The sequence below is a fragment of the Sphingobium yanoikuyae genome (assembly GCF_034424525.1).
Lineage (GTDB): Bacteria > Pseudomonadota > Alphaproteobacteria > Sphingomonadales > Sphingomonadaceae > Sphingobium > Sphingobium yanoikuyae.
On the sequence record NZ_CP139979.1, the window covers coordinates 1,207,721 to 1,265,391 of the forward strand.

A 57,671-nucleotide genomic window follows, 5' to 3' on the forward strand; every position below is an offset into this window, starting at 1 on the left:
AATATATTCGAGATAATGGCCAAGCTCCGGCGCATCGACGAAGCAGCTGTCCATGAAGCCTTCGTTATGGCTGACATGGGGGACGGGCAGGCCGTCGGCCTGCGCGCGGGCGAGCAGCGCCTGCCACTGCGCGGCGTCGTGGATCAGATAGCCCAGATGATGATGGCGCAGTTGGAAAGCATCGCCGGGGGCGAGCCGGTCCATGTAGATGTCCGATCCCGGCCCTGAGGCGGTGAGCAATTCATACATGACCGGACCGACCCAGGCCAGTTCGACGCGGATCTGGCCGCCGGCCGCCAGCGGTCCTTCGAGCCGGCGAAAGGCGCCGATGCCATAGCGATCGGCCAGGATCGCCTGTGCCCGGTCGATATTGTTGGTCGCATAGGCGATCTGGAAATGGTCGGCGCGCAGCACGCCCGATGCCGGGTCGACAAGCGGCGATGGTCGGCGCAACAACATGGGCGCTATCCTCTCGGCATGATCCCGTTCGCGGGATTCGGCAGGAAGATAGTATATGCTATCTTTATGGGGCAAGGCGCGTGCGCCCTGATCCGCCCCGGCGATATGGGACGATGATGATGCAGGAAATCGGCGTGGGCCTGATCGGCTATGGGCTTGGCGGGCGGGCGTTCCACGCGCCCTATGTGCTGGCGACGCCGGGCATGGCGCTGCGCGCGGTGGTCTCGCGCGATCCGGCCAAGGTCCATGCCGGCCTGCCGGGCATGCAGGTGGTGGCCGATGTCGATGCGCTGCTGGCATTGCCGGGGATCGATCTGGTCATCGTGTGCAGCCCGGACGAGCTGCATGCCGACCATGCGATCGCCGCGCTGCGGGCGGGCAAGCATGTGCTGGTGGACAAGCCCTTCGCCACAAGCCTAGCCGATGCGCGCCGGGTCGCGGCCGAGGCGGAAGGCGCGGGCAGGTTGCTGGCGATCTTCCAGAACCGGCGCTGGGACGCGGATTTCCGCACCTTGCGCCGGCTGATCGCCGAGGGGCGGTTGGGCGAGATCATCCAGTTCGAAAGCCATTTCGACCGTTGGCGACCGACCCCGGCGACGACCTGGAAGGATGCGCGGGCGGCGGGCATCTGGCAGGATCTGGGGCCGCATCTGGTCGATCAGGCGCTGTGCCTGTTCGGCAAGCCCGAAGGGGTGAGCGCGGACATTGCCGCGCTGCGCGAGGGGGCAGCGTCGCCCGACTATTTCCATGTGACGCTGCGCTATTCGCGCCATCGCGTGCTGCTGCATGCGACCAAGCAGGCGGCGGCGCATGGGTTGCGCTTCGTCGTCCATGGCACGGGCGGCAGCTGGATCAAGAATGGGACCGACGGGCAGGAGGCGGCGACGGTCGCGGGGCAGCGGCCCGAGGGGGCGGACTGGGGCGTCGATCCGCAGCCGGGCCATCTGACCGATGCGGCGGGCGATAGCCATATGGTTATGAATGAACGTGGCGATTACCGGCTGTTCTGGCAGGCGCTGGCCGATGCGATCCGGGGCGAGGGCGCCAATCCGGTGCCGGCGGACGAAGCGATCGCGGTGATGGAAATATTGGAAACAGGCCTGCGCAGCAGCGCGGAAAGGCGCGAAATCCAGCCCTGACGGGTTGAAGATACATAATTCAGAAATATTTGGGCGAAGGGGGATTAAAGCCGCCACTGAGGCGTAAGTGACGTATGAAACCCACGTCGCCCAAGGTCGTCGACCTGCTGCCTGCGCTGATGCGCTATGCCCGTCGACTGACCGGCAATGAAAGCGATGCCGAGGATCTGGTCCAGGATGCGCTGGTGCGCGCCTATGCCAATGCCGACAGCTATCAGCGCGGCCGGCCACTGCGCGTCTGGCTGTTTTCCATCCTGCACAATGTCTTCGTCAGCGGCACCCGCCGGGCGGCCGTGCGCGAACGGTTCCGCGCCGATGCCGTGGCGCAGGCCGAGCCGGTGACGGCGCCGGCACAGGAGCAGATGGTGCGGCTGCACCAGATTGAGGCGGCGCTGACCGCCCTGCCGGAGGAGCAGCAGGCCGTGCTGCATCTCGTCGCGGTCGAGGGGCTTTCCTATCAGGATGCGGCCGACGCGATCGGCATTCCCATCGGCACGCTGATTTCGCGCCTGTCCCGCGCCCGCGCTAAGCTGCGCGCACTGGAGGAGGGGGCACCCGCCGTGCGCCCCGGCCATCTGCGCATCGTGAGGGATTGAGCCATGGCGGAACTCACCATCACCGAATGCGAACTGCACGCCTATGTCGACGACCAACTCGACGCCATGGGGCGGCTGGAAGTGGCCGATTATCTGGTGCGCAATCCCGATGTCGCCGCGCGTGTGCTGGCCGACCTGTCGGTGCGCGATGCGATGCGGGCGCTGGCGGAGCGCGACGAGCAGCCTGTGCCGCAACGCCTGCACGACAGCGCCCGCAAGGTGGAGGGGGCGCTGCACCGCAGCCGCCTGTTTCGCCGGTTGAGCGGCGGGCTGGCGATGGCGGCGGGCATCGTCGCCGCGGTGGCGCTGGGCGTCGGCAAGCTGAACATGGGCGTCGCGCCGACGGCGCAGGCGATGCCGGTCTTCATCGAGGAGGCCTTGATGTCGCACAAGACCGCGCTGGTGCGGTCGCACATGAAGTCGCAGCCCGAAATCCCGCATTTCGACCCGGCCGATGTCCGGTCCGCCACCCATATCAACGTGCCGGTGCTGCCGGCCGGCTGGCGGGTGCTGGACGTGCAGCTCTTCCCGTCGGACTATGGGCCGAGCCTGCAACTGGTAATCGACGCGGGCGAAAAGGCGCCGGTGTCGCTGTTCGCGGCGCGGGCCGTCACCGGCCTGCCGGAAACGCCGCGCACCCAGGTCGTCGACGGCGAGACCATCGCCTACTGGGCCCGCAAGGGCACCGTCTATGTGCTGACCGGCGTGGAATCCCAGGATTTCCTGCAGAAGCACGCGGCCGATCTGGCCAATAATCAGGACGCATGAATGAGCATTGATCTCTCGCAACAGACCGGCGCGCTGCGCCGGCGGGCAGATGTCTGCGTCATCGGCGCGGGCGCGGCCGGCATCACCACCGCGCGCCAGCTGCTGGCGGCCGGGCATCAGGTGCTGCTGCTGGAAAGCGGCGGGCTGGACTATGAGCGGGAAACCGCCGACCTCAACGCCGGCAGGAATGTCGGCCAGGCCTATTATGATCTGGACGATGCGCGGCTGCGCTTCTTTGGCGGCACGACGGCGATCTGGGGCGGGCGCTGCGCCACGCTGGATCCGATCGACCTGCAGCGCCGCGACTGGGTGGCGGGGTCAGGCTGGCCGCTGTCCTGGGACGAACTGCAGGATTATTATGGGCAGGCGCGCGGCATTTTCGAGATTGGCGACGAGCCGGCGAGCGCCGAGGCGCTGAGCGCCCATGGCGTGCCGCTGCCCGGCTTCGACCGGTCGGAACTGCACATGCCGGTGTGGAATTTCGACCCGCGCTTCAACCGCTTCACCTTCGACGCGTGCCAGGATCTGCGCGACCATCCGCGCTGCGAGATCATCACCCATGCCAGCGTCACGCGGATCGTGACGAAGGATGGCGCGATCAGCCGGATTGAGGCGAAGGCGCTGGCCGGCGCGCATCTGCATGTCGAGGCGCGCGCCTTCGTGCTGGCGGCGGGCGGGATCGAGAATGCCCGGCTGCTGCTGGCATCGAACATCGGCAATGAGCGCGATCAGGTCGGCCGCCACTTCATGGAACATCCCCATGCGCGCGGCGGGCGGATCGTCGATGCCAAGGCTTGGCCGCTGCTCAAGGCGTTCGGCCGGCGGCACCGGATCGGCGGCCATGACATGGCGGCGCTCATCACGCCGTCTGCCGATCTGCAGCGGCGCGAGGGGCTGCTCAACAGTTCGCTGACCATCGTCGGGCGGCAACCGGCGCGGGCGTCGCAATTCTGGGGTATGCGGGCCTATGGCTCGCTCAAGCACGACATGTCGCCGACGCGCAGTGGCCGGCGGATGTGGATGATGACCAAGAAGGCGGCGACCTGGGCCCAGCGCCATGTCGATCCGCTGCGCCCCTGGCTGTTGCACAAGGCGGGCAAGCTGGAGATCGCGCTGCTGGTGCGGGCCGAACAGGCGCCCAATCCCGACAGCCGGGTGCTGCTGACCAAGGAACGCGACGCGCTGGGCGTGCCGCGCGTGGCGCTGGACTGGCGGCTGTCGGCGATCGACAAGCATAGCGTGACGGGACTGGTCGATGGCCTGGGCCGCGAACTCAAGCGGCTGGGCATGGGCCGGGTCGAGCGTGCCGATTGGCTGGACGAGCCGGGCGAGCTGTGGCGCAACGATCCGCTCATCTCCTCCCACGCGATCGGCGGCTATCATCATATGGGCACGACCCGCATGGCGACCGATCCGCGCCAGGGCGTGGTCGACGCCGATGGCCGCGTGCATGGCCAGGCCAATCTCTATGTCGTGGGGTCTTCGACCTTCCCGACATCGAGCTGGGCCAATCCGACCCTGACCATCGCTGCGCTGGCGCTGCGCACGGCGGATCGGCTGTCGGTCGCGCTCAACCGGCCAGTGGCGCAGCCGGTGCGGGTGCCGGGACTGGCGAAGGCGTCGTAGCGCTTGCTTTGAGGTTCGCCGAACGGCGGTGATGGGGGGTAACAAGACATAGCCCCTCCCTTCCAGGGAGGAGTTGGGGTGGGTTGCGAGCGTAGCGAGTTTCTGCCCTATCGACCGTAGACCGCCGCTACGCGGCGCACCCACCCCCGGCCCCTCCCTTTCAAGGGAGGGGAGTAGGGAACGTCAGCTTCTGGTTGCTTTCAAACCGTCCGAATTTGTCCGTATGACCTGATGCAGGCGCTCAGGAGGAACTTGGCCGAGAAACGGCCGGCGCGGTTTTCTCGTTTCTCGACAGTTCGAGACGAACGGATGTGGGGCGTGCGGGCTTGGGGCGTCAGTCGACCGGGCCGTGGAATTCGGCTTCGACGATGCCCAGATGCCAGCCGGGCGGGACGGCGTCGGCGCCGGTGTCGCCGGCCTGGCGGGCGCTGGCGAGTTCCACCACCTTGCCGAAGGCGTCCTTGTCCTGCACCGGGCCGGTCTGGCGGATGCGTAATGTCTGGCCGGTCGTGGCGGGGAAGCGCAGCGTGGTGTAGCCGAGCTGCCGTTCGGTCTCGCCGCGCCAGACGCTCTTGCCGTCGATCGTCAGTTCGAGCGGATAGGCGCGCGAGCGCCAGCCGACCAGTTTCAGGTCGATTTCGCTGAGGCGCACCGGCGTGGCGAAGCGATATTCGATCCAGCCATTGTCCGGCTTGCCGTCGCTCGCCCAGCGGGTGAGTTCATTGTCGTCGACGGTGGCGCCGGCATCGGCCTGTCCCGACCCGGCGCGGATGTCCTGCGCAACGAAGGTTGTGCGGTGCTGCGTGAAGCTGGGGGTGGCGGGTGTCGGCCCGCGCACCAGGCTGCCGGGCTGGAAGGCGTCGGCGAAGTCGGTCGACAGACCGCCCCTGGTGGCGGCGGGCAGCTTGGTCTGGATCGACAGGCTGGCGGCTTTGAGGCCCGGCGCGGTAGCGGTGAGCGACACCGTGCCCGCCTTGGTGCCTGCGCGGATCAGGACGCGGTTGACGCCGCCTTCCAGCGGCAGGTCGGGCGAGAGGATATAATTATCCTCCTCGCGTGCGGTGCCGGCATAGGAGGTGGTGCCGTCCGCGCCATGCGCCTTGGTCACCACCGCTTCGCCTTCGGTCTGGCCGGCGCGGACCTTGCCCTGGCTGTCGCCCTGGGCAATGCCGCCGCGCCAGAGCGCCGGCCCCTTGAGATCGAAATGGACCTTGCTGGCGTCGACCGGCACGCGGCGGCCCTGGGCATCGACCGCCTCGACATCGACCAGCGCGATGTCGGCGCCGTCCATGACGAAGCCGCGCGGCGAGACATGGGGGGTGAGTTTGAGCGCGACCGCCGGGCCGGTGGTGGCGAGGCTATATTCCGACGTCTTGCCATCGGCGTGGGTGGCGACGGCGCGCAGCGTGCCGGGCGCGAAGGCGATAGCCTTCCAGCTGAAGAGGAAACTATCGCTGCGCTGGCCCTTGCCGAGCGAGCGGCCGTTGAGGAACAGTTCGACGCTATCTCCATTGGACACGACGCTCATGTCCTTGACCGTGCCGGGCGCATAGTTCCAGTGGCCGATGATGTGGGTGGCGGGGGTGACGCTGTCGACCCAGTCGTTCCACATCACCTGATGCGCGAAAAAGCCCTGCTTGGGGATACGCACGGCGTCGACCTCGCCCGAGCGGCGATAATTATTGTCGCCGCGAAAATGGGTGTTGCTGTCCGACCAGATGATGTTGACGCCGCCCGAACTGACGCGGGTGCCGGTGCCCGGCCGCATGACATAATAGTCGTTCCAGCGCTTCACATCCTCGATGGCGTGGCTGTCCTGGTTGCGATTATAGGCGGGCGCATCCTTGTGGAAGGGCGGGGTGAAATTGTCCTGATAGGCGCGGGCGGCTTCGTCGCGGCTATATTCCATCGACCACATCGGATGCTTCGCGCTCTTGTTGATATACATCATCTCGCCGCCATATTCGGCGATGCGGCTGTCCAGCATCTCGCGCGATCCGATGGCGCGGCCGCCATGGGGATCGTATTGATCGCGGATCGCCTTCATCTCCGCCATATGCGCTTCGCTGATATTCTCGTTCCCGCTTTCGTAGAAGAGGATCGAGGGATTGTTGCGATTATAGATGATCGCGTCGCGCATCACTTCCTTGCGCTGGTCCCAGCGGCGGCCGGTGACGTCGCTTTCGGCGTCGCCCGCCGGCATCGCCTGCATCAGGCCGACGCGGTCGGCGGATTCGATGTCCTGCTTGGATGGGGTGACGTGCATCCAGCGGACGAGGTTGCCGCCGCTTTCCACCATCAGCGCGTTGGAAAAGTCGCTGATCCAGGGCGGGATGGAGGTGCCGACGGCGGGCCATTCGTTGGAGGTGCGCTGGGCATAGCCATGGACCATGATGGTGCGGCCGTTGAGGTCGACCTTGCCATCGCCGAAGCGGGTCTGGCGGAAGCCGGTCTTCGTGTCGACGCTGTCGATCACTTTGTCCTTGTCCATCAGGCTGGTCGTCACCGTGTAGAGATAGCCATAGCCCCAGCTCCAATAATGGAGGTCGGCCACCGGCGCGGCGGCGGCGAGGGCGGCGGTCTGGCCGGGCGCGATCGAGGTGGCGGCGCTGTCGAACCGGGCGATGCGGCGGCCGGCGGGATCGCGGATTTCGACGCGGAGCGACAAGGCGCGGGCGGCGGCGCTGTCGTTGCGGACCTGGCTTTCGGCATGGATGGTCGCGCGGCGGCCGGCGATGTCGAAACCGTCGGCCCAGACATATTGGCCGGTGGTACCGAGCGACGAATAGAGCGGCAGCGTCTGATAGACCGGGCCGGTCAGGTGGAGCCGGACATTCTTGGTAATGCCGCCATAATTGACGTTGAAATTGTCATTGTTCCACTGGAAGCCGCTGCCGGTGGCGCGTTCCTTATATTTCCAGTCATTGTCGACGCGCACGGCGATGACATTGTCGCCGGGCTTGAGCGCAGCCGTAAGATCGGCGCCAAAGGCCATCACGCCATGTTCGGACAGGGCAACCGAGCGGCCATTGACCCAGATCTCGGCGGCCTGGCGCACGCCTTCAAATTCCAGGAAGGCCCTGCCGCGTGTCGCATCGGCGGGAAGGCTGATATGCTTGCGATACCAGATGATGCCGGTGGACAGCGCCTTGATATCGCGGGCGAAGGCCTGCGTCTCGTTGAAAGCATTGGGCAGGGTGACGCTCTGCCAGCCCTTGTCGTCAAAGCCGGGTTGCTGTGCGCCGGCCTGATCGCCGGTGGTCATCAGCCAGCCGGGATTGAGATTATAGCTCTGGCGCGGCGAGGCGGTGACGGTGGAGGCGTCATGGGCGGCGGCGGGGAGAGCGGGCAGGAGCGGCGCCAGCGCCAGCAGGGCCAGGCCACCCCGCAACTGACGCATCCGCGCGCCGACAGCCGATTTCCGCTTCATGCCCTTGCCCTCTCCGAATATTGGTCAGGCCACTTTGGGCGATGCCGGACGAGGGGTCAATAGATATCCCTAAAAATGGATATGTGATCCATATATTGGTCAGTCAGGTGGGCGGCGTTTGTGGCGCCGCCCACCCGATCGAGAGTCAGCGTTCGCCCTGCTTGCCGGCGCCCAGATAGAAGCTGGTGTGCGGCGGCTGGTTATAGGCGGTGTTCTGCCAGGCGACGCCGAGGCGATAGACCGGATCCTGCATCAGCGTGACGAAGCGGTGCGTGGTCGGATAGGGGGTGGTGTAGATGCGCAGTTCGCGATTGTCGGCGCTGCGCCACACCACTTCCTCGCGCCAGTCGCCGATCAGGTCCGCCTGCAGCGCCGGTGTCGCCTTGGTGCCATTGTTGGACGACAGGCCCTCGGGCGAGAGCAGGGGGATTTCTCTGCCATTTTCCCAGTCCCATTTGGAAATGGTCGTCTTGTCGAGCAGTTCGCGCAGCAGGTCGCCATCCCACCAGATGGCGAAGTTCATCTGGCGCGGGCGCGGGCCGATCGGCTTGCCGGCGACGTCGAACAGTTCGGCCGAACTGGAGTTCCAGAACTCGGCGCCCCAGTGGCGCGGATCGATATCGGCGGCGACGCCGCGACCGGTGTCCTTTTCGGCCGGGGTGGACCAGAGCATCTGGCCGGTGCGCGCGTCGAGCAGGGCGGAGCCGATCATGCCATTCTGGCGCTGATCCTCGAACACGCCGAATTTTTCGAGGCCGGGACGGGCGGGGTCGAGATCGCTGACATGCATGGTGTCGCCGTGGAAGAGCGGCTGGGTCCACAGCCCCTTGCCATCGTCATCGACCGCCATCGATCCGTAGATCACCTCGTCGCGGCCGTCGCCATCGACATCGGCGACCGAAAGCTGGTGATTGCCGCGCCCGGCATAGTCGCCCTTGCCTGGCTGGCTGCTGTCGAACAGCCAGCGCTGGGTCAGCTTGCCGTCGCGCCAGTCCCAGGCGGCGATCGCGGTGCGGGCATAATAGCCGCGGCCAAAGACCATCGAGGGCAGATGCCCGTCGAGATAGGCGACGCCGGCCAGGAACCGGTCGGACCGGTTGGCATAGCCATCGCCCCAGCTTTCGGTCAGTTGCTCGGTCGTGGGATTGCCGCCGGGATAGCGCGGCGGATCATAGGGGGCGGTGGCCAGTGCCTTGCCGGTGAGGCCGTCGAAGACGGTCAGATATTCCGGCCCCTTGACGATGCGGCCCTGCATCGGCGCGACCTTGGTGCCGTCCGGCAGCACCTTGGCGCCGGTGCGGTCGCGCTGCGGCACTTCGCCATCATGGCCGCGCCAGTCGGCCTTGGCGTCGCCGATCACCGTGCCGATGCCGTCGACCGTGCCGTCGGCGGTCTTCATCGCCACTTCGGCGCGGCCGTCGCCGTCGAAGTCGAAGGCCAGGAACTGGGTATAATGGGCGCCGGCGCGGATGTTGCGGCCAAGGTCGATGCGCCACAGTCGCGTGCCGTCGAGCCGATAGGCGTCGAGCAGCACCGGTCCGCTATAGCCGCCCTGGCTGTTGTCATGGCTGTTGGTCGGATCCCATTTCAGGATGATCTCGTAACGGCCGTCGCCGTCCAGATCGGCCGCGCTGGCATCATTGGCGGTGTAGCTGAACGACTCGCCGGCCGGGGTGACGCCGTCGGCGGGGGGCGTGAGGGGGATGGAGAGATAGGATTTGTCCCACATCATGGCGGGGGAGGGGGCGCCCTTGTCGCCGATCCGCTGCACCGCATAGCGGCTGGTGGCGCTGCCTTTCCTGTCGACGAAGGCAGTGGCTTCGCCGACGCGGCTGTCATGGATCGGCTTGCCATCGCGCAGCAGACGGAAGCGAATGGTGGCGGGATCATCGGCCAGTAGACGCCATGTAATGAGCATGCCGCCGCCCTGCGCTGGTAGCGCTACCGCACCGCGATCAAGTCGTTCGGCCGCTATTCGGGCGGTGGGGCCAGTTGCCAATGCCATGGTCGAAGTCGCCAGCCCGAGCATCATGGTAAAGGCCCGAATAGTGGTGCGCATTTGCATCAATCTCCCCTCCGGATCACTACTGATCCAAATATTAGAATTGCATCCCACATATAGGTTCAGTAACTCTCCGTCTAGAAACTGATTCGACGACCGTGGGGAAACGGAGTCGGTCATGGGGTGTCTGGGAGAGAGGGGATCGGCTATGCGCGAGCATACCACTGAAAGTGCACGCAATTTTTCAAACATCGCAATGGTTCGCCGGACGCTGAAGGGCGCCTCTGCCCTGACCATGGCGGGCATCATGCTGATGTCGGATTCGGCCATTGCTCAGACAAATGATGAAGGCAAAAAGAAGGAAGGCGCCGTTTCGGCCGCCGATATCGTTGTCGTCGGTACCCGCGCCTCGCTCCAGTCGGCCATCAATCGCAAGAAGATCGCCAACACCGTCGTCGACTCGATCGTCGCCGACGACATTGCCAGCTTCCCCGACAAGAATATCGGTGACTCGCTCGCCCGCATCACCGGCGTCCAGTTGAGCCGCGACTTTGGCGAAGGCACGCAGATCTCGATCCGCGGTGTCGAGCCCGATCTCAACCGCGTCGAGATCAACGGCGTCAGCCAGGTCAGCGCCACCGGCACCCGCGCTGGCGACTTCCGTGAAATCGCGGCCGAACTGGTCAAGTCGATCGACGTCTACAAGGGCTATGCCGTCGACCTGACCGAAGGCGGCATTGGCGGCACCGTGCGCGTCGAAACGCGCAAGCCGCTGGAACTGAAGGATCCGCTCTTTTCGCTGACGGCGGCGGGGCAGAATCAGGAACTGACCGAAACCTGGAAGCCGCGCCTGACCTTCTTTGCCGGCGCGCCCAAATTCCTGATCGATGGCCTGGGTATCCTGGTCAACGCCACCTATAGCGACGTCGACACGCGCCAGGATTATATCAGCAATACCAACTGGTCGCGCCTCGCTGATTTCGATCATTCGACCGAAAAGACGGTCGCCGATCCGCTTTATGCCAATTACAACACATATGAGAGCTGCGCCGGCGTCGGCGGCACCTCGACGGCCAACGCGACCGCACGCCGACTGGCCTGCGAAACCCAGTTCTTCGACTGGGCGCCGACCGTGCCGCGCTATCGCCAGTGGGTCCGCAACGACAAGCGCATTTCGGGCGATGTGACGCTGCAGTATCAGGTTGCTCCCAGTTTCCGGGCCTATGCCAATGCGCAGATCAACCTGCGCAACCAGCGTCTTCAGGACACCAATTATTCGATCGACCTGGGTCGTATCGAGCGCTTCAATCTCGATCCCGCTCTGGCGGCTGGCACCAATGGCGGTACGTCGCGCCCGCGCGTGCAACTGGGCACGTCGACGGTGAATGAAAATCATGTCGTCACCAGCCTGACCACGGCGGTCAATGCGGTGAATGTCGGCACGGCTGCGGCTCCCAACTGGAATGGCGCGGCCAATATCGTCGGCGTCCAGCGCCGCGACTTCAGCTATGACCAGAACAGCAAATATTTCTCGGGTGGCTTCACCTGGGACGTGGGCAGCCGGCTGAAGATCGACGCGATGGGGTCGCATGCGACCGCGCATACCGAGCAGGAAACCAACCTGATCTCGATCGGCACCAGCGTTGCTGGCATCAGCATCGACCGCAGCAATGATCAGGGGGTGCCGGTCTTCACCTTCCCGTCAAGCTTCGATCCGGCGGATCCCAACGTCTATACCGATTATTCGCGTGTGGGCGCCAATGGCCAGCCGCTGCCCGTTTATGGGCCGGCGCTGCAATATCGTCCGGGCCAGCTGAACAACACCGAAGACCAGCTGAAGTTCGATGCGGATTGGGAAATCGACCATCCGATCGTCAGCAAGATCGAGTTCGGTGGCCAGTGGCGCCGGCAAAAGTTCCTCAACTATGCTGGCGGCGGCTCGCGCCTGCTCGATCCTACGACGATGACCTATCAGTCGAGCGCCAACGTGTCCTACACGACCAATATCGTCGAGAACCCGACGCAGACCCGCAACGGCAATACCTGGTACATGACCCCCGCCCAATATCAGGCGATGGTGAGCGCGCTGGGTGGCGTTACCGGCGGCGCACCGCTCTTTTCGGGCCTGAAGGGCGCGCCTTCGGGCATTCCGAGCGCGATCGCCTTCCCGAATTTCGATGCCAGCGTGCTGTCGCAATTCTATGACCTGTCGGGCTTCGACCAGGATCTGGTGCTGGAGGCCAATGGCCTGCCGCAGATTCCGAGCGCGCGCATCGACGAGAAAATCTATGCCGGCTATGTCATGGCCGATATTGATACCGAGATCTTCGGTATGCGCCTTACCGGCAATGCAGGCCTGCGCTGGACCCATACCAAGGATACCGGCGTCGGTACGAACATCAGCCGCGTGACGCGGGTCAATGCGACCGGCGGCACCGAAACGGTGACGATTGCTGCGCAGGAAGCCCTGATTTCCAACAGCTACACGGATTTCCTGCCGGCGTTCAACGCGAACCTGGAACTGACCCGCGACCTGTTCCTGCGCGCCAACTGGGCCAAGAACCTGGCCCGTCCCAAGCCGGCCGACCTGGTGCCGAACATCAACTGTCTGGATGACCAGACCCTCATCGGGACCGATGATGTCTGCACCGCCGGCAACCCGGACCTCAAGCCCTATCGCGCTGACCAGTGGGAAGCCAACCTGGCCTGGTATCCCAATGCCGACACGATGCTGAGCCTTGGCTATTACAAGAAATATGAGTCGAGCTTCGTCATTCCCAACGTGACGCGCAGCGGTGTCGACCTGTTCCATGACGGCACCAGCTATACCGTGCGTCAGCCGGTCAACGGCTATGGCGCGCTGCTCGACGGTATCGAGGCGAGCGCCCAGACCGCCTTCACCTTCCTGCCCAAGCCGTTCGACGGGTTCGGTGCCAGCGGCAACTTCACCTATGCCCGCGCCATCCGCACCAATCTGACCAACAGCGCGACCGGTGCGGAGCTGAAGGAATATCCCGGCCTTTCCAAATATACCTACAATGCCAGCTTCTTCTACGACAAGGACTGGCTGAACTTCCGGGTGAGCTACAATTATCGGTCCAAGTGGCTGGATACGGTGATCAGCGCGACCAATGGCAACAACCCGCTCTATCGCAAGGGCGAAGGCTATCTGGACGGCAAGATCACGCTGCGCTTCCCGGAATATCATTTCAGCGTCTTCCTGGAGGGGCAGAACCTCAACAAGGAATATTCCAAGGTCTATATCAACAAGGATATGCCGGTGGATCTCTATTATCCTGGCCGTCGCTTCTTCGTCGGTATCCAGGGCAAGTTCTGATCCCATTCCCTTGGGGGAGGGCAAAGACGCGGTTCCGGGCATGTTCCGGGGCCGCGTTTTCTTTTGCGGGTGGGCGCGACGGGCTAGGTCGGGTCATGGAAAGGTGACGCGCCCGCCTTTCGAAAACCGCGGTGTGCGCCCCGGATCTTGGCAGCGAGCGCGTCGCCCGCTCGATATCATCCGGACCCGTCCTGTCCTGTCGTTTGTCGGCGCGACAGTTGTGCGCCGTGCGCAGAAATGGCGTGGATGCGCGCGCTCGATCGGCAAGGTTGCGCCGGGATCGGTTTCTATCGCGATGTCTGGGGTGGTGAGTCCAGCTGGGTTCGAACCAGCGACCTACTGATTAAAAGTGTCAAAGTTGTGGCGCATTGTTGCTTAATATCAGGTACTTAGCTGCACTCTTGCATGGTCTAAGCCTCAATGCGTCACAATTAGCTCAGGCGTTATCCAAGTGCGCACTGCGCGAATCAGGACACAGTGTGTTGACTGCTGTCGAAAATCGATTTCGGTGTGCCGGTGATCTCATTAACAATTCCCCCTGGTCGAATACGCCTTGGCTTTGACGAGCGGGTGAGGATGACGCGGATCAGGGCGTGCCGGCGAGCTGATGGCGCTCTTGAGGATTCGATCGGACGCCTGGAGCGCTGTTGGCTAATTTCTTTCCGTTCCTAATCGCGATCGAACCGGAACGGGATGCTGAGAACCTGCCGGTTCTGCCGGTCAGCCTCGAAATGCGCCAGCGCAGGGTCCTGGCTGGCAATCGCGTCGATGATACGCAGGCGGCCCTCGCGCCAGATCGAGAGATTGAATGTACCTGTTGCAGCATCGTCCCGTTCGGCATCGCGCGCGCTTCCGAGCGCGACGCGTGTCAGCAATTCGAACAGCGGCTGGTTCACCATCTGGAATAATATCTCCTGCAACCGGCTTTCTAGGTCGCCCAGATCGTCCATGCTGAAGCATCGCGCGATCCGTGTGCGCAGCTGCTGCAACTGGCTGTGCAACACCTCATCATGAGAGCGGGCCGCAGCGGCGCAGAGCCGGTTGAACAGCAGCGAGGTTATGTCGAGTATCTCGCGCCAGGAGCCAGGCGCGCCGCACAGATAGGCGCCCAGCATCCGTTCCATGTCGGCCATTTGCGGCCGCTTGCCATAATAGCCGCCGCCAGGACCGCGCCTGACCTCCAGCAAGCCTTCATGCTCGAGGATGCGCGCTGCTTGCTGGATCGTGACAATCCCCACTTCGAGGTCGCGGGCAAGCTCGGGTAGCGAGCCGATCTGCTCGCCCGCCGGGCTGGCGAGAATGCGCTGTCGCAGGGCGCTGGTCGTCTTCTGGACGAGCTGGCTCCTGCCAATGGTGGGCTTGGTGGCAATCGGCTCGGGAAAATTCTGCATCATGTCCTGTAAATGGGCATGTTGGAGTATATTTCGCAAGGGCGATATCCGCAATCATCGCCTTGATGATGCAATAATGTGCATATTAATCTCTGCTCACAGAATCGCCGGCGAATGGTCGAGCGGCACCAGGCAGGGCTATTCCTGCCGCGAGAGGAGAGAGCCATGGCGTTCAGGGATCCCGTGATCGACGCATTGCCGCGTCACCCCATCATCATCGGCGGGCAGCGCCAAGTGCCGACCGGCCCGGCGCGCCACGCCCATGTCTATCCCGGCACCGGCAAGGTGACGCAGCAACTGGCGTTAGCAGATGCAGAGGATGTCGACCGGGCCACGGCCGCCGCGCGCAAGGCTTTCCCCGCATGGCGTGCGATGCCCGGCGACAAGAGGCGCGACCTCATGTTCCGCATCGCCGCGCTGCTGGAGGCGAAGTCGGCGGATTTCGCGCCGAGCCTGATCGCCGAAAATGGATCGGTGGCGATGGTGGCACCCTATATGGGCTATGATGCCGCCCAGAAATTCCGCTATTTCGGCGGCTGGTGCGACAAGCTGCACGGGCGCACCATCCCGATGTGGGGCGCCCCTGCCCATGATTATGTCAGCTATGATCCTTATGGTGTGATCGGCATCATCGTGCCGTGGAACGGACCGCTGTTCGCTGCGACCATGGTGCTGGCGCCGGTGCTGGCAGCGGGCAATTGCGTGGTGATCAAGGCACCGGAACTTGCCCCCTACAGCGTCATGCAACTGGTCGAATTGCTGCATGAGGCGGGCCTGCCCGATGGCGTCGTCAACCTGGTCACGGGCGGCGCCGATGTCGGGGCGGCGATGGTCAGCCATCCCGGCATCGACAAGATCGAATTCATCGGATCGGGCGCGACCGCGCGCCAGGTGCTGGCCAATGCGGCCCAGTCGCTCAAGCCCGTCGGCCTGGAACTGGGCGGCAAGTCGGCCGTGGTCGTGTTCGATGATGCCGACCTGATGCTCGCCGCGAAGAAGGGGCTGACCGGGGCGATTTCCTCCAATGGGCAGGGCTGCATCAACGGCACGCGGCTGCTGGTCCAGCGCGGCATTTACGACCGCTATCTCGACCTGATCGGGGCGATGGCGGGCCATGTCCAGTCGGGCGACCCGTTCGATCCCGCAACGGTGCTGGGGCCGGTGATCAGCCAGAATGCGCTCGACCGGATCAGCGGCATGGTGGCGCGCGGCGTCGCCGATGGCGGCCGCATCATCGCGGGCGGCCAGCGGCTGGACGGCGATTTTGCCGATGGCTTCTACCTGCCGGTGACGATCCTGGCGGACGTGCCGGACCAGTGCGAGATCGCCCAGAATGAGGTGTTCGGCCCTGTCCTGGTTGTGACGCCGTTCGATGATGAGGAAGAGGCGATCGCACTGGCCAACGGCACCGACTATGGTCTGGGCGCTTATGTCCACACGCAGAATTTGCGCCGCGCCCATCATCTGGCGCGTGAGCTGCAGGCCGGCATGATCCATGTGAACGGTTCGGGTGAGGCGATGCAGCCCAATTGCCCGTTCGGCGGCTTCAAGAAGAGCGGCCATGGCCGGCTGGGCGGGGTCGAGGGGCTGCATGAGTTTCTCCAGCCCAAGAATGTCTGGATGAGCATGGCCGCGCCGGAGGGCGGGCAATGAGCCTGTGTGATCCCGCAGCGCGCAGCGCGTTGGGCAGCAGCCTTCAGGCCGAACTGACCGGGCGGGATGGCGCTGCGCCGCGATCGCCGGTGGCGGAAAGCTGGCGCGATTTCATCTATGCCGAAATCTGGTCGCGGCCGGGGCTCGATCGACGCGCGCGCTTCCTGATCGCGCTGGCTTCGGCGGCCGGCGCCGATGCGCCCGCCGACCGGCTGGACGGCTATGTCCGTGGGGCACTGGCGACCGGCGCGCTGACCCAGGCCGAATTGCGCGAGGCGGCGCTGCATGTCGCGGTCTATTCCGGCTGGGATAAAGGGGGCGCGATCGATGCGGCGATCGATCGGGTCGAGGCAGAGCAGGGGCTGGCGCCGGTTCTGCTGGCGCCAATCCGGGCCGAACCCTGGGATGCGCAGCAGCGCATGGAGCAGGGCTTTGCTGAATTTCGTGCGGTGATGACTTTTGACGGCCCGCGCGTCGGCAATGGCCTCCCCTATCTGCAGGATGGCATATTGAACTTCGTGTTCGGCGAAATGTGGTGCCGGCCAGGCATCGATCAGCGGTCGCGCCGCTTCCTCACGCTGGTGGGCGTCGCAGATTCCGCGGCCACCGTGCCGATCGCCAGCCATTTCCACGCAGCCATGGCGAGCGGCAATTGCACCGCCGCCGAACTCAACGAATTCGTCCTCCAATATGCGGTCCATGCCGGCTGGCCCAAGGCGTCGGTGATCCAGGGCGTGGTGCTGGAAATGGCCGGGAAGGTCGCCAAGGGCCTGGCCTGGAACGAAAAAGAGGGGGGCAAGCAATGAGCATCGCGATCGACATGCACGGCAAGGTGGCGCTGGTGACCGGGGCAGCTTCGGGCCTTGGCCGCGCGACGGCGGTGAAGCTGGCCCAGGCCGGAGCAGGGCTGTGGCTGGTGGACGTCAATGCGGAAGGGGTGGCCGAAACCCTGAGCCTGCTCCCTGAGGGCGAGCATCAGACGGCGGTTGTCGATCTGGCCGATGCTGACGCTTGCCATGCTGCGGTAGATGCCGCCGTCACCCATTTCGGCCAGCTCGATGCGCTATGCAATGTCGCCGGCCTTATCTATCTCGCCAATTCGCCCGACATGTCCCGGCTGCTGTGGGACAAGACGCTGGCAGTCAACCTGACCGCGCCCTTCCTGTTGTCGCAGGCGGCAATCCCGCATCTGCTGAAGGTGAATGGCGCGATCGTGAATGTCGTCTCCTCGGCCGCCTTCATCGGCGAGGCCTATGCCGCCGCTTATTGCGCGTCGAAAGCCGGCCTCCTCAATCTCACCAAGGCGATAGCGATGGAGTATCAGAAGCATCCGATCCGCATCAACGCCGTCGCGCCTGGTGGGATGATCACCAACATCGCCACCAATTTCCGGCCGCCCGAAGGCTGCGACTTTGAACTGCTCAAGCGCTTTTCCGGGATGCGCGGGACGGTCGAGGTAGAGGATGTCGCCGACATGGTCGCGCTGCTCGCCTCGCCGGCCGGGCGTGGCTATCATGGCAATTGCATCTCGATCGATGCCGGGATCACCGCAGGATGAGCGGGATGGAACGGATCGGCTTCATCGGCCTTGGCAGCCAGGGTGGCCCGATGGCCGAACGGATCGCTGCCGCCGGCTATCCGCTCATGCTTTGGGCTCGACGCGCGGATGCGCTGGCGCCCTTCCTCGAAAAGGGCGCCACAGCAGCGCCGGACATCGCGACATTGGGAGCGACCTGCGATCATGTCGGCATCTGCGTCGTCGATGATGCCGGCGTGGCGGAAATCGTCGATCAATTATTGCCGGCGATGCGATCGGGTAGCCGGATCGTCATCCATTCGACGATATTGCCCGAACATTGCGTGGCGCTGGCCGAACGATGCGCGGAACGGGGCATCGCCTTCCTCGATGCGCCGGTCAGCGGCGGTGGCCCCGCTGCCGCGGCCGGCACCTTGACCGTAATGTGCGGTGGAGCGGTCGATGTTTTCGAGGCCGCCCGGCCGGTGCTGGAAAGCTTTGGTGGCCTGATCGTGCGGATGGGCGAAGTCGGTGCCGGGCAGCGCGCCAAGATCGTCAACAATGCGCTGATGGCGGCCAATATGGGGCTGGCCCATGCCGCGATGGAGGCGGGCAGGGCGCTGGACCTGGATGGGGCAGCCCTGTGCGGCCTCATCAAGGCGAGCAGCGGCCGCAGCTTCGGTTTCGAGGTTTATGCCCGCCTGCCGACGCCCGGCGCCTTTGCCCATGGCGCGCCGCTGCTGCGCAAGGATGTCGGGCTGCTGATGACCAGCCTGCCCGATGATGCCGGTGCCGAAGCCCTGTCCCGCGCCGCGATGCCCTTCCTATCCGCCGCCTGCGGCGACTGACCTTTTCAGGAGATCCAATCATGTCCTTCACCCTCGACCAGTTCCGCCTCGACGGCAAAGTCGCGATCGTCACGGGTGCCGGCGGGCGCGGCAACTCCATCGGCCGGGCCTATGCCCTGGGGCTGGCGGCGGCTGGCGCGGCTGTCGTCGTCGCCGACCTCAATGGCGAAGGCGCGCAGGCGGTGGCCGACGAGATCGTCGCCGGTGGCGGACGCGCCATTGCCGTCCAGGTCGATGTGGCTGACGAGGCATCGACGCTGGCCATGGCGACGGCGGCCAGTGATGCCTTTGGTGGTGTCGATATCCTCATCAACAATGCCGCGCTGATGGTCGACATCAGTTACGACAATATCGAAGCCGTCAGCCTCAACGCCTGGAACCGGGCCTTTGCCGTCAATTTGAACGGCGCGCTGCTGTGTGCCCGCGCGGTGATCCCTTCGATGCGGGCGCGCGGTGGCGGACGGATCATCAACCAGACGTCGGGCGGGGCCTTCCCCGCAACCGGCCTCTACGGCATTTCCAAGCTGGCGCTGGTTGGCCTCACCACCACGCTTGCCAAGCAGTTGGGCAAGGACAATATCACCTGCAACGCGATCGCGCCGGGCAATGTCACGTCGGATGCCGGCAAGATGCTGGTGCCCGACGATTCCCCGTTCATCCAGTTCCTGCAGATGAGTTGCGCCCTGCGCCCGCGCGGCGAGCCCGACGAACTGGTCGGCACGGCGCTGCTGCTCTGCTCGGATGCTGGGCGCTGGATCACTGGCCAGACGATCCATGTCGATGGCGGCTGGGTGCTGCGTCCCTAAACAGGTCAAGTCGCGAATGCATCGCGCGCCCGATCGGCCCGTGCTTGGGCAGGCAAAGGCAGGCGGCGCTCCGGGCGCGCCTGCCTTTGTTGCGTGATCGACATGCGAACATCCCTCTTGACTGACCTCGCTGCAATCGAGCCGGTTCTATGCCCAGGAGGAGAAAGATGGTCGTCATTCAGCCTGTCCGGGAGACGCTTGACCTGTTGGCGCAATACCATCTATGCGATTGTGTGTCGCATAGATGGTATTGCGCGCCGGAGCGACGTGCGAACCGGATATGGCGGCTGCACATCATGCGGCCAGGAGCCGCACCATGAGAGGATAATGAAAATGGCAATACCCGACCTGTCTTCGCTGCCCCTGGCCAGCCTCTATTCGCTCGCCGGACGATCGGCGGTGGTGACTGGCGCGGCATGGGGGCTGGGCAAGGCCACGGCGCGTCGCCTGGCCGAAGCGGGGGCCTCTGTGCTGATTGCCGATATCGATGCTGAGGCGGCTGCGGCGACTGCGGCGGAACTGGCAGAGACGTTTGGCGTGACCGTCCTCTCTGTGCGCATGGATGCAAGCGATCCGGCCGCCATTTCGGCAACGGCCGATCTGGCCGTCTCTTCGTTCGGCAAGATCGACATCTGGGTCAATAATGCGGGCATTCCCTCTTTCGTGCCCTTGCTCGATCTGGACGATGCGGCATTTGACGAGGTCATCGCGGTGAACCTGCGCGGAAGCTTCGTGGGCGCCAGGGAAGCGGCCCGCCGTATGATCGAGGCAGGCCAGGGCGGCGTGATCGTCAATGTCGCGTCGCTGGCGGGAGTCATGGGCATCTCGCAGGGCCAGGCAGCCTATTGCGCCTCCAAGCACGGCGTTGTCGGGCTGACCCGCCAGCTGTCGATCGAGCTGGCACCCGAGGGAATTCGCGTGCTTGGCGTCGCGCCAGGTTTCTCGCTCACGGAAAAGACCATGTTCCTGGCCGAACTCGACGACGAGGCGCTCAGCCAGATCCCAATTCCCGGCATCGGCGGCAGCCGCTTGGGACGCGTGGGGGTGTCCGATGACATTGCGCGGGCGATCCTGTTCTGCGCCTCGGACATGGCCCTGTTCATGACCGGAAGCACCTTGTTGCTGGATGGCGGTGTGGCGGCTTGAAGCCCGAGCCGGGCGAACAGGTACTGGCCTTCGGGCCGGGGCCTGCCCGGCCGGCCAGGATAGACGCAGGCAATCTGTGCCTGATGGCAGCCCGGCCCACCTCAGGTCAGGCCAGATGGGCGATCACCTGCGGTAATTCGGCCGTCGTGAGAATGCCGGCACGCGCCGCCACGATCGCCTCGATCGCGTTTACGGGGCGATGGGCGGTGAGATTGGGCAGAATATCTGCCCGTTGTTCAGGCGCGATCGGAAAGCGTATGCTGACCTCGAGCGGCGTGTCACCATCGACGGTGATATGCCAGCCATCGGCACGGATCGGCCAGGGCGGATCCAGCGCGTCGGTCACGAACCAGGTGCATCGGAAGCCCATGACCGGATTCCCGTCGCGATAGCCCGTCGTGACCATTCTCTGTCCGGCGACGGAACCTGCCGGAATGACGGAGCGGTGAAGAGGAGTGGCCTCCCGGGCCAGGGCGATCTCGCTGACCGTTTCGAAATGATCGATCGCAATGCCAAGCCCCTGGCCCAGGGCTGCGAGCGAGTGGCCGAACACTTGGTCCCGTTCGGGAAAAGTGCGTGCCTGGAAATCCTGCGGGGCCGCGCCAAAGCCCATGATGTCGACCAGCATCTCCTCCGAGCAGCCGTCGATGCAGTTGGCAAATTCCTCGATCATGAGCAGATCAAGCCGGCGGCTCAAGGAAAGCAGAACAAGGGGCAGCGCCTCGGTGATGAAGCCAGGGCTGCTGCCGCTGCTGTGGATGCTGCTGTTTCCCCTGGCGCACGCCGCTTCGAGGCGTTGGCGAAGAGGGGCGGGGATAGTGTCCGGATTGAAGAATTCGGCGCGCGTGGAGGAAATGCTGATGCCATTTTCAAGCAGTGTGCAGACATCGTCCCAGTCGGTACTCTCGGGCATGTAGAGCACGCAGTCAGGCTTGAGCGCCAATATGGCCGACAGGTCGGAAGTGGCGAGAACGCCCGTGTCGGGGCGACCGCATAGCGCGCCCGCGTCACGCCCCTCCTTTTCGGCCGCATAGACCTTCACTCCGACCAGATCGAGGCGGGGATGATCGAGGACAGCACGCATGGCGGCCTTGCCGACCGTCCCGCTCGCCCACTGCACGACACGGATGGGCTTAATTGCATCTTGCCCGTCTCTGGCCGCGATGTCGCGCATGTCCCTCTCCTCGACCTATGCTAACTGAGAATGGCCGGACGGGCCGGTCAGCCGATGAACATGCCGCCATTGACCGCCAGCACCTGCCCGGTCACATAGCTGGCTCCATCCGACGCCAGATATTCACAGGCCGCTGCGATATCGTCGGGGGTTCCCGGACGCGGGATCGGAATATGCTGGGCGATGATCTCGAGCGGCGGAAATGTTCCAGCAGCAATGCCCTGATCGGCCATGGGCGTTGCGACCACCGAGGGAGGTATGGTGTTGACCGTGATGCCGTGGGCCGCGAGTTCCCGGGCAAGCGACCGGGTGAGACCGATGACCCCGCTCTTGGCCGCAGCATAATGGGCCCGGTCCATGGCGCCCGACTGGGCGGCCTGGGACGAGATGGTTATGATCCGGCCCCAGCCGGCCTGCCGCATGTCCGGCAGCGCGGCCTGGACAGTGTGGAAGACGCCGGTCAGGTTGATGTCGATCATCCGCTGCCAGATGTCGACCGTGATATCATCAAAGCCTATGCTTTCGGAGATGCCGGCATTGGCGACGACGATGGCGATGGGGCCAAGCTCCGCGCGGACCTTCGCATAGGCATCATCGATGCTGGTGCGATCGGCGACGTTGACGACGAGGGGCAATATGATGGCACCTTGGCCACGCAGGACGGCGGCTTCCTTTTCAAGAAGCGCCTCCTGAACGTCGAGCATGGCGACGCGGTGCCCTTGTTGCACGAACCGCTTCACGATTCCGAGACCTATGCCCGATGCGCCGCCCGTGACGACGACAACCTTGCTGCTGCTCATCTTCCTCTCCCTTGAACCGGATTATTCTATTGTGCTGCAGCCCTCAGATCGCCGCGAGATCTGCGTCGACGGCATCAAGCGCGGCGTCGCTGAACTGGCCCGGGGCAAATTTCTGAACCGAACGCAGCGTCATCCCCTTGGCCATGGCGAGCCTTTTGTCCTGGCTCATGCCCGGAAAATGGCGGTCGAGCACCGCGAGCGTCATGGGGTTGGCGAGCAGTTCGCCGATCCTGGTCTTGGCCGTCGAATAGTCGCTCGCCGTCTTTTCCTGGGGCTTGACGGCTGGTTCGGCTGACGCAGGCGTCAGATCGACTCCGGCCGCCGGGCTGAGCTTAACATGCAGTTCCGACAGGCCGCGAATGATGAAGCTGGGCTCGAAGTCGAGGACGCGATCGCCACGCGGGCCATGGACCGCTTCATCGAGGTCGATATTGGAGGTATAGGCCAGCATCTTTTCAAGGATGATCCGCACTTCGACGCGCGCGAGCGGGGCACCCGCGCAGACATGCTTGCCCCGGCCAAAGGCGACATGCTCCTTGATTTTGGGCCGATCGAGTTCGAACGCGCCCGGATTGTCCCAGCGTGCCGGGTCGCGGTTGGCAGCGGCGAGTGCAACCAGGATCCTGGTGCCGGCCGGGACGGGGAGGTCACCGATCTTCGTGTCCCGGCGCGCAAGGCGCGCGGTCTGCTTGGTCGATCCTTCCAGGCGCAGCACTTCCTCCAGCAACTGGGGAATGAGCGAGGGGTCTGCCCGCAGGCGATCTTGGAGCCCAGGCTGATCGGTGATGAAGCGGATCGAATTTCCCAGCAGCTTGGCGCTGGTGTCCTGGCCCGCTCCAAAGAGGAACGTCGCCATCTTCACCAGCTCGATCGTGTCCGGCACGCTGCCGTCTGGGAAGGTGGAACGAGCAAATTCGGTGAGAATGTCGTCCTGCGGATTGTCCCGGCGGTCCTGGATGTAATTGGCGAAATAGCCGCCCATGACGACCAAGGGATGATCCGGCGAGCTATAGTCATTCTCCCCCGTGTCGAGGCTCCCGGGCGGAGGTGCGGCCTCGATCACGTCCATGAACATCTGGCGGTCGGCAGCAGGCACTCCCAGCAGATCGGCGATCACCAGGGTCACGAACGGGGTCGCGACCTCCTTGATCAGTTCGCACCCGCCCTTGGCGGTGATCGTCCGGGCGATTTCGTCCGAATAGGACTGGATAAAGGCTTCATTGGCCTTGAGACGCGAGGGTGTGAACAGCTTGTTGAGCAGCGAGCGCATCCGGGTGTGCAGGTCATCGTCATAATTGACGAGCAGGTCTCCGCCCAAGATCTGGTCGCGATGCGCCTCGATCTGCGCCGTGATGTCCGACCCCTGCGGCTCGAAGGGAAGCGGCGCGGAGGCGCCCTGGAGACCGATGATCGCGGAGAAATCGGCATTGTTCTTGAGCACTTCGAGCGCTTCGTCAAAGCCGGTGACGATCAGATAATCCCTGCCGGGCGGCTGGTAGACCGGGCCATGGGCGCGCACCGCCTCGAAAAAGGAATAAGGATCCTTGAGGATCTCGTGATCGGTAAAATAGTCGCGCTCTTCCAGTGCCGTCATGTGCCCACTCCCTGTTTCGCCCTTGGTGGCGAATCTATGCGATTGATTGTCGCATAAGTTCGTCCGTCCGTGTCGTCAAGCTGCTCACATCCACGCGTTTCCGCACCTCGTTCATTATGGCCGCCTTGGAATGGCCCGCAATAGAAGCCGGATTGACGAGATGATATCTATGCGATTATGAGTCGCATAGATTGTCGATTGGCTGGTTTCCCGGTTTGGAAATGGCCGGTCTTCCGCCTCCAAGGTCATGGATTTTGCGTGCAGCCTTCCCAAAAGTGCGCGCAGGACTGCGGCGCGCCCATTCTCTCCGGGCGCGCCGTTTTTTTATCCATCGAGGTTAGGCCACGGGCAGGGCGATCGAAAAAAAGCTGCTTGGACCTTATCTCTCAGCGCGGCCCGGGCCGGGGTGCGATAACCGCGGACTCCACAAGTTCGTCCAGCATCACCGCTATCTGGTCAGAGGAATAGGCGGCTTCCTCCTGCGTCAGCCACCAGGAGAGTGTCTCGACGATGAGTGTCGTGCTGCAGATGATCGAAAGCTCCTGAGGCAGCCAACTGCGATACTCCTGAAACAGGCCTGCCAGATTCTTGGAGAGGCGCATAAGTTCCTCGCGCATGGCGCCACCCGCACCGCCCGTCAGCAATGCTCTCCACAAACCGCGGTGAGAATGCACATAGTCGCACAAGGCGCGATAGCCTTCCAATCTGTGGCCAGCAGGGAGGGAGAAGGCGACGAGGCGATCGATCTCTTCCTTGGCGACATGATCGAGCATGCCTTCCTTGTCGTTGTGATGGCGAAAGAATGTCGCATAATGGACATGGGCGGTTTCGCAGATTTCCCGGATCGTGATTTGGTCGAATGATTTGACCGCCAGCAACTGCAGCAGAGCCTGGCGCAACGCCTGAGCGCTGCGTACCTGTCGCGGATCGGTGCGGCTTGACGAGCGCCTGCCTTGAAAACTATGCGACTCTGTGTCGCTTAGTTTGCGCGATCGTGAGTCGCTTGCCGCGGGGCTTTCCTGAAGGGTCTTCTTGCCTGCCACGAAACTGCCTCCTGCATCCGACGATCTTTTTTGAAGGAACAGTTCTGCCCGTCCGTCAATCAAAAAGATGAGGGAGCCTCGTAAGAGGGGTGTTGAAGCAATGCCAGCCTGAAATGAGGCTCCGCAGCAGGGCCCTGCTCGGTGACATCGGGAATGCAGGCGGATGGAGCCAGGCGTGAAATGCGAAACAAACTTGTGAAAGGAAGAGGGGAAATGCCTGAGATTCTGGTTACGGATCGTAGCGGCGTGCAGCAGGCCGTCGGGGCAGAGGTGGACCGCAGCGTCATGGAAATCGTGCGCGATGCCGGGTTCGACGATATGGTGGCCCTGTGCGGCGGTTGCTGTGCCTGTGCGACATGTCATGTCTATGTCGACCCGGAATTTGTCGATCGCATGCCTCCGATCAGTGAGGATGAAAGCGATCTGCTCGATACGTCGCAGCATCGGACGGAGCACTCGCGCCTGGCCTGTCAGGTACAGTTCACCGCTGCGCTCGAAGGCTTGCGGATCACCATCGCACCTGAGGATTGAGCTTTTCGTAAAGGCGGCAGGCGGACTAACGAGAGGAGATCCGCCTGTCGACCGGATTCCACGACGCCTGGACTGCAGGACATGGGGGCGATCATCACTGTGGTGGTTCGCGCCTTATGTCCTGCAGCATCTTTATGCACAGGCGTATCTCTTGCGGGCTGTAACGAGCCCATCTTTCCTGGATCATCCCTGCCATCGCAAGGCGCAGATGCGTGCAGATTTCCTGCCCCTGCGCCGACAGGGTCAGTTCCGTGCGGCGCTGGTCGCGCGGCGCCTTGCGCATCACCAGCAGGCCGGCCTTTTCCAGGCGAACCAGTTCTGCCGTCACCAGGCTGCGCCCGATCTGGAGGGTGGCGGCAATATCGAGCGGGTGCAACGTGCCACTCGATATCATGAGCAGGATCCAGCTGCCGCGCGGGCCCAGATCATGGCGCTCGTTAATGTCGTGGGTCAGCGCTCGCAGGGGGCGAGAGGCGAAGGCGAGGCCTTCATAGATCAGCCCGATTTCTTCCCACGCGAGCGCCATCTTTTCGGGAGGTGACGTCATCGTCCCATCATCACGGGGCGATGATCCGATGGCAACCCCGGCCGCCTCTCATTTGGGAGTGGGCAATTTGGCCAGGTCCAGCTGGATCGCCGCCAATGCCTTGTCCGTCACCATGTCGGGCGCATATTGCTGTACGGCCTTGAGGGTCATGCCGCGCGCCATGTCGATCTGGGCATTGGCCGAGAAGCCGGGAAGATGCTTGTCGACAACGGCCTTGGCCGCCGCATCGTCGAGCAGCGTGCCGATGTCGGTGGTATCGACATTGTAGGCAGAAGCGGGCGAGGAGGAAGTTGCGGGCTGGGCATGGGCCGGAGACAGCGGCGCTGTTCCTGCAAGGGCCATGCTCATGGCGATGACGATCGATTTCATGCTGTGTTCCTTTCAATGAGGGCTGTGCCTCGTTCCTCTCGATCAAAGGCTATGACCGCCCAGCAAGGCTTGCAAGAAAATAATTCAACTTTTGAATTATATGTCGCGGCGATTTCTACGCGCCCAAATTTAGATCGGTGCTCAGCCCTGCAATTCGAGCAGGGCGACCCCTTCCGGAGGCAGGGAGAGGGTCAGCCTGCCCTGCCGATCAAGGCGCATTTTTTGCGCTGGTGCGATATCGGCCCGCTCCCGCAGCGTGTCGATTTGCTGGCGGCTGGGATATTGTGGCGAGCCCATTTCGCGCCAGGTTGGCATCGGCGATCCGCGCTCCTGGTCGACATAGCGGACCGATACGCTTTGTCCCGGACGGGCGCCGGCGATATCCACAAGAAGCGATTTTGCCTCGCCGCGGACGCTGCGGCTGTGGCTGAGGCCTGGAATGCCCGAGGGCTGCGTCACATCCGCAAGGTTCCAGACCAGTGCCGCGATCATGCCGTCTTCGCGCCGGGAAGCCAGCACGGGGCCGTCCGCTTCGAGGCGTTCAGGACCCAGGGCGTTGAGGAGCTTATAGGTGTTGAAGGATGGCTTGGCTATTCCGGCGCTGATCATTCCCCAGCCGCTGTCACCCTCCTTAAGGATATAGTCGGCAATGCCCAGTTCCTCATATTCGCAGCTCATCACCCAAGGGGACATGGCTTGGCAATAGGGAAGGCTTTCCTTGATGACATGGGTTATCATGGCCGGGCTGTCGGAGGACCATTCGGTGATCCAGAGCGGCTTGCCCGCAAAGGGACTGGCATCGATCTGCCCACGCGCCTGGCGGATCGCGCGCGGAATGACGTCATTCTGCGAAGAGCGCGCCGTGCCCTTGCCGAACAGCTTGTCCTGGGAGTCGCCAGCATAGACATGGGTGGTGAAGAAATCGACCGGGGTGTTGGAGGTCGCGCAATAGCTGGCAAAGTCGGCAATCCATTCGACCGAGGCCGTCGATGGGCCACCGACCTGGATCTGGCTGTCGATCGACTTGATCGCGAGCGCCGTCACCCGGTAGAATTCGAAATATTGTTCCTTGGTGCCGGTCCAGAAGACGCTGAGATTGGGTTCGTTCCAGACCTCGAAGGGCCATTGGCGCACTTCGGCAAGGCCATAGCGCGCGACCAGATGGGTGACGAAGGCCTTGATGAAGTCGGCCCATGCGTCATTCGCCTTGGGTGGCGTGATGATGCCGCCATAGAAGAAGAAGCTGGTCGTTCCTGCAGCCAGGCCCTTTGGCATGAAGGAGAGTTCTACAAAGGGCTTCACATTGTTGGCGAGAAGCCCGTCATAGACCTGATCCACGCGCTGAAAATTCGGCGTTACCTTGCCGCGACTGAGGATGGTCGGCGTCATGACCGCCATCTCATCGGCAAAGATGCCATGGAAACGTACGCGCTGCGTACCCGCCTCGTTGGTCCAGCGTCGCAGGTCATTACGCCAAGTTTCGCGCAGCGTGATCGCGGCGCGATCGGAGCCCACGCACTCTTTCCAGATATGGGGGAGGGGGCCGGTCTTGTGACGGATGTCAATGCGCACGGGAACGAGATTATCCTGTGCCATTACCGCAGGCGCAACGGCGGCGCCAAGGGCTGCAATGGATCCGCCGCCAAGGATCGCTCTGCGGCTCAGCCCATCTTCGTTCATGTCTCTCTCCTGATATCATTCGTCATGAAGGCAAGCGCAGTGCCGCCGATGTCAACGCGGCGTGACCGCAATCGCCGCTACCACGGCGCGACCCTGGTTGCCGGCAAAGTCGAGCTGCAGCATGCCGTCCTTCACGACCGCGTCGAAGGATTTTGCAAGGCCGCGCATGGGGCCGCCGGCCTCATGCGCCACATCGAAGGGCGAGAGCGCCTCTCTGCCATTTGCCCTGACCGTCATGAGCACCGGCTCGCTTAGCGACTTGCGCGGCTCGAAACTGTAGATCGTGACCGTCCAGCGGCCATTGGGGACAGGAATTCTGTAGCTGAAATTCTCGCCCTCGCGCCAATAGTCATAGAGGCCGGGAATATCGGTCGCGACTGAGCGCGGCGCCATCATGCGCTGTCCGGCAAAGCCGCCCATATTTAGCACTGCCGCGATCCCGCCCGTCACGAAGTCATCGGACCCATATCTGTGTCCGGCAATGGTCGCGCTGCCCATATCGCCTGCGTTGACGTAGATGCCTTTGGCCGGATCAGGGCCGTCCAGCGTCATTGCGTCAGTGAGCGGCATGCCCTTGAGGCTGGCGCTCGCCGTGATCTGGTTGGGGCCAGGCTGCAGGCCGATGCCAGGCCAGAGACATATCCCCCCCGGGCACGGCACTGAACCCTGAGCGCGGCCGTTGAGGATGAGATCGGCGCTTGCCGCATTGGTATAGGCCTTGATCGTCACGACCCGGTAGGCCCGTTCCACATAGCGCTTGCCGGTGAGATGGAGCATGGGCTTGGAGGACCATTGCGCCTGATAATAATAGTAGGCGTCCTTGCGCGTGCGGCGATCGGCCGTAACCAGCCCCTTGTTGTTGAGGTCGATGGAATCGCCCTCGCGGCGCAGGTCGCTCGCAAAATCGAAAAGGTTCCACACCCAGCTGGCAAAGACGAAGGGACGTTCCTGGATCGCTGGCCAGTTCTGCTCATGATACCAGGCCTGATATTCTTCGGGATGGGGCGTTCCGGTGAAGTTGAGGAACGCGTCGGCGATATTGTCGGAATGCTGGGAGACTGCGCCGCCTGCTCCATATTCGGAAAGCGATAGCGGCAGGGCCGGATGCTTGGCGTGGAAATGATCAAGCTGTGCACCCAGCTGCGCGCGTGCCTTGAGAGGCTGGGGATAATACCAGCCATAATAGCGATTATAGCCAATGAGATCGGTCGTGCCGGCGAGCTTTTCTCCCGCCGTCTTGACGAGGGTGAGATCCTCGCAGCAATCGGCGAAGATGGTCGGGCGATAGGGATCTTCCTGCTTGGCGATGGCATTCATCCGCTCGAGCAGAGCCAGAGGCCGCATCATGGCCTTGCCCACGGCAAAGCCCTTGGCTGAATCCACCTCATTGCCCACCGACCACATCATGATCGAGGGGTGGTTGTAATTCTGGCGGATGAGCTCGCGCAGCTGCTGTTCGGCATTTGCCCAGGTCTCGGGGCTGCCTTCACCGCCCGTGATGCTCGGCGAGGTGACATAGGGCAACTCGGCCCATGTCACCATGCCGGCCCGGTCGGCCTCGTCGCTCCATTCATCGGCCTGCTGATAATGGGCCTGGCGAATGCTGTTCGCGCCCATCTCCCTTGCTATGGCCATGTCCTGTGCATGATCCTTCGGTGTCAGCGCCCAGCCGACATCGGGGCGATCCTGATGGCGCGAGACGCCATGCAGGGCTAGATGGGCGCCGTTGAGAAAGAAGCCCTTGTCGGCATCGACGCGGAAGCTGCGGACGCCGAGCGGTTGGGATACGCTGTCAAGGATCTGCCTGCCATCATGCAGATCCGAGCGGATCCGATAGAGATAGGGGTCTGCTGTGCCGTTCCACAGATGCGGGGAGGGCAAGTCGATCGCGATCTGCTGCTCGCTCTGTCCGTGTGGCAGGTCGATCCGGCGATCAGCCTCTGCCACCACTTGCCCTGACGCGTCGATGATGCGGGTTTTCCATTGCAGGGCGCGATGGGGACGATCCTGATTGCGCAGGCGGGCAAGGATCGCGATCCGGGCGGAAGCGGAGCCGACCGACATGGTGCGCGCATAGAGGCCTGGTCCGCCATAGTCGAGTGGATCGAAACTGGTGGCCGGCAGGGACAGCAGGGATACGGCGCGGTAGATGCCGCCATGGACGAAGAAATCGCCGGCCAGTGGCAGGATTTGTGCCGTGGCACTGCCATCTACCGGCTTGGAATTGTCGGCCCGAACGGCGATGACATTGTCTTCACCGGGCTTCCAGTGATCACTGACATCGATCCGGAAGCGGGCGAACGCGCCCTTATGGGTCCCGACATGGACACCGTTGACCCAGACGTCGGCAATCTTGCTGACAGCGCCGAAGTCGAGATAGAAGCGACGGCGTGCTTCTGCGCGCGGCGCGTGCAGTTTCAGCCTGTACCAGCCGATGCCCTGCCGATTGTCCGTCCGGGGCGAGCGCGTGTCGCCATAGCTCCCCAACCGGTTCCAGCTATGCGGGAGTTGCACCTTCTCCCATTGGCTGTCTGCAAAGTCCGATGCGGCAGGGGCGTCGTCTGTTTCGCCGAAAGAAAAGCGCCATCCGCTATCGAGCGCGTGCGTTTCTCGGCCACCGCTCTCCTGGTGCGCGGCCTGTCCAGCACCTGCGACTTTCGCGGTGGCCGGCGGCGATACTGCCCCTGCCAGACCGGCAAGAAGAAGGGTGGACGCGATGATCATGTAATGGCCTCTTGTAAAATGCCTGCATGCACCGCCTCTTCAGTCAGCCCATGCAGGCATTATTGTCCGGAATTCTAGCGGGTACCGAAGGCGAAGCGGAAATTGACGCCGAACTCCCTGGGGGGTGTCAGGCTGCCGCCGGTGTAGGTGCTGGTTGCCGATGCCCCGGTGGGGCCGGTGAAGACCGGTGCGCCGTTGCTGAAGCCGCCGAACCCCAATTGCTGATAGGAGGTGAAATAGGGATTGGTCCGCGAAATCACCTTCGTCGTGTCGAAGAGATTCTTGGCGAAGAAGGAGAGTTCCCAGTTTCCGTCCGTACCACGGACGCCGGCGTAGAGATTGAGAAGGCCATAGTCGGACACATTGTCGAATGGATTGGTGGGGTCGCCCTGCGACTTGCCATTGTAGGAGAAGATGCCGCGCACATAGCTGTCGGTCGCGCGCGATATCGGGATGCGATACTCGCCCTGGAGCGATGCGCTGAACGGCGGCAGGAAGGCCGACCGCTGATTGCTGCGGCAGGTCGCCAGATTGTCGGCGCCGACGGCCGCCTGCAGGTCGGCAAGACTGGGGGTGCCCGTTGTTACATCGGGAATGCCGTCGCCATTTATGTCATTGCAGGCGACCACGCCATTCTTGATCTTGCCGAGCGAATAGCTGCCATTGACGCCGATATTGAGGCGGCTGCCAACGGCAAGGTTGAAATCGGCCTCCACGCCGTTGACCTCAACCGGCACGGGCGAGACGAAATTGAACTGACCGACCTGTTGACTGACCCCCGTGACCGTTCCTGATGCATTGGTGACCGCAACGGTGTTGACGTAGAAGATCCCGGTTGGCGAGCGGTAAGGAAAATTCTTGAATTTTTGGTGATAGGCCGTGACGTTGAACTGCGCCCGCCCGCCCAGCAATGTGCTCTTGAAGCCAAGCTCGTAGGATTTGGAGCTTTCCGGCGGTACGTTGACGAAGGATTTTTCGAGCGCGGATGGCGCCAGGTTGAAATCGCCGATAGCGGTCAGGCCCGGGCGCCAGGAACTGCCGGTGCTGGCATAGACCATGAAGTCGGGCGAGAAGTTGTGCTTTACCGAAGCATTATAGATGAGCTTGCCTTCGTCGCGATCCTGCGCATCGATGACCCGGCCGCCAACGCTGAAATTGCCGACAAAGCTGTAGTCGATCCGCCGCAGGCCGCCCGAGATTTCCGTGTCCTTCCCGATATGGGCGGTAAGGTTGCCGAAGAAGGACTGTTCATGCTCGTTGGTCGGCCGGGCGATCGGCGTATTGACGATCTGGGCGACCCCGCCGCCAAAGAGCAGGGGCAGGCGGACGACCGTGGGTGTCGTAAGATTGGTTCGAGACGCATTCTTATAGTCGAAGAAGCCGATCACATAGTCGAGAAAATCGAAGACCCGTTCTTCATTCTGCAAACGGACTTCATGCGAGGTGGCCTTGGCCCGGGTGTTGGTCACCTGGTCGACGATCTGGCCAGGGAAAAATATCGCGTCGTCGAAATTGTCCGCAGAGTAGAGCTTCTGGGTATAATGCTGCCCCTGATAGATCAGCTTCTGCCCCATTTGGGCGGCTTCCGCACGCCAATTATAGATTTCGAAACGTTGATGGATCGGACGCGGCCGTTCCTGGAGGGAGAGCCGATCCTCGGCCGTGATCAGGACAGGGCTGGGGGCCGCATCGGGGTTGGCTTCGCTGAAGGAAATGGCCTGATCGTAGCTTTGCGCGTTGCGCTTGAGATATTGATAGGTGCCCTCGAAGCTGAGCCAGTCGAGCGGCTTGGCAATTGCGCTCAGACGGCCGCTGGTAGTTGTCGAACGCGGATCGGGATTGTTTGCGGCGCGAACCCGGTCTCCCTCATTCTCGTCCCATACCCCGGCCGCGCGCAAAGCCAATATGCCTTCGATCACGGGAATATTGACGGCCCCTTTCGCGTTCATCGTCCCGATATCGTTCGCAGTGAGATCGACATAGGCGCCATAGCCGTAAAGGTCGGGCTTCTTCGCGCTCACGGTGATCGAACCCGATGGCGAAGCACGCCCACGCAAGGTGCCCTGTGGGCCACGCTGCACCTCGATCTGGCCGATATCATACATCTGCTGGATGATGGCGCCTGCGGTGATGGGCGCGTCATTAAAATAAAATTCTACGGTCGGATTATTGCCGCTCGCGTTGACGTCGAAATTGATGCCGCGCAGCTTTGCATTGGCGCCGATGCCATTGGCGTTGGAGGACAGTTCGAGACCCGGGACGAGCGCTTGGACGTCGTTGAAGCTGCGCAGGTTGAGCTTGTCGATCTGCGCGCTGGTGACCGCGTCGATCACGGCAGGGACGTCCTGGACATCCTCCTCCCGTCGCCGGGCCTGCACGATGATGTCGGTGATCGCCGAAGCGCCGGGGGCCGCCTGCTCCGCTGGCGCTGTCTGCGCGAGCAGGGGCGTTGCCATCAGCACGGCGCCCAAACTGACACCCCAATGAACGGCATGAAATGCTTTCATGGAAAAATCCCCTCCTTTTGTCGACGGACTATCCCTGTCCGTTCCTGGTCGCCGCATATCCCGACTCAAGCTGCCGGGCCGATCTTGAACTATGCGACATACAATCGCATAAGTGGGAGATGGCAGGCTTGTCAAGCAATGTCCCGGTGCATGCGCCGGAGCGGCAACCAAGCGCAGGAACCGCTGTTCGCAGGCGCTTGCATCTCGTAATATCGGCCCGTCAAACCATACTTGACCGGAGCAGATGCATCCATCTATGCGATAGATTGTCGCATAAAATGCGGAGAGGGACATGTGGTTATTTGCGCCTGAAAAGAGCCGATTGCGGCACCGGTCGGTCGGGTTGGGCGCTCTTGCGATGGTGCTGGTCGGGCTCGGCACGACTGCCATGAAGGCGGAGCCTTCGGCGCTCGACACGCTGCGTGAAGGATTTGAAACGCCGCCGCCCGAGGCAAGGCCGCGCCTCTGGTGGCACTGGATGGGCGGGAATATCTCCGCCGAGGGCGCGCGGCTTGACCTGGAATGGATGCAGCGTATCGGTATTGGCGGCGTGCATGCCTTTTCAGGCGGCAAGCTGCCAACGCCGGCCGTGGTGAAGCCTGCCATCCCCTTCATGTCGGATCAGTGGCAGGCAATTTTCAACCAGTCGCTTCGTCAGGCGCATGATGCCGGCTTCGAGTTTGGCATTGCCGGCTCGCCGGGCTGGAGCGAGACGGGCGGTCCCTGGGTCGTCCCCGCCGATGGCATGAAGAAATATGTCTGGAGCGAAACCCGTGTCGTGGGCGGCAGGCCCTTTCGTGGCCGGCTCGCACTGCCACCGCAGGTGACCGGGCCCTTCCAGGAGATCGAGGAGGGCAGGAGCGCAAGCCAGGCCTATGGCGATACGGCTGTCATCGCCTTTCCAACGCCGCGTGACGAACAGGACGCCATCCCCGCGCGCATCGAGCATGTCGGTATGTCCGGGCGGTCCCCGCTCACTCTGCCCGTTCCAGCTGACCGGCCGCTCAAGCTCGGCTTCGAAGGGGCGGGAGGCGTCCAGATCGAAATCTCCTATCGTCGGCCCGTTCGGCTCGGCGCCTTCACGATCGGCCTGCGCGAGGATGCGCAGGCCCTGCTTGAGGCACAGGCGGGGGATGGTCGCTGGATAGCCGTCGCGCAAGCGAGCATAGAAGCCGCGGGTGATCAGCTTATCCACCCTGCGCCGCAGGAAACAACGGCTTTCACGCCGGTGGCCGCGACCCGGTTCCGGCTGAAATTGACACCCCAGACATTGGAGGTCCGCTCGGCGCTTGGCGAGATTCTGCCCAAAAAGCCTGTTGGCAGCTTCACGATCACGCGCCTTGCCTTTCTCACCGGTGGCCGTGTCAACGGGTTCGAGGCCAAGGCCGGTTTCCAGTCGACCATCAGCGAAGAGGCGTCCCGGCCGGCGCCGATCGCCCGGGGGGACGCCGTCTCGCTGGGCAAGGTGGTCTGGCTCACCGATCGTCTGCGGGCCGATGGCTCGCTCGACTGGACGCCGCCGGCTGGCCGCTGGACCATAGTCCGTATGGGATGGTCGCTCACCGGCGCGGTCAATGCGCCGGCAGAGCCCGGTGCGACTGGCCTTGAAGTCGATAAGCTCGATCGGGCGGCGGTGACGCGCTATCTCGATCATTATCTGGGCCTTTATGAGCATGCGAGCGGTGGGCGCCTGGGGCCGGCGGGCATAGGTTCGATGCTGACCGACAGCTGGGAAGCAGGGGTGCAGAACTGGACCCCTGCCATGCTGGCAGAGTTTCGTACTCGGCAAGGCTATGACCCCGTGCCCTACCTGCCCGTGCTGACCGGCCGAGTGGTGGGTAATGTTGCGCTTTCGGAGGCATTTCTTTTCGATTTTCGCAAGAACCTCAAGGAAATGGTGGCCGAAAATCATCATGCTGTCCTTGCCCGGTCACTCCACGCCCGGGGCATGACCTATTATTCCGAAGCGCAGGGCGATTTCCCCAGAGCCATTGTCGATGGCATGGCGCTCAAGGCCCGCTCGGACATTCCGACCGCAGAATATTGGTATCGCCCTTTCTCCACCGGACCGGGACAGCCGACATTGCGGGCGGATCTGAAGGAAAGCGCATCGGTCGCCCATGTCTATGGTAAGAAGCTGGCTGCAGCCGAGGCGTTGACCGTCGCGGCGATCCAGGATCCCTGGTCCTTTTCCCCTGCAATGCTTCGGCCGGTGGCAGACCGGATTTTTGCGAGCGGTATCAATCGGCTGCTATTGCATGAATCGCATCATCAGCCGCTTGTCGACGCAAAGCCGGGTTTGTCCCTCTTCATCTTCGGCCAATATTTCAACCGCAACGAAAGCTGGGCGGAGCTGGCGGGCCCCTGGATCACCTATCTCGGCCGGACCTCCCACATGCTCCAGCAGGGGCAGCCGATAGCCGACATCGCCTATTTCTATGGCGAGGAGCGCAGCCTTTCGGAGCAATATGTCGATCGGCTCGAAACCGACATTCCGGCAGGCCATGATTATGATTATGTCGGTCCCGAGGCGTTGCTCACATTGTTATCCGTGCGCGACGGGAAGATCGTGACCCCGAGCGGGATGCGCTATCGTTTTCTGTATGTCCCCGATAGGATACGGCGCTTCACCCTGCCTGCCCTGCAGAAGATCGAGGCGCTCGTGCGCTCGGGCGGGATCGTCGTGGCGCAGCGACCGCTGGGCGGCCTCGGGGTGATGAGTCCCGACGCCGAGATCGAAAGGATCGCTGCACGACTTTGGGGGAGAAAGGCGCGCGGCAGCGCCAGCGATGGGCAAGGGGCAGCACAGGTCTACGCCACTATCGCCCAGGCGATCGATGCAGCGCGCCTCACGCCCGATATCGCCTTTGCCACGCCAGAGGATGCCCAATCCATCCTCTGGCAGCATCGCCGGAACGGACAGACCGATATCTATTTCCTGAGCAATCAGCAGAAAGTGGCGCGCGACATGTCGCTTCGCTTCCGCGTCACGGGCCGTGCGCCTGAATTGTGGAAGGCCGACAGTGGCAGCATGACACCGCTGAGCTATCGCCAGCAGCCCGATGGCGTGGATGTCTCGGTTAGGCTGGCCCCGGAGGAATCCGCCTTTGTCGTGTTTCCCAGCGCTACGCGATTGACGGACTGGACGGCACCCAGGTCTATAGAGACAGCGCTGATGCAAGTAGAGGGCCCCTGGATGCTCGCGTTCGAGCCCGGCCGCGGCGCGCCGCCAACCGCGCGGTTCGACAGGCTTATATCCTGGCCGCAGACGACAGATCCCGGCATTCGCTATTTTTCCGGCAATGTGCGCTATATCAAGGAGGTCGATCTTGCTGCGGGCATGTTGCGGACTGGCCGTCGCATCGAACTGGATCTGGGCACGGTCCATGAGATTGCCAGCGTCAAGGTTAACGGCATGGCCTTCCCGCCGCAATGGCATTCGCCCTATCGACTGGATGTCACCCATGCGCTCAGGCCAGGCCGCAACCGGCTGGAAATTAGCGTCGTCAATCTCTGGCCCAACCGCCTGATCGGTGACAAGCAGCCTGGGGTCAGGCCCGTCGCCTTTGCGCCTTCATCGCCCTATCGCGCAAATTCGCCTCTGCTGCCTTCCGGACTGCTCGGACCGGTCAGGCTCGTGGGGGTGGAGCAGGAGAATTGACCGGTCTGCCACGCTGACGCTGTCGCCGTGCCGCTGGAGTGCCTCAGGTGGTATTTCGATTTCATTCGCTAATCGATGGGATGACGCTTTGGCCGGGCGCAGATGATGGGGCAATCCGGCCGGAAGGCAGGTCATGCCCGATAGATCGGCGGCAACAACAGGTCCGCCATCACCATCATTGCTTCGCACTTTTGGCTCGACAACAATTCACGAGCGACGCTTTCAGGAGGCTTTTTGTGAGGATGTTGAAGGCGCTGACACTGCATTTATTTTTACTCTCCGTAAATGCCGCCCATGCGCTGCCTTCCCGTTCGGGTACGGCAGCTACTCCAGTGCCCGCGGTTCAGCTGGGAATCGAGACTTACCGCCTCTGGGACGGTCGGGCATCGGAGGCTTCCAGCGACAGTGAGGAGGAAGTGCCAACACTTACGCTGTTCAAGCCCCATATCGGCACGGCCGTAGGTAGTGCAGTGATCATCGCGCCGGGCGGGGCCTACGTTTCTCTTGCAACGAAGTTGGAGGGGCGCCCCGTTGCCGACTGGTTCGCCTCGCGCGGGGTCACCGCCTTTGTGCTCTCATACAGGGTCGGCGCCAAGGCGCACTTGCCCACGCCGCTCCTCGATGGAGCAAGAGCCGTGCGATATGTTCGCGCTAACGCGCAGCGTTTCGGGATCAATCCCGAACGGATAGGGATGGTCGGATTTTCTGCTGGCGGACATTTGGCGGCTACAACGGCCGTGGAGGCCAATGCTGGCGACTTAGCATCCGCCGATCCAGTCGAACGCAACAGTAGCAAGCCCAACTTCGTAGTCCTTGCCTATCCTTGGCTGGAAGGCATGGCGATCGGCGCAGACGGGCAATCGTCCTACTGTAAATTCGTGCGGACATCGTGCGTGCCGAAGGATTATGCTCGATATCGCCCGATAGAGCAGGTCGGTGCAGGCTTCCCGCCGACATTCATCTATCATACGACTACGGACAATCTGGTCCCAGCTGATGGAATCATTCGCTTTTACCAAAAGCTGGTGGCAGCAAAGGTGCCGGTCGAAATGCACATTTTGGTCGTGTCCCACGGGGTGGTGTAGGAAGGTTTCTCTGAGAGGGTGGCCACCGTCGATCTTCTGGTAGGGTTCGGATGCGAACTCGAACCTGGAGAAGAAGACGATGACCGACGACAGAATGGCCCTTGTTGAGCTGATTGAGCAAGGGGCAGACAGCGATTTGGTGCGCGATATGCTGGCATTTGCCGCCGAGCGCATGATGGATCTGGAGATTGAGGCCAGAACGGGTGCGGCTGCGGGCAGTCGCAGCCCGGCGCGGCTCAACCACCGCAACGGCTATCGCGAACGGGGCTGGGACACTCGGGCCGGCCGGATCGAGCTGGCGATCCCCAAGCTCAGGAAGGGCAGTTACTTCCCGAGCTTCCTTGAGCCACGCCGCACGGCTGAGAAGGCGTTGGCGGCGGTGATCCAGGAAGCCTACGTCCACGGTGTCTCGACTCGCTCGGTCGACGATCTGGTCAAGGCGATGGGCGCCAGCGGCGTCTCGAAGAGCCAGGTGAGCCGTCTGGTGGCCGAGATCGACGAACGGGTGAACGCCTTCCTGCAGCGGCCGATCGAGGGCGAGTGGCCCTACCTGTGGATCGACGCCACCTACCTCAAGGTCCGCGAGGGCGGGCGGATCGTCTCGACGGCGGCGATAATCGCCGTCGGCGTCAACACCGATGGTCGGCGCGAGGTTCTGGGCGTTGCCACCGGCCCTTCAGAAGCGGAACCCTTCTGGAAAGCCTTCCTGCGCTCGCTCGCCGACCGGGGACTTCGCGGGGTAAAGCTGGTCATCGCGGACGACCACAAGGGGTTGCGCGCCGCCGCCAGCAAGGTGTTCGCCGCGAGCCAGCAACGCTGCCGGGTCCACTGGATGCGCAATGCGCTGGCACATGCCGCGCCCAAGCAGCGACCGGCAGTCATCGCCATGATCAAGACGATCTTTGCGCAGGAAACGGCTGAAGCGGCTCACCAGCAATGGGAACAGGTCGCCGATGCCCTGCGCGAGAAGTTCCCGAAGCTGGCCGACATGATGGCCGGATCGCGCGAGGACGTGCTTGCCTACATGACCTTCCCGAAGGAGCACTGGGCGCAGATCGCGTCGACCAACCCGCTGGAAAGGGTGAACAAGGAGATCAAGCGAAGGGCCGATGTCATCGGCATCTTTCCGAATGACGCCGCCGTCGTCCGCCTCGTCGGAGCACTCATGCTGGAACAGAATGATGAGTGGGCGGTGTCACGCCGTTACATGACGCTGGAAACCCTCGGCTCGGTAAGCCATAACCCCATTGTCAGCCTGCCAGCTCTGGCTGCCTGACCCGAACCTGATCCTACTGCGGATCGACGGTTCCTACACCACCCCGTGGGACACGACCCACATTTTCGCAAATGGTCAGCATGGAACCGGGTTCGGCGGCGCAGACCCCGCGCTCTCCCATTGGCCCGAACTGCTTCAGGAATGGCTGCGCGCCCAAGGTCTACTGAACAGGCTGCCGCGCCCGTGATGAGACTATCTTCTGGCCTCAGCGCGCTACCCCTTGCCTTTCTAAGCGGCTGCGCCGCGACGAACCATTCGGGTCGTTTCGCGACCTTGCCGCCTGGCGCTCACTATGTCGCGATGGGTAGCTCGTTCGCGGCGGGGGCCGGTATCGGCCCAACTAAGCCGAACACGCCAACGCGCTGTCAGCGTACGTCGATCAACTATGCGTCGCTCTTGGTAAACAAGCTTGCCCTCGACCTCACAGATGTTACCTGCGGCGGCGCGACGACGGCGCATCTGCTCGGCCCATGGAACGAGCTTCTGCCGCAGATCGCTGCGGTTCGCTCCGACACGCGTCTCGTTACCGTCACCATCGGCGGCAACGATATCGGCTATGTCGCCGGGCTGATGACGGCGAGTTGTCGGGCAGGCGTGTCATTCCGCGGCCGGCCCTGTCCGCCTGGAACTGCGCCACGGGAAGCTGACTACCGTGAGCTTGAAGACCGCATGCGCGCATTTGCTAAACAGGTCTCAGCGACGGCCCCTAGGGCAAAGCTCGTATTCGTGCAGTATGTTACTTTGGTGCCAAACGTCCCATGCTATGCTGCGCCGCTCCGCCCCGATGACGCGAGGGTAAGCCGGGCTCTCGGGCTGCGCCTTGCCCAGATCACCTCGCGCGTTGCGCGAGAATCTGGCGCGGTGGTGCTCTCGGCTGATAAATTGTCTCGTGATCACACACCCTGCTCTGCCGTTCCTTGGAGCGAGGGCCTGAGCTTGCGTTCAACCGGAGCGGGTGCGCCGTGGCATCCAAATGCTTTCGGGCACGCAGCGATTGCCCATGCCCTTTCAGGAAGGCTAGGAGGTGGGGAGCGCCCTTAGTCAGCCTCGTCAATTACGCGCAGTCTCAGTTCACATCGCTGTCGAAAAGCATTGGGAGCGGTTCTTCGCGGATGGCCTGCCCAATAGAAAGCCTAGTCAAATACCTGCTGGGCTCGACTGGCGGCCACGTTAAAGGGTGACGTGCTGCTGGATGCAGCATGTTCGCAAGACCCTAAGAAGGTTGTTGCAGGCTTGCGGCGGGGCGAAAGATTGCATGGGGCACTTCCGTAGCATGGCTTGTCACGCTGATGCGATTGGTTACACTCTGGCTGCGCCGAGTGGAAACGGCGCAGAGGCGTGAGAACCTCCCCATCCTCCCCACCGGTTTTCTGCCGGGTGGCCGGTGCGCATGTCCAAGCCGCTTGCGGCCAAAGGCATCGGCGCATGCTTGGGCATGTTCTCAACACTCTCTAGCTGAGGTCCCTGCGGCAGGGCGGGACGTTGGTATTTCCTACTTCATCATGCTTCGCCTTTTCTGGCAATGGTCACGTCGGCATGTCGATCGACCCGGGGTGCAACAGTCTCTCCGGGGTCATGCGACGGCTGTTGTGATGCAGCCTTTCTCATAGTCGCATGCCGCAATGGGGTCGGTTCGTATCGAAGGGTGGCGCTTCAACAACCGTAGCTCGGGGTCATTGCTGCCCCAATGTTAGAATCGAAGTCACCGGCCCTCCGCCTCCCGGGAGGATCATACCGTCCGACGGGACGGATAGCGTAATCACATCATGCGCGGGCGGCCTGCATCATCTGTCGATGCGGCTCGACGGTTTCCGACTTGAACTGGAAGTGGGTACCATCGCGCCACATGCCGAACAGAATGACGGCCAGCTTGCGGGCGACCGCGACCTTCGCCTTGTTGAACCCGACCTTCTTTGCCAGCCTGACACCCCAGTCTTTCAAGGATGAGAAGGTCTTGGTGGCCGACAGCAATACCGTGGCGGCATTGACCATGTGGGTGCGTGTCAGTCGGTTGCCCATCTTGCTGATCTTGCCGTGGGTCAGGCTTTCGCCTGATTGGTACACGCGCGGTGTGAGGCCCAGATAGGCGGCGACATCATCAGCCCGTCGGAAGCGCGATGGCTCCTCGATCGCAGTGAAGAAGGACAGTGCCGTGATCGCACCAATGCCAGGCACCGCCATGAACCGTCGACAAATCGGGTTGGCGGCTGCCAGCGCTTCCAGTTCGGTCTCGATCCGTTCGGCATCCACCTGAAGCCGCTCACATAGATCGAGCACCGGCAGGATGCGCGGACGCAGGTTAAGGCCCTCATGATCCTGTATGATGAGCAATTGCTCAACGACCCGCTCCCTGTAGGTGGCGGAAGATTTGGCGCCGGGTTCAACCCGCCCACCGTAAACACGGAGCAGGCCACGGATCATGTTCTCGTTGGCCAGGCGCTGCTGGACGAGCCGATGGCGCATGATGAGTTGCGCGCGCACCTCGTAACAGGCAGCACTCTTCACATAGACCTCGGTCAGATAATCACGGCCGGTCCGCGTGATCTCGGCGATGCCCCGCGCGTCATTGGTATCGGTCTTATTGCGCTTGAGCGACAGGACGCGGTGGACCTGCAAGGCATCCATTACGGCAACCTGATAGCCCTGTCGGCGCAGACCGTCGGCGAGATGCGCTGACATCGCGCCGGTCTCCATGCCGACGACAGCGACGTTGGAGGCGAAGTTCTTCGCGAGATAGCGCCCGATCTCGGTCGGGTGCGTCTTCATCGAAACCTGGTGGACGACCTTGCCGTCGCGATCCAGCACGCACACCGACGTCGATTTTAAGCCAACATCCAGCCCGACCCAGACGCGGCCACATGCAGGGTCCACATCCGCCGCTGCCCGGATCGCCAGTATCTCGGGGTTCGTGATCTTCTTCGTCATCGTGTCATCTCCCTTCATCGTGCAGCACCATCGTGCGCCTGTTTGCAGGAGAGAAAAGACCTCAGCTAAACCACAACCGGTTTGGACCGGCTGTGCCTTTTGGAAAGGAGGTGCGGCAGGAACATGTGCAGGAAGACCATATCGGAGGCGGGACTCTCTGCCGGCGCACGTTGGCTGAGGGGAGCGATGTTATGCGCCTGATCGTCAATGCCTTGCGCGCCATCGGCGACACACGCCTTGCAGACGAAGATCCCTTGCCGCCGAGCGATCGGCTGATCGTCGGTTCATCCCTTGCCCTTGAAGATCTGTATCGCAGCCAGTCGGGGCGGCTGCAGCGCTATTTCGCCAGCAACCAGGCCCGTCAGGACGCAGCCGACCTCGTTCAGGAAAGTTTCGCGCGCCTTGCTGAAGCCGGACGGGATCCGGCGCGCAGGATCGAAGAGCCCGAGGCCTATCTGGGCCGGGTAGCGACTAACCTGTTGCGCAATCGCGCCCGTTCAGCCCTCCAGCGATCGCTGGCCCAGCAGATACAAGCAGAGGAAGCAGGGCTCACCGCACCTGACATGATCGCTGCGCTCGAAGCCCGCGACATGCTGGCGCGGCTGCAGGCGGCGCTGGAAAAGCTCAAACCCAGAACTCGGGAGATATTTCTTGCCCATCGCGTCGATGGTATGAGCTATCGGGATATCGCGGCTGCGCAGGGGCTCAGCATCAAGGGGGTGGAATGGCATATGCGCAAGGCAATCGCGCAGCTTGACCGGGCGCTGCGGGCGCGCTGACCGGGATGACATCATCCAATAGCGATCCGCTCGAGCAGATTCGGGCGCAGGCCGTGGCCTGGCTCGCCCGTTTGCGCGGTCCGACCGGTGCGGTCGATCACGCCGCATTCGAAGACTGGTATTGCGCCGATCCGCGGCACGCCGACATCTATGATGCGCTGCTCGACAGTTGGGACGCCACGGAACAACTGCCTCCCTCCAGATCGGATGATGATCGCAGTCGAGGCAGCGCGACACGTGCTGTTCTGGTTGGCCTTCTGGCTGCCAGCCTGATCGCCATCATCGGTGCAGGCGTCTGGACGCAGTATCTTGATCGCGATCAGAGAAGCGCGTCGCCCCAATTGGCATCGCGGTACCCCGGGGAACGGCGCGAGACGGCGCCGGGCCATATCGAGACAATCCGTCTGCCCGATGGCTCACGCGTGACGTTGGATACCGCAAGCCGGATCGACCTTGCCTTTTCGGGCACGGAACGGCGCATTCATCTGATCTCGGGCCGTGCCCGCTTTGCGGTCGCGCATGGCGATCCGCGGCCTTTCATCGTCACGGCCGGTGCGCAGGACGTGGTCGCCCATGGCACGCTCTTCGACATATTCCTGCAGGATGAAAGAGCCGCGATCGCCCTGATCGAAGGAAAGATCGAGGTGCGCCGGACAGATCATGATGGGGCGTCCCGATTTCTTGCGCCCGGCGAGGTCATGAGGGTTGAGAGGTCCGGGCCCTTGCCCAGGCCCGAACCGGACCGGTCGGCAATCCAGGACTGGCCGAGCGGCATGCAGCGTTTCACAGATGCGTCGCTCGAAAGCGTGGCTGCGGCCTGTAATCGTTATGCCGCGCATGGGCCGATCATCGTGACTGGGGCACTTGCCAGCAAGCGGTTCAGCGGCACGCTCGACGTGCGTGATACCAGGGCTGCCGCGCAATTGCTGGCCAGCGCCATGGGCGCGAAGATCGAGGTCGCGGCGGATGGCGCGATCCGTCTGATAGAGCAGTAGAAAAAAAACTGCCAGGGTAGAGGCAAGGTCATCTGTCCTTCCCCTTGAGCCGGCCCGAAAATGGGGTCGGCGGGGGAGAAGAATATGAGATCGTCCAATGCCCGTCGCCTGACCTTCCTGCTATGCCTTGCGACGGCTTCGTCGCTTACGCCGGCGATCAGCCGTGCCCAGAATCTGCCTCGGCAGGATTATGATCTGCCCGCCCAGTCGCTCGAAGATGCGCTTGATGCGGTATCCACTCGTTCGGGACGGTCGATAGGCGCGCCCTCCGCGATTCTGCAGTGGCGGTCCGCACCGGCGCTCAAGGGAAGCTTATCAGCCGAGGAAGCCGTGGCGACATTGCTTGCGCAAAGCGGCCTGAGTTATCGGCTCGAGGGCAGCGCCATCATCATCGAAGGTCCGGACAAGCTGTCTCCGGCACAGAGGGAAGAGGCCGATCCACTGCTGGTCGTCACCGGGAGCCGCATTCGCGGTGCGCCGATCGCCTCGCCCGTGATCCGCCTGGAACGCGACAATCTCGTGCGCAGCGGCCAGACCAGCCTTGCCGATGTGGTGCGGAATATCCCGCAAAATTACAGCGGCGGGCTCAACCATGGCGTGGGGTTCAACACGGGCAGCAACAATATCGATACCGGTGGCGCAAGCACGATCAACCTGCGCGGGCTTGGCAGCGACGCGACCCTGACCCTGCTCAATGGGCATCGGCTGGCCTATAATGGCTCGCGCCAGGGGATCGACGTGTCGGCCATTCCCCTTGGCGCGGTCGAACGCATCGAGATTGTCGCGGACGGGGCGTCGGCCCTCTATGGTTCGGATGCAGTCGCGGGCGTCGCCAATATCATATTGCGGCGCGACTATGACGGGTTGCGCTTTGATCTTGAGGGCGGACTTGCCACGCAGGGCGGCTATTCGCGCCAGCGTTATGGCGCGACCACCGGGCAGCGCTGGGAGGGCGGTGGCTTCATGGCCTCCTTCGAATATGCCCGCTCCAGCCTTCTCATGTCGGATGAACGGGATTTTGCCGACAGTCGCCCCGGCGTCAGCATCCTCCCGCCACTCGAGCATCATGCTGTGGCTGTCGCTGGCCATCAGGACCTTACGAGCAACCTCCATTTTTCCGCCGACCTTCTCTACGACCGTCGCACCACCCACACAGTCCAGCCCGGCAATCCGGCGGGGGACCTGTCGATCAGCCGTTACATCCAGCCGTCGGTCACGCGCTCCTTCGCCATTGCGCCGGCCCTGACACTCGACCTGCCAGGCCAGTGGCATGTCGGGCTGTCGGGCGTCTATGGCGATGAAAAGCTCACCAGCCGCAATACCTATTATGTAGGCGACACGCCGGTCGCATCCGCCCAGCTCTGCTATTGCAATGAAGGCCAATCGGTCGAACTGGCGGCCGACGGTGACCTCTTCCATCTCCCCGCCGGTGCCGTGCGGGTGGCGCTGGGCACCGGCTTTCGCCGCAATCTGCTCGACGGCAATCAGGGCCCGGGCAATGTCGCCAATGTCTATGCCGTGCAGAAAAGCTATTATGGATATGGCGAACTGAGCCTGCCCTTCGTCTCGCCCGCCATGGAGTGGGCCGGCATCCATCGCCTGAGCGCCAGCGCCGCACTTCGCTATGAAGATTATCCCGGCATTGGCGACGTGCTGACCCCGAAACTGGGCCTCATCTATGCGCCCAGCCGGGCGATCGAGGTCAAGGCGAGCTGGGGACGGTCCTTCCGCGCGCCGACCCTCATGCAGCAGCATCAGGCCCAGACCGCTTCACTCGCGGCCATCAGCGCCTTTGGCGGAACCGGCTATGGCGCCGATGCTACCGGCCTGCTGCTGAGCGGCGGCAATCCCGAGGTGACGCCGGAAAAGGCCCGCAGCTGGACGCTGGGCGTGGATATTCATCCTCCCGAGCTTGCCGGGTTGCGGCTGCAGCTCAGCTATTTCAACACCCGCTATCAGGATCGGATCGTCACGCCGATCGCGCTCAGCTCCCAATCTTTGCGCGATCCGGTCTATGCCGATTTCATCACCTATGATCCGGCCGATGCGGCCGTCTCTGCGCTCATTGCGCAGGCGGCGACCTTCACCAACCGGACCGGATCGCCCGTCGATCCGGCCAAGGTGGTCGCGATCGTCAATAATCGCTACACCAATGCCAGCAGCCAGGCGATCGAGGGCGTCGACATGCTGGCCGACTATGCCCGCCCGCTCGGCAGCGGCACGCTCAATGCGTCCCTTAACCTGAGCTATCTCCATTTCGACCAGCGCTTCCTGCCCGGCCAGCCGGTGCTGCCGCGGTCGGGGCAATTATTCACGCCGCCCCATTGGCGCGGCCGGGCGAGCCTGGGATGGCTGGACAAGGAGCTCAGTCTCAACGCCTCCCTGAGCTATATCGGCAGCGTCAAGGACCGTCGCACCAACAATGTCGTGACGGTCGACGGCATGCGCTCGCTCGATCTCACAGCCCGCTACACATTGTCGCGCGGCGCGCTTGCAGGCCTGGAACTGGGGCTCTCGGTCAACAATGCGCTCGACGACCGGCCAACGGAAATCGCCAGCACATCCTATATCGACAGCACCTATGACTCGACCAATTATGCCCCGATCGGGCGACTGATCACGCTTTCGCTGGGGATGGCCTGGTGAGCGGCGGGCGGACCATGCGCGCTTGCGCTGCCTTGCTGCTGGGCGCCAGCCTGCTTGCCTTCTGCCCGGATGCCCGGGCTGAGGCATCATGCGCGGATCTCCTGCCTGGCCGGGTCGCAGCGGATGCACCGCGCCGGCTGATCAATGCCGACGATCTTGTACGCCTGCGCGATATCGGCCGGCCCGAGGGATCCGCCTTCAGCGCGCCGACGCCGCTCGGCGCATCACCCGATGGACAGGAAGTCGCCTTCATCCTGCGGCGCGCCGATCCGGGCTCGAACAGTTACTGCCTGGGTCTGGTCGTGGTGAGCCGCGACGGCGCAGTTCGGCTGCTCGATCAGGGGGGCGAACTGGCGACAGCCAGTCTGGACGGGGAAGGAGGGCGCATGCCGACCGGTGTCCCCGAAGTCTGGGCTCCAAGCTGGTCGCCCGATGGCAGGCAGATCGCCTTTTTGCGCCGTGACAGCGGCGTCACCCAGCTCTGGATCGTTCCGGCGGCTGGTGGCAAGGCCCGGGCCATCACCCAGGGCAAGGTCGATATCGAGGCTTTTGCCTGGTCGGCTGATGGCAGGTCCCTGCTGGTCGCCGCGCGCCCGGCAATCCTGACCGACAGGGCCAGGGTCGACGCCGAGGGGCTGGGGGGCTGGCTTTATGATCGGCGCGTCGCACCCAATATCGGTGCCCGGCCACGCCCGCCCGTGGGGCTCGCCGTCGAAGTGAGGCTGATCGATATCGCAACCGGCGCGGAACGCACGGCGACGCAGGCGGAGGCTGAACAACTTGCAGAAAGCCGGAAAAACGAGCCCTTCGCGCGAGGAAAAGATGGCCAGCGCGCCTCGCTCTCGCCTGAAAGCGCTGCCCCGCTTAGCCCCGAGCGGATCCATGTGCGTGACCGCGCCGGTCGGGACATTGCCTGTCCGTCGCCGCTCTGCCTTGGCGATGTTCAGGGCGTCTGGTGGGATGCGCAGGGGCATCTCTATTTTCTGCGGCGCGAAGGGTGGGCCAAGGAGGATATGGTCCTTTACGCCTGGAACGTCGACGACAGCACTCCGCGGCCCGTCCTGCGCACGCGTGACGTCCTGCTGGGATGTGTGCAGGGCGGCGGCGCGCTCTACTGCCTGCGCGAAAATGCGACCACGCCGCGCTATCTGGCCCGCATTGCCCTGACCGATGGCAGGGCTGAGAGCCTGTTCGTTCCCAATCCGGAATTTGCCCATATTCGTCTGGGATCGGTCGAACGGCTGCGCTGGCGCAATGACCGGGGGCTGGCCGCCTGGGGCGATCTGGTCCTGCCGCCCGATGCGCGGCCGGGACAGAAATTTCCGCTCGTGGTGGTCCAATATCATAGCGACGGCTTCCTGCGTGGGGGGACGGGGGATGAATATCCGATCCAGCTGTTCGCGGCGCGCGGCATGGCGGTTCTCAGTCTCGAGCGTCCGGCCTTCGTCGCCACCGGCCAGACCGGCCTCAGGACGATGGAGGACTTCAATCGGGCAATGCAGGCCGGTTGGGCCGAGCGCTGGAGCCTTCTCTCCTCGCTCATGACCGGGATCGACGCAGTGAAGGCGCGCGGCATCGTCGATCCCGACCGGATCGGTATCACGGGATTGAGCGATGGCAGTTCGACCGTTCGCTTCGCGCTCATCAATCGGCCGATCTTTGCGGCCGCTTCGATCAGCAATTGCTGCTTTGACGCGAACATGGTCATGATGCAGGCCGGCATTGCCTTTGCCGACAAGCAGCGAGCCTATGGTCTGCCCCCGCTGACGAGGCCGGATCCCGATCTGTGGCGTCCCTATTCGGTTGCGATGAACGCCGGAAAACTGAACCGGCCACTGCTCATGCAATTGTCGGACGACGAATATATCCATAGCCTTGAAGGCTTCACGGCCCTGCGCGAATATGGCCAGCCGGTAGAGATGCATGTCTTTCCCGGCGAACATCATATCAAATGGCAGCCCGCCCATCGCCGCGCCGCCTATCTGCGCAATCTCGACTGGTTTGCCTACTGGCTTCAGGGCGCGCGCGATCCTGACCCAGCCAAGCAGGATCAATATGCGCGCTGGGACGCGATGCGGTCGCATGAGGCTACGCCGATATCGGGGGACAGGCCATGATGGACTTCATTCATGGCGTCCCGGTGCCGAGCGCAACCAGGCTTCGACATCGACCAGCCGCAACAGGCTGCCAATATCGGGTGGCGCCATCGGCACAGAGCTCGAAAAGACCCGGGTCAGCCGGGGCAGGTCGATCAGACCCTGATCGGCAAGGGCACCGCCCAGCAGCATGTCCCGCAAGGTGGCATGATGATGTTCGAATATCTCTCCCTGGAAGGAATCGGGTGTGCCCTTCGACCGCCGCTCGACGATCGCGCGTGGAAGATGGGGCGCAAAGGCCCGACGCGCCAGCGCCCGGTTCCTTCCCTTTTCGAACCACAGCCAACTGGGGACGGCAAGACAGGCTTCGACCACGGGCTGAGCGAGCAGGGGTAGGATGGTCGGGATGGTCGCCGCGGGATCCCGACCCTCACTGAAGCTCTGCGCCAGAGCAAGGAGCCGGATATGCCCGGCAAGGCCGGGCAAGGGCCGGGTCGGGGGCGTCAGCCAGGGATGGGCCGGCGGGCTTGCGCCTGCGCGCGCTTTGGCTTCTTCGCTCAGATAGGCATGATCGGGTCGGGCGATGCTCCTGCGTGCCCAGGGCATCGACTTCGCAAGGGTGGAACGCAGGACCGTCGCCATCGGCGCGGAGGCGAGCGTGCTGATTTCGCGCGCGGTGCCGAGCATGCCCGGGCCGGGACCTTCGACCAGCAGCCGGTCGGCGACCGGCGCTGCCGACTGGAGGGCGCAGAAGACATTGTCGCCACCGCCGCCCGTCATCAGCGCTGCGGCGCCATGGGCGGCTGCGGCAATGTCGACATGCCGCATCGTTTCCTGTTCGAACAGGCGCCGCGCCGGCCAGGGGAGGCCAGCAGCTGCAGAACGGAGCGGATGGATTTCGCTCACCTCTCGCCGCGCCTCGATGAGCGGCTTGCCGATATGGTCGGCGACCTGCGCGGCATAGGCGCGTTCGTCGCCGATCGGGTCGCGGGTGTAGAGGGTGAGCAGATCTGCATCATGGCGGGCGAGCGTTGCCGCGAGGACCGAGCTGTCGAGCCCGCCGGACAGAAGCAGGATCGGACGGCCCCAATGACCTGCCAGGGTCGCGACGCTGTTGGTCACTGCGCGCGATATCCGCTCGACATGCTCGTCGCGGGTGAGACATTGTGTATGATCGGCGAACGACCAGGGTGACCAGAGCGGCGCCATATATAGGCGCGCATTGCGGGACTGCAGCTTATGGCCCGAAGGCAGCGCCATCACCTTTTCAAGGCAGGTCCAGCTCCCCCGCAGATAGGGCCAGGCGAGATGCTGCGCGATCATGCCCCAGTCCGTTGCGAAGGGGGCCATACCCGTCCGCTTGAGCAGAGCGATATCGGACGCCACCCATGTGCGCGGCGCCTGATGCATGAACAGGCAGGCCAGGTCGCCCAGCGGCGCGCGCAGCAGGTCAATTCCTTCATCGGTGCGCAGAAAGGCGACATAGCCGCCCCAGAAAGTCTCGATCAGATGGTGTCCCTGGCTTGCCCTGATCTTCGCCTGATCCTCTGGTGCGAGCGTATCCACCGGCCCAGGATGACGGCGGTCAAATAATGGGCCGACAATCAGGCCGGCATCGATCGCCATCGGTGGCTCGCCCAGCACCAGCAGCGCGAAATCCTTTTCAAGATGGATCTGCACCTCATGGCCTTCATGGACCAGCCGATCGCCGATCCGGCGCATGCGCTCGGGTGCATCCTCGGACGGCCCAAGCAGCGCAAGATAGCGTTGCAGCGTCACAGGATCAGGATCGGCTGATAGCTGTCGACATGCGCGGCACGGTCATTGGCGATGAGGCCGTCATGCTCGACCCAGCAATGGGCTGCGAACGGCCTCAGCCGAACCGCCAGGAACAGATCGGCCGCAAGACCCGCTCGAATGAAGGCATGGGCCAGGGCAAGGGAGCGTGGCAGGCACTGGTCATGAGATCGCAGCACCCGGGCGCTGGCGGCGAAGGCGGCAATGATCGCCAGAGCCTCGTCGGGCGCATGCCGCCAATTGCGCACGGCGCTCTTGCTGCGTCGCAGCCGCGCAAAAATGCTCGAAAGGCTGCGCACGCGCAATTGGGCGCGGATGGATGTTATGTGGAGGCTGGCGGCGATCGTCGCGGCGGCGCTCGACCTGTGGTCGCTGGCCTCCAGCCGATCGAGAAGGCTCTCTCCACCGCTTGCGCGCGCTGGACAGGGCATGGGCGCCGCCGGCGCATCCATCTCGAGCAGCTGCGCATGGCCGATCAGCGCCATGACAGAAGATGCGGGGTCTGGAGAGGCGGGATCAGGGGAGGCGGGGGCATCAGAAGCGGGGGCAGGCGATGCCGGGTCGGCCAGGAGGCGCCGGAAACTCTGCTCCGCCGCGGGCGAAAGCCCGAAATAGCGATCCGCCTCGATGTCGAGAAACACCAATTGTCCCTCGACGTCGCAAAAGCTGATACTGGACTTGAGGCCGATGGCCATGGCTGACCTTTCCGATGAGAGGAAGGACGCCCGGCGCGATCGCCGGGCGTCCCCCTGGATCAGTCGTCGGCCAGGCCGACCCGGTCCTGCTGGAGGAATTCGTCCCCATCGATGCCGCCCGGGCCCTGGGTCTGCTCGGTTGCCGCACCAAGGTCGATGCGCATGATTTCCTCTTCGCGTTCCATCAGCTTCACTCCTCTGCTGCGCCACCAGGATGGTGACAGGCTCGAGTGTATGGCGCGCGGCGCGCTATCTGCATCTTATACGGATTTAATATCGCGATTATTGCCTCGAGCGTGCGATGCTGGCCAGGCGACGCGCTCAGTGGGGGCGATAGAGGGCACGCAATATGGCGCCGGCAGCCCGGCCGCGCCGGCGATGATAGGCGCCGACAAGCGAGAGAAAGTGGCGCCTGTCGGGATGAACCAGCCCCTCTTCGAGGCTTCCAAGCTCCTCGTCCACGCCCGGCAAGGCATGTGGTTCGACATGCCGGACCGCATGGAGACGCGCTGCCACCTGCTGCATGGCGCGACGATGCTCGCCATTGTCCGATCCCCGCGCAATCCGGTCGAAAAGCGCGTCCGTGCGATCGGTCAATGTCGGTGACGGCGCCGGCTCGGAAGGTTCGGGCGTCCAGTGCCGCATCGCCAGCAGGCTGAGTTCATGCGACCAGCGATAGAGATCGATCAGCGACAATTCGTCCAGAAGCGGCAAGTGAAAGCCGCTCCCCGTCCGGGCTTCGACAAGGCCTTCTCCCATCAGTCGATGCAGCGCGTCGCGCACGGGCGTCATGCTGGCGGCCAGATCCTTTGCCAGCTGTGCCGGATCCAGCCTTGTGCCAGGAAGATAGGCCCGATCGAGAATTTGCGCGCGTATCGCGTCATAGACGCGCTCGGCGGTCAGCCCGGAGTTCATCCTGGCACCTGTTGCGCCCGGCAATAGGCTTCGACCATCTCGGCCTGCTCGGGCAGCAGGGCATCGCGGGGCCCCGTCATCAGCTCTGGCCCGGCGGTCAGCAATGTCGAGGGACATTGCCCTTCGAAATTGCCAAGGTTGGGACGGTGCTGGACATAGCCTGCAAGCTTTGCGAGCTCTGGGGAGAAGTGGCGTGCGATCAGAGGCGGATAGGCAAGCCAGGGATTTTCATAGGGCTTGAGCCAGCCAAGGCTATAGCCGATCACCACTGCGCGCCGGACCGATCCGCTGCGATTGGCGCCGGCGCCATGCAGCGTCGAGCCCAGGAACAGGAGGGCTGAACCGGGCGCAAGCACCGGCGCAACCGCCTGTTCTTCTCGGACCTCGCTTCCTTCGATCGCGGCGTAGCCATGGCTGCCGGGCCAGAGCCGGGTCGCGCCATTGTCGGGATGAAAGGGCGTCAGCGGCCAGATCACGTTGAGAAGATATTCCAACTCGCCCTTGGGCCCGTGAAACATGTCCTGGTCGCGGTGGGGGGCCTGGGCCGGCGCGCCGGGATCGATGGCAATGGCCTGGGTCGTGTTGAGCTGGACATGATCGCACCAGCGCCCCAGAAACTGCTGCACGATCTCCAATATCCGGGCATGGCAGATGAGCGCTTCGCTATGGACAGAGCGCAGCGGCAGGCGGCCCAGCCGCTTGGTCGTCTCGCCATAAAAGGGCCCGTTGCAATAGGGCGCCTGATCGAACCCCTCTGCAAGATCCTCGTCGAGCCGGGTGATGTGCTGAGCCGTTAGCGCATCGGGCATGATGCACCAGCCGTCCCGGGCAAGCTGGTCGACATAGGGCTCGAGGGCGTGATCGCAAGCGTCCGCGGCGCGTGTTTGGATCTGGGACATGATGGGTTCCTTTCAGGCGCTCGGCAGGGCTGCGACGAGCAGCGAACGGGAAGGGCGGATGCCCGCTGTCGCAAGCCGATCGGGTGTGGTCGCATCGATCCGGATGGAAAGCGCGCCCAGCATCTGGCCATCGATCATCTGCGGCAGGCCGAGCAGATGGCATTCCCAGCCAAAGGCCAGAATCTGCGAAAGCCAGCTCATTTCGGCGATCGCCACATATTGGCGCATATTCCGGGCAAGCCCGTGGTCGACAAGGGCGCAGATGAGGCTGTGGCGGGCCTGGCGCCGCTCGCTGGCACTCAGCCGGCGATCGAGGCAGAAGCGGGTAATCTCGAAAATATCCGGTCCTTGTGGCGGTTCCTGCTCGCACAGGCATTCGTAAAAGCTGCCAAGAATGTGCGGATGCAGGGTCGGCAAGAGCCGTGCCGAGGCCAGATGGGCGCCATCCCGATCCGCCAGGATCAGATATTGGGCGCGCGGATCGTCGAACTGATCCACCTCATAACGACCGGCAAGGACCGGCACGTCCCATTTGAGCAGATCGACGAAGACCGACTTTCTGGCCGCGAACATGGCGCGCAGCAATGTGTCTTCGGCAAACCCCAGGCCGCCGGCGTCCGGTCCGCTCCTGGCCTGCGACGCATCATGGATATGCAACATGGCTCGACTCCCTCTTGAAATGGGAGCCGAACATCATCGCGCTGGCGTGCCGCCGCTACGTACCGAAAGATGTATCGCGATAGCCGTAGATTTCCGTGATGCTGAAGGTTCCGTCCAACAATGTCGGGGCCAGAAGCATGATCCGCTTGTTGACCCGATAGCGTGCACAGGCGTTCAGGATATGGCGTTTGACCGTTCCTTCGGTGACCTTGAGGATCTGGCTGATCTCCCAGTCGCTCTTGCCGCGAAAGGCCCACAAAAGGCAGTCGCGCTGGCGGCGGGTCAGGATGCGGCCGAGCATCGGCAGTCGCAACGCCTGTCTTCCGATCAGCCGGCGCGCGCCGTCAAAGGCGAAACGGCCCGCAATCTCGGCCAAGGCGAGCCATGCGCTGTCGAGCGGGCGGCCCGAACGCATGGCAAAGGTGCAGGAGCCGGGCATTTCGCCTTCGATACGGATCGGGATGGTGAACCCGTCGCCGATCCCCTGGCTCGCGCCCAGGCGCAGCATATGGCGATCGCGCGCGGTCAGATCGATATAGTCGCCTATGCGTGCCCAGGGAAAACCGCCCGGTGCGACATGGCTTGCCCGGTGGATCGGATCGCAGATGCCCAGCGCATGCCGGGCATAATAATCGGCCCATTGCGCGGGATAATTGTGCAGATGCACCGCCTCTTCGCCCGCGCTGCGCGGATCGACATGATGGGTAAGGGCGAAATAATCGAAATTGAGGCCCTGCGTCAGAGCCGCCATGGCCTCACGGTAATCCTCGAGCGTTGCGGCGTCCTGAACCTGCCGGGTCAGCTGTTGCAGCAGAAAATAGTCTGGCTCCATAGTCAAATGGCGGCGCGAGCGGCGTCTTGGGATGCCGGCGACCCCGCACCCAACCCCTTTCCGATGTACAAGCCGGCGACAGGGGTCTCATGCCTCCCGCAGGCGACCAAAACTGTCACGAAAATGTCATATGTTGCGACGCAGCGCAAAGTCTCATTGTCGGGGGATGGACAGGCCATGAGGCGGTCATGGCTATGCCCGCCATGCCGTAGCGTATTTCTTGCATGAGCCCGATCGGCGCCTGGCGCGACGGGCGGATTTATGCCCGCCTCATGGGAATCGATCGGGCGGGACTCATGTGGGAATGGCTGCGGCGCGACAGTGGCTATATCGCCTGGTACGCCGGAGCGCGCGCCAGCACGCATGGGCCTTCCGATCCTGACCAATGGGGGCTGCATTTTCGCCGAACATCCCGACGTCCCGGCCCCGGACGCGCGGATCTTATGGCATGCCGATCGCGATCCTGAAATATTGCGTCTGTCCTTGCTGCCGGCGGGGAAGGGCGATGGTGACGGCCTCGACCCGGCCGCATGGAGGGAGTTTCTGACCGTCGGGGAAGGTCCGAAGGGATGTGAGCCTCTGCTTCTTTCCGATGGTTGGCGCCGGATCCGTCTCGATATTGTCGAGGGCAGTCTCGCCATGGCGCCGCCACTGCGCCCCTTGTTCCACATCGAGGGCGTTTCCTCCGCACGCGGTCCGCTCCGCGCGCTCAATCGCTTCCTCGATTTCCTGTCGCACCGCCGCTTGCGGCCCGCGCTCTATCCCGCCGAGCCGCGCATGGCGCGCTGGCTCCTCTTGCTGCGCGTCCAGGACGCGCTGCAAGAGGGGGCGTCGCATCGTGATATCGGCATTGCCCTGTTCGGTGCCGATCGCGTCGCGATCCAGTGGGATGGTCCGACCGATGCGTTGCGATCGCGTGTCCGCCGGCTCGTACGCGACGCGCAGCATATGGCCAGCGGTGGGTATCGGCAATTGTTGGGGCGCGATCCGGACTGAGAGGCGAAGCGCCCGTCGAACGGCAGGGCGATTTCGACGCCCGAAGCGGGCCCTGCGATCGCTGATAATCTGTCGAACTGGTACCTCTGTCGCAGGGGCAAGCACTTTGCGCTGCAATGGCATGGCAGGGATCGCGCCATGTGCCAGGGAGAAGACACGGCTGGCGCCTTGCGGGCGCGATGCGCCCGCAACCCCGCTCTTGCGCGGCGCGTCGTGACGCGCCGCTGCCGAGCCCGCCGGCGGTCTCGGCCATGCGGCGGCGATCGGGTGGCGCAGGGCGCGGCGCGCGCGCCGCACGCAGCGGTCGCGGCGCACGCGCCGCGGCGTTTTCGGGGATGGTCCTCCCTTTCAAGCGGGCCATGGGCTCCTCCGCCCTGCTAGGCCAGGGCCGGCCGCAGACAAGCCTTCGGCTCCTCCACTTTCGTTCCGGCCCTGCGGGTGCATGCGGCCGGCCCCGGCCTCACGCCGTGCGTCCTGTCGCCCATCCCCCGCTTTCCGGGGGATCCATGATGAGGAGTGGGCGGTGTCAGGAGGCTTGGCATGACCTTTGTCCACAAACGGCGCGGCCGGACCACGCGCGAGACAGCGCAGGGGGATGACCTCTATGCGCAGGTGACCCGCAAGATCATCGGCGAACTGGAGGCCGGACGCCTGCCATGGGTGCAGCCCTGGGGCAGTGCAGGCGGACCGTCTCCGGCCCTGCCGCGCAATGCGCTCTCGGGACGCTGCTATTCGGGAATCAATATCCTCATGCTCTGGGGCGCCGTGATCGAGGGCGGTTGGCCTAGCCAGAAGTGGATTACCTACAAGCAGGCCATCGCGGCGGGTGGCTGTGTGCGCAAGGGCGAGCATGGCACGATGGTCGTCTATGCCGACCGGTTCGTGCCTGCCGAAGCCGGGGCGCATGGATCGGAGCCGCTGGGGTCGGCAGGGTCTGGCGAGACCGGACCCAGGGAAAGGGACGGGACGCCGCGCGCCATTCCCTTTCTCAAGCGCTTTACCCTTTTCAACGTCGCCCAGTGCGAGGGCCTGCGGTCCGACATCGCGGGCGATCCCGCGCCGCTGCCCGAACGGGAGATCGTGCCCGAGGGCGAGGCGCTGATCGCGGCCAGCGGCGTTCCCTTCTCCATGGGCGGTGACCGGGCCTTTTACGCGCCCGCACTTGATCGGGTGCAGGTGCCGCCGCAACCGGCTTTCTTTGATCAGGTCAATTTCTATCGGACCTGTTTTCACGAACTCTGCCACGCGACCGGCCATCCCGCCCGGCTGGCCCGCGATCTTGCCCATCCCTTCGGCAGCAAGGGCTATGCCCGCGAGGAACTGATCGCCGAAATGGGCGCCGCCTTCCTGTGCGCGAGCCTCGGCATCGCCCCGACCGTGCGCCACGCCGACTATATCGGCGGCTGGCTCGAACTGCTGCGCGATGATCTGAGCGATGATCCCCATGTGCGCGGCGCGGGAAGCCCGCGCGGGCGCGCGATATTCCGCGCGGCCAGTGCCGCCGGGAAGGCCGCCGACTGGCTGCTTGCCCGCTATCATGACGCGCGGACCGGACAGGCGGCGTGAGGGGCATCGACGCCTCGACCCGGCCCGGCCCCCCTGTCAACCCGCCCGCCCGGCTGGCCATCCGACCGTGGATGCGACAGGCCGGGCGGTCGGCGCCCATCCGCGCGGCTGTGCCGCCGTCCGGCTACGCCCCGCCCGCAACCTGTCGCCGGATCGCCGATG

Annotated in this window: 44 protein-coding genes (1 of these 44 cut by a window edge); 23 read left to right on the forward strand and 21 right to left on the reverse strand. The window is 63.6% G+C overall.

Annotated elements, in window-relative coordinates:
* Window positions 1-459 carry the 5' portion of a VOC family protein gene (locus U0025_RS05630; RefSeq protein WP_004211875.1) on the reverse strand. Its footprint begins 51 nt before the window's first position, so the window shows 459 of its 510 coding nt (coding positions 1-459); the start codon lies at window positions 457-459; its stop codon lies off the left edge, out of view.
* Window positions 460-572: 113 nt separating this feature from the next.
* On the opposite strand from U0025_RS05630, the gene U0025_RS05635 reads away from it, so the two are divergent.
* From U0025_RS05635 to U0025_RS05650, 4 genes are all read left to right on the forward strand, one after another.
* Window positions 573-1,598, forward strand: a complete 1,026-nt coding sequence (locus U0025_RS05635) for an oxidoreductase (RefSeq protein WP_080604520.1) — start codon at window positions 573-575, stop codon at window positions 1,596-1,598.
* Between the two features lie 74 nt (window positions 1,599-1,672).
* The gene (locus tag U0025_RS05640; protein ID WP_004211878.1) at window positions 1,673-2,194 is read left to right on the forward strand and encodes a sigma-70 family RNA polymerase sigma factor; all 522 of its coding nucleotides are present in this window, start codon (window positions 1,673-1,675) and stop codon (window positions 2,192-2,194) included.
* Window positions 2,195-2,197: 3 nt separating this feature from the next.
* Window positions 2,198-2,962 (forward strand): anti-sigma factor family protein, encoded by a 765-nt coding sequence (locus U0025_RS05645; protein ID WP_004211880.1) that lies wholly within the window; start codon window positions 2,198-2,200, stop codon window positions 2,960-2,962.
* On the forward strand, window positions 2,963-4,588 hold the full coding sequence (locus U0025_RS05650) for an FAD-dependent oxidoreductase (RefSeq protein ID WP_004211882.1): 1,626 nt from the start codon (window positions 2,963-2,965) through the stop codon (window positions 4,586-4,588).
* Window positions 4,589-4,922: 334 nt separating this feature from the next.
* Here the strand turns inward: U0025_RS05650 and U0025_RS05655 are convergent, their stop codons facing one another.
* Both U0025_RS05655 and U0025_RS05660 read right to left on the reverse strand, forming a co-directional pair.
* A complete protein-coding gene (locus U0025_RS05655) occupies window positions 4,923-8,018 on the reverse strand; it encodes a DUF4982 domain-containing protein (RefSeq protein ID WP_004211884.1) in 3,096 nt (1,031 codons plus the stop codon).
* Window positions 8,019-8,163: 145 nt separating this feature from the next.
* Window positions 8,164-10,077: a rhamnogalacturonan lyase gene (locus tag U0025_RS05660; protein ID WP_257011005.1), complete on the reverse strand. Its 1,914-nt coding sequence runs from the start codon at window positions 10,075-10,077 to the stop codon at window positions 8,164-8,166.
* A 199-nt stretch (window positions 10,078-10,276) separates the two neighbouring features.
* On the opposite strand from U0025_RS05660, the gene U0025_RS05665 reads away from it, so the two are divergent.
* Window positions 10,277-13,357 carry a TonB-dependent receptor gene (locus U0025_RS05665; RefSeq protein WP_037491327.1) on the forward strand — a complete coding sequence of 1,027 codons (3,081 nt, stop codon included), beginning with the start codon at window positions 10,277-10,279 and terminating at the stop codon, window positions 13,355-13,357.
* Window positions 13,358-14,025: 668 nt separating this feature from the next.
* On the opposite strand, the gene U0025_RS05670 is transcribed toward U0025_RS05665, so the two are convergent.
* The gene (locus U0025_RS05670; protein WP_004211889.1) at window positions 14,026-14,748 is read right to left on the reverse strand and encodes a GntR family transcriptional regulator; all 723 of its coding nucleotides are present in this window, start codon (window positions 14,746-14,748) and stop codon (window positions 14,026-14,028) included.
* Window positions 14,749-14,913: 165 nt separating this feature from the next.
* On the opposite strand from U0025_RS05670, the gene U0025_RS05675 reads away from it, so the two are divergent.
* The 6 genes from U0025_RS05675 to U0025_RS05700 all read left to right on the forward strand — a co-directional run bounded on the left by U0025_RS05675 (window position 14,914) and on the right by U0025_RS05700 (window position 20,717).
* Window positions 14,914-16,401: an aldehyde dehydrogenase family protein gene (locus U0025_RS05675; RefSeq protein WP_004211890.1), complete on the forward strand. Its 1,488-nt coding sequence runs from the start codon at window positions 14,914-14,916 to the stop codon at window positions 16,399-16,401.
* Complete coding sequence (locus U0025_RS05680; protein ID WP_004211892.1) at window positions 16,398-17,207, forward strand: carboxymuconolactone decarboxylase family protein; 810 nt, start codon at window positions 16,398-16,400, stop codon at window positions 17,205-17,207. The genes U0025_RS05675 and U0025_RS05680 overlap by 4 nt, the downstream gene beginning before the upstream one ends.
* A complete protein-coding gene (locus tag U0025_RS05685; RefSeq protein WP_004211893.1) occupies window positions 17,204-17,959 on the forward strand; it encodes an SDR family NAD(P)-dependent oxidoreductase in 756 nt (251 codons plus the stop codon). Before U0025_RS05680 ends, U0025_RS05685 begins: the two co-directional genes overlap by 4 nt.
* Window positions 17,956-18,765 (forward strand): NAD(P)-dependent oxidoreductase, encoded by an 810-nt coding sequence (locus U0025_RS05690; protein ID WP_037491328.1) that lies wholly within the window; start codon window positions 17,956-17,958, stop codon window positions 18,763-18,765. The genes U0025_RS05685 and U0025_RS05690 overlap by 4 nt, the downstream gene beginning before the upstream one ends.
* 20 nt (window positions 18,766-18,785) lie before the next feature.
* Entirely contained in the window at window positions 18,786-19,571 is a 786-nt protein-coding gene (locus U0025_RS05695) for an SDR family oxidoreductase (protein ID WP_004211897.1), read from the forward strand.
* Between the two features lie 333 nt (window positions 19,572-19,904).
* A complete protein-coding gene (locus U0025_RS05700) occupies window positions 19,905-20,717 on the forward strand; it encodes an SDR family NAD(P)-dependent oxidoreductase (RefSeq protein WP_004211899.1) in 813 nt (270 codons plus the stop codon).
* A 106-nt stretch (window positions 20,718-20,823) separates the two neighbouring features.
* On the opposite strand, the gene U0025_RS05705 is transcribed toward U0025_RS05700, so the two are convergent.
* The 4 genes from U0025_RS05705 to U0025_RS05720 all read right to left on the reverse strand — a co-directional run bounded on the left by U0025_RS05705 (window position 20,824) and on the right by U0025_RS05720 (window position 25,328).
* The gene (locus tag U0025_RS05705) at window positions 20,824-21,891 is read right to left on the reverse strand and encodes an NAD(P)H-dependent amine dehydrogenase family protein (RefSeq protein ID WP_004211901.1); all 1,068 of its coding nucleotides are present in this window, start codon (window positions 21,889-21,891) and stop codon (window positions 20,824-20,826) included.
* A gap of 47 nt (window positions 21,892-21,938) precedes the next feature.
* On the reverse strand, window positions 21,939-22,691 hold the full coding sequence (locus U0025_RS05710; RefSeq protein ID WP_004211902.1) for an SDR family NAD(P)-dependent oxidoreductase: 753 nt from the start codon (window positions 22,689-22,691) through the stop codon (window positions 21,939-21,941).
* 43 nt (window positions 22,692-22,734) lie between these two features.
* Complete coding sequence (locus U0025_RS05715) at window positions 22,735-24,285, reverse strand: cytochrome P450 (RefSeq protein ID WP_004211904.1); 1,551 nt, start codon at window positions 24,283-24,285, stop codon at window positions 22,735-22,737.
* 386 nt (window positions 24,286-24,671) lie between these two features.
* On the reverse strand, window positions 24,672-25,328 hold the full coding sequence (locus U0025_RS05720) for a TetR/AcrR family transcriptional regulator (protein ID WP_004211906.1): 657 nt from the start codon (window positions 25,326-25,328) through the stop codon (window positions 24,672-24,674).
* A 213-nt stretch (window positions 25,329-25,541) separates the two neighbouring features.
* On the opposite strand from U0025_RS05720, the gene U0025_RS05725 reads away from it, so the two are divergent.
* On the forward strand, window positions 25,542-25,859 hold the full coding sequence (locus U0025_RS05725) for a 2Fe-2S iron-sulfur cluster-binding protein (protein ID WP_004211908.1): 318 nt from the start codon (window positions 25,542-25,544) through the stop codon (window positions 25,857-25,859).
* Between the two features lie 94 nt (window positions 25,860-25,953).
* On the opposite strand, the gene U0025_RS05730 is transcribed toward U0025_RS05725, so the two are convergent.
* The 5 genes from U0025_RS05730 to U0025_RS05750 form a co-directional block, all read right to left on the reverse strand.
* Entirely contained in the window at window positions 25,954-26,406 is a 453-nt protein-coding gene (locus U0025_RS05730) for a MarR family winged helix-turn-helix transcriptional regulator (RefSeq protein WP_157225220.1), read from the reverse strand.
* Window positions 26,407-26,454: 48 nt separating this feature from the next.
* Window positions 26,455-26,775 carry a hypothetical protein gene (locus U0025_RS05735; RefSeq protein ID WP_004211911.1) on the reverse strand — a complete coding sequence of 107 codons (321 nt, stop codon included), beginning with the start codon at window positions 26,773-26,775 and terminating at the stop codon, window positions 26,455-26,457.
* Between the two features lie 141 nt (window positions 26,776-26,916).
* On the reverse strand, window positions 26,917-28,455 hold the full coding sequence (locus tag U0025_RS05740) for a GH39 family glycosyl hydrolase (protein ID WP_004211912.1): 1,539 nt from the start codon (window positions 28,453-28,455) through the stop codon (window positions 26,917-26,919).
* 51 nt (window positions 28,456-28,506) lie between these two features.
* Window positions 28,507-31,179, reverse strand: coding sequence for a glycoside hydrolase family 2 (locus U0025_RS05745; RefSeq protein WP_004211913.1), 2,673 nt, complete (start codon window positions 31,177-31,179; stop codon window positions 28,507-28,509).
* A gap of 74 nt (window positions 31,180-31,253) precedes the next feature.
* Window positions 31,254-33,686 carry a TonB-dependent receptor gene (locus U0025_RS05750; RefSeq protein ID WP_004211915.1) on the reverse strand — a complete coding sequence of 811 codons (2,433 nt, stop codon included), beginning with the start codon at window positions 33,684-33,686 and terminating at the stop codon, window positions 31,254-31,256.
* A gap of 292 nt (window positions 33,687-33,978) precedes the next feature.
* Here U0025_RS05750 and U0025_RS05755 point away from each other — a divergent pair, with 292 nt between their 5' ends.
* The 4 genes from U0025_RS05755 (at window position 33,979) to U0025_RS26085 (ending at window position 40,749) form a co-directional block, all read left to right on the forward strand.
* Window positions 33,979-37,347, forward strand: a complete 3,369-nt coding sequence (locus U0025_RS05755) for a glycosyl hydrolase (RefSeq protein WP_004211917.1) — start codon at window positions 33,979-33,981, stop codon at window positions 37,345-37,347.
* A 242-nt stretch (window positions 37,348-37,589) separates the two neighbouring features.
* Window positions 37,590-38,432 (forward strand): alpha/beta hydrolase, encoded by an 843-nt coding sequence (locus U0025_RS05760; RefSeq protein ID WP_157225221.1) that lies wholly within the window; start codon window positions 37,590-37,592, stop codon window positions 38,430-38,432.
* A 79-nt stretch (window positions 38,433-38,511) separates the two neighbouring features.
* Window positions 38,512-39,708 (forward strand): IS256 family transposase, encoded by a 1,197-nt coding sequence (locus tag U0025_RS05765; protein WP_004207098.1) that lies wholly within the window; start codon window positions 38,512-38,514, stop codon window positions 39,706-39,708.
* A 300-nt stretch (window positions 39,709-40,008) separates the two neighbouring features.
* Window positions 40,009-40,749, forward strand: coding sequence for an SGNH/GDSL hydrolase family protein (locus U0025_RS26085; RefSeq protein WP_409371848.1), 741 nt, complete (start codon window positions 40,009-40,011; stop codon window positions 40,747-40,749).
* A 723-nt stretch (window positions 40,750-41,472) separates the two neighbouring features.
* Here U0025_RS26085 and U0025_RS05770 read toward each other — a convergent pair.
* A complete protein-coding gene (locus tag U0025_RS05770; RefSeq protein WP_004211922.1) occupies window positions 41,473-42,633 on the reverse strand; it encodes an IS110 family RNA-guided transposase in 1,161 nt (386 codons plus the stop codon).
* 32 nt (window positions 42,634-42,665) lie between these two features.
* Here U0025_RS05770 and U0025_RS05775 point away from each other — a divergent pair, with 32 nt between their 5' ends.
* The 4 genes from U0025_RS05775 to U0025_RS05790 all read left to right on the forward strand — a co-directional run bounded on the left by U0025_RS05775 (window position 42,666) and on the right by U0025_RS05790 (window position 49,170).
* Window positions 42,666-43,412 (forward strand): RNA polymerase sigma factor, encoded by a 747-nt coding sequence (locus U0025_RS05775; RefSeq protein WP_157225222.1) that lies wholly within the window; start codon window positions 42,666-42,668, stop codon window positions 43,410-43,412.
* Window positions 43,413-43,465: 53 nt separating this feature from the next.
* Window positions 43,466-44,407: a FecR family protein gene (locus U0025_RS05780; protein ID WP_169331151.1), complete on the forward strand. Its 942-nt coding sequence runs from the start codon at window positions 43,466-43,468 to the stop codon at window positions 44,405-44,407.
* Between the two features lie 84 nt (window positions 44,408-44,491).
* The gene (locus tag U0025_RS05785) at window positions 44,492-47,053 is read left to right on the forward strand and encodes a TonB-dependent receptor (protein ID WP_004211929.1); all 2,562 of its coding nucleotides are present in this window, start codon (window positions 44,492-44,494) and stop codon (window positions 47,051-47,053) included.
* The gene (locus tag U0025_RS05790) at window positions 47,050-49,170 is read left to right on the forward strand and encodes an Atxe2 family lasso peptide isopeptidase (protein WP_157225223.1); all 2,121 of its coding nucleotides are present in this window, start codon (window positions 47,050-47,052) and stop codon (window positions 49,168-49,170) included. The genes U0025_RS05785 and U0025_RS05790 overlap by 4 nt, the downstream gene beginning before the upstream one ends.
* Before the next feature lie 6 nt (window positions 49,171-49,176).
* Here the strand turns inward: U0025_RS05790 and U0025_RS05795 are convergent, their stop codons facing one another.
* The 7 genes from U0025_RS05795 to U0025_RS05825 form a co-directional block, all read right to left on the reverse strand.
* Entirely contained in the window at window positions 49,177-50,871 is a 1,695-nt protein-coding gene (locus U0025_RS05795; protein WP_157225224.1) for an asparagine synthase-related protein, read from the reverse strand.
* Window positions 50,872-50,924: 53 nt separating this feature from the next.
* Window positions 50,925-51,641, reverse strand: a complete 717-nt coding sequence (locus tag U0025_RS05800) for a lasso peptide biosynthesis B2 protein (RefSeq protein ID WP_004211933.1) — start codon at window positions 51,639-51,641, stop codon at window positions 50,925-50,927.
* A gap of 59 nt (window positions 51,642-51,700) precedes the next feature.
* The gene (locus tag U0025_RS05805; protein WP_004211934.1) at window positions 51,701-51,826 is read right to left on the reverse strand and encodes a hypothetical protein; all 126 of its coding nucleotides are present in this window, start codon (window positions 51,824-51,826) and stop codon (window positions 51,701-51,703) included.
* Between the two features lie 136 nt (window positions 51,827-51,962).
* The gene (locus U0025_RS05810) at window positions 51,963-52,556 is read right to left on the reverse strand and encodes a GntR family transcriptional regulator (RefSeq protein ID WP_004211935.1); all 594 of its coding nucleotides are present in this window, start codon (window positions 52,554-52,556) and stop codon (window positions 51,963-51,965) included.
* Window positions 52,553-53,455, reverse strand: a complete 903-nt coding sequence (locus U0025_RS05815) for a phytanoyl-CoA dioxygenase family protein (RefSeq protein ID WP_004211936.1) — start codon at window positions 53,453-53,455, stop codon at window positions 52,553-52,555. The genes U0025_RS05810 and U0025_RS05815 overlap by 4 nt, the downstream gene beginning before the upstream one ends.
* A 12-nt stretch (window positions 53,456-53,467) precedes the next feature.
* Window positions 53,468-54,115 (reverse strand): acyl-homoserine-lactone synthase, encoded by a 648-nt coding sequence (locus tag U0025_RS05820; RefSeq protein WP_004211937.1) that lies wholly within the window; start codon window positions 54,113-54,115, stop codon window positions 53,468-53,470.
* Between the two features lie 55 nt (window positions 54,116-54,170).
* Window positions 54,171-54,947, reverse strand: coding sequence for a LuxR family transcriptional regulator (locus tag U0025_RS05825; RefSeq protein ID WP_004211938.1), 777 nt, complete (start codon window positions 54,945-54,947; stop codon window positions 54,171-54,173).
* A gap of 224 nt (window positions 54,948-55,171) precedes the next feature.
* Here U0025_RS05825 and U0025_RS26090 point away from each other — a divergent pair, with 224 nt between their 5' ends.
* From U0025_RS26090 to U0025_RS05835, 3 genes are all read left to right on the forward strand, one after another.
* The gene (locus tag U0025_RS26090) at window positions 55,172-55,414 is read left to right on the forward strand and encodes a transcriptional regulator domain-containing protein (RefSeq protein ID WP_409371847.1); all 243 of its coding nucleotides are present in this window, start codon (window positions 55,172-55,174) and stop codon (window positions 55,412-55,414) included.
* Entirely contained in the window at window positions 55,311-55,943 is a 633-nt protein-coding gene (locus tag U0025_RS05830; RefSeq protein ID WP_004211939.1) for a DNA -binding domain-containing protein, read from the forward strand. The genes U0025_RS26090 and U0025_RS05830 overlap by 104 nt, the downstream gene beginning before the upstream one ends.
* A 540-nt stretch (window positions 55,944-56,483) precedes the next feature.
* Window positions 56,484-57,509 (forward strand): ArdC family protein, encoded by a 1,026-nt coding sequence (locus tag U0025_RS05835; RefSeq protein ID WP_004211942.1) that lies wholly within the window; start codon window positions 56,484-56,486, stop codon window positions 57,507-57,509.
* Window positions 57,510-57,671: the final 162 nt, after the last annotated feature.

Excerpts from the sequence above, each read along its gene's own strand:
- U0025_RS05645 (WP_004211880.1), top strand. The coding sequence starts at position 2,198 with ATGGCGGAACTCACCATCACCGAATGCGAACTGCACGCCTATGTCGAC.
- U0025_RS05685 (WP_004211893.1), top strand. The coding sequence starts at position 17,204 with ATGAGCATCGCGATCGACATGCACGGCAAGGTGGCGCTGGTGACCGGG.
- U0025_RS05820 (WP_004211937.1), bottom strand. The coding sequence starts at position 54,115 with ATGTTGCATATCCATGATGCGTCGCAGGCCAGGAGCGGACCGGACGCC.
- U0025_RS05830 (WP_004211939.1), top strand. The coding sequence starts at position 55,311 with ATGGGCCTTCCGATCCTGACCAATGGGGGCTGCATTTTCGCCGAACAT.
- U0025_RS05745 (WP_004211913.1), bottom strand. The coding sequence starts at position 31,179 with ATGATCATCGCGTCCACCCTTCTTCTTGCCGGTCTGGCAGGGGCAGTA.
- U0025_RS05635 (WP_080604520.1), top strand. The coding sequence starts at position 573 with ATGATGATGCAGGAAATCGGCGTGGGCCTGATCGGCTATGGGCTTGGC.
- U0025_RS05680 (WP_004211892.1), top strand. The coding sequence starts at position 16,398 with ATGAGCCTGTGTGATCCCGCAGCGCGCAGCGCGTTGGGCAGCAGCCTT.
- U0025_RS05810 (WP_004211935.1), bottom strand. The coding sequence starts at position 52,556 with ATGAACTCCGGGCTGACCGCCGAGCGCGTCTATGACGCGATACGCGCG.
- U0025_RS05765 (WP_004207098.1), top strand. The coding sequence starts at position 38,512 with ATGACCGACGACAGAATGGCCCTTGTTGAGCTGATTGAGCAAGGGGCA.
- U0025_RS05835 (WP_004211942.1), top strand. The coding sequence starts at position 56,484 with ATGACCTTTGTCCACAAACGGCGCGGCCGGACCACGCGCGAGACAGCG.
- U0025_RS05740 (WP_004211912.1), bottom strand. The coding sequence starts at position 28,455 with ATGAACGAAGATGGGCTGAGCCGCAGAGCGATCCTTGGCGGCGGATCC.
- U0025_RS05815 (WP_004211936.1), bottom strand. The coding sequence starts at position 53,455 with ATGTCCCAGATCCAAACACGCGCCGCGGACGCTTGCGATCACGCCCTC.
- U0025_RS05705 (WP_004211901.1), bottom strand. The coding sequence starts at position 21,891 with ATGCGCGACATCGCGGCCAGAGACGGGCAAGATGCAATTAAGCCCATC.
- U0025_RS05655 (WP_004211884.1), bottom strand. The coding sequence starts at position 8,018 with ATGAAGCGGAAATCGGCTGTCGGCGCGCGGATGCGTCAGTTGCGGGGT.
- U0025_RS05805 (WP_004211934.1), bottom strand. The coding sequence starts at position 51,826 with ATGGAACGCGAAGAGGAAATCATGCGCATCGACCTTGGTGCGGCAACC.
- U0025_RS05750 (WP_004211915.1), bottom strand. The coding sequence starts at position 33,686 with ATGAAAGCATTTCATGCCGTTCATTGGGGTGTCAGTTTGGGCGCCGTG.
- U0025_RS05700 (WP_004211899.1), top strand. The coding sequence starts at position 19,905 with ATGGCAATACCCGACCTGTCTTCGCTGCCCCTGGCCAGCCTCTATTCG.
- U0025_RS26085 (WP_409371848.1), top strand. The coding sequence starts at position 40,009 with ATGGGTAGCTCGTTCGCGGCGGGGGCCGGTATCGGCCCAACTAAGCCG.
- U0025_RS05725 (WP_004211908.1), top strand. The coding sequence starts at position 25,542 with ATGCCTGAGATTCTGGTTACGGATCGTAGCGGCGTGCAGCAGGCCGTC.
- U0025_RS05825 (WP_004211938.1), bottom strand. The coding sequence starts at position 54,947 with ATGGAGCCAGACTATTTTCTGCTGCAACAGCTGACCCGGCAGGTTCAG.
- U0025_RS05770 (WP_004211922.1), bottom strand. The coding sequence starts at position 42,633 with ATGACGAAGAAGATCACGAACCCCGAGATACTGGCGATCCGGGCAGCG.
- U0025_RS26090 (WP_409371847.1), top strand. The coding sequence starts at position 55,172 with ATGAGCCCGATCGGCGCCTGGCGCGACGGGCGGATTTATGCCCGCCTC.
- U0025_RS05675 (WP_004211890.1), top strand. The coding sequence starts at position 14,914 with ATGGCGTTCAGGGATCCCGTGATCGACGCATTGCCGCGTCACCCCATC.
- U0025_RS05785 (WP_004211929.1), top strand. The coding sequence starts at position 44,492 with ATGAGATCGTCCAATGCCCGTCGCCTGACCTTCCTGCTATGCCTTGCG.
- U0025_RS05650 (WP_004211882.1), top strand. The coding sequence starts at position 2,963 with ATGAGCATTGATCTCTCGCAACAGACCGGCGCGCTGCGCCGGCGGGCA.
- U0025_RS05660 (WP_257011005.1), bottom strand. The coding sequence starts at position 10,077 with ATGCGCACCACTATTCGGGCCTTTACCATGATGCTCGGGCTGGCGACT.
- U0025_RS05715 (WP_004211904.1), bottom strand. The coding sequence starts at position 24,285 with ATGACGGCACTGGAAGAGCGCGACTATTTTACCGATCACGAGATCCTC.
- U0025_RS05670 (WP_004211889.1), bottom strand. The coding sequence starts at position 14,748 with ATGCAGAATTTTCCCGAGCCGATTGCCACCAAGCCCACCATTGGCAGG.
- U0025_RS05695 (WP_004211897.1), top strand. The coding sequence starts at position 18,786 with ATGTCCTTCACCCTCGACCAGTTCCGCCTCGACGGCAAAGTCGCGATC.
- U0025_RS05730 (WP_157225220.1), bottom strand. The coding sequence starts at position 26,406 with ATGACGTCACCTCCCGAAAAGATGGCGCTCGCGTGGGAAGAAATCGGG.
- U0025_RS05665 (WP_037491327.1), top strand. The coding sequence starts at position 10,277 with ATGGTTCGCCGGACGCTGAAGGGCGCCTCTGCCCTGACCATGGCGGGC.
- U0025_RS05710 (WP_004211902.1), bottom strand. The coding sequence starts at position 22,691 with ATGAGCAGCAGCAAGGTTGTCGTCGTCACGGGCGGCGCATCGGGCATA.
- U0025_RS05795 (WP_157225224.1), bottom strand. The coding sequence starts at position 50,871 with ATGCGCCGGATCGGCGATCGGCTGGTCCATGAAGGCCATGAGGTGCAG.
- U0025_RS05690 (WP_037491328.1), top strand. The coding sequence starts at position 17,956 with ATGAGCGGGATGGAACGGATCGGCTTCATCGGCCTTGGCAGCCAGGGT.
- U0025_RS05800 (WP_004211933.1), bottom strand. The coding sequence starts at position 51,641 with ATGGCCATCGGCCTCAAGTCCAGTATCAGCTTTTGCGACGTCGAGGGA.
- U0025_RS05735 (WP_004211911.1), bottom strand. The coding sequence starts at position 26,775 with ATGAAATCGATCGTCATCGCCATGAGCATGGCCCTTGCAGGAACAGCG.
- U0025_RS05640 (WP_004211878.1), top strand. The coding sequence starts at position 1,673 with ATGAAACCCACGTCGCCCAAGGTCGTCGACCTGCTGCCTGCGCTGATG.
- U0025_RS05755 (WP_004211917.1), top strand. The coding sequence starts at position 33,979 with ATGTGGTTATTTGCGCCTGAAAAGAGCCGATTGCGGCACCGGTCGGTC.
- U0025_RS05760 (WP_157225221.1), top strand. The coding sequence starts at position 37,590 with ATGTTGAAGGCGCTGACACTGCATTTATTTTTACTCTCCGTAAATGCC.